Origin of the sequence: Arthrobacter sp. MYb224, assembly GCF_002975455.1 — a bacterium.
Lineage (GTDB): Bacteria > Actinomycetota > Actinomycetes > Actinomycetales > Micrococcaceae > Glutamicibacter.
In genome coordinates, this window is the sequence record NZ_PCPU01000012.1 from 1 (window position 1) to 56991 (window position 56991).

54 protein-coding genes and 1 pseudogene (1 of these 55 only partly in view) are annotated in these 56991 nt (G+C 64.8%); 16 read left to right on the forward strand and 39 right to left on the reverse strand.

Features of this window, described 5'->3' with window-relative positions:
- Positions 1-428: 428 nt before the first annotated feature.
- The 5 genes from tyrS to argH form a co-directional block, all read right to left on the reverse strand.
- On the reverse strand, positions 429-1748 hold the full coding sequence (gene tyrS, locus CQ017_RS16580; RefSeq protein ID WP_181150583.1) for a tyrosine--tRNA ligase: 1320 nt from the start codon (positions 1746-1748) through the stop codon (positions 429-431).
- Positions 1749-1837: 89 nt separating this feature from the next.
- On the reverse strand, positions 1838-4096 hold the full coding sequence (locus CQ017_RS16585) for an AAA family ATPase (RefSeq protein ID WP_105554641.1): 2259 nt from the start codon (positions 4094-4096) through the stop codon (positions 1838-1840).
- A 125-nt stretch (positions 4097-4221) separates the two neighbouring features.
- Positions 4222-4755, reverse strand: coding sequence for an adenine phosphoribosyltransferase (locus CQ017_RS16590; protein ID WP_374955000.1), 534 nt, complete (start codon positions 4753-4755; stop codon positions 4222-4224).
- A gap of 149 nt (positions 4756-4904) precedes the next feature.
- On the reverse strand, positions 4905-5645 hold the full coding sequence (locus tag CQ017_RS16595) for a maleylpyruvate isomerase family mycothiol-dependent enzyme (protein WP_105554643.1): 741 nt from the start codon (positions 5643-5645) through the stop codon (positions 4905-4907).
- A 131-nt stretch (positions 5646-5776) separates the two neighbouring features.
- Positions 5777-7195, reverse strand: coding sequence for an argininosuccinate lyase (argH, locus tag CQ017_RS16600; RefSeq protein ID WP_105554644.1), 1419 nt, complete (start codon positions 7193-7195; stop codon positions 5777-5779).
- Positions 7196-7541: 346 nt separating this feature from the next.
- On the opposite strand from argH, the gene CQ017_RS16605 reads away from it, so the two are divergent.
- Positions 7542-8093, forward strand: a complete 552-nt coding sequence (locus tag CQ017_RS16605; protein ID WP_105554645.1) for a macro domain-containing protein — start codon at positions 7542-7544, stop codon at positions 8091-8093.
- A 102-nt stretch (positions 8094-8195) separates the two neighbouring features.
- Here CQ017_RS16605 and CQ017_RS16610 read toward each other — a convergent pair whose 3' ends face one another.
- The 7 genes from CQ017_RS16610 to argC form a co-directional block, all read right to left on the reverse strand.
- A complete protein-coding gene (locus CQ017_RS16610) occupies positions 8196-10001 on the reverse strand; it encodes an HNH endonuclease signature motif containing protein (protein ID WP_146112523.1) in 1806 nt (601 codons plus the stop codon).
- Between the two features lie 234 nt (positions 10002-10235).
- Complete coding sequence (locus CQ017_RS16615; protein ID WP_105554647.1) at positions 10236-10739, reverse strand: arginine repressor; 504 nt, start codon at positions 10737-10739, stop codon at positions 10236-10238.
- Positions 10740-11699 (reverse strand): ornithine carbamoyltransferase, encoded by a 960-nt coding sequence (gene argF / locus CQ017_RS16620; protein WP_105554648.1) that lies wholly within the window; start codon positions 11697-11699, stop codon positions 10740-10742.
- A 45-nt stretch (positions 11700-11744) separates the two neighbouring features.
- Positions 11745-12995: an acetylornithine transaminase gene (locus CQ017_RS16625; protein WP_374954798.1), complete on the reverse strand. Its 1251-nt coding sequence runs from the start codon at positions 12993-12995 to the stop codon at positions 11745-11747.
- Positions 12992-13918 carry an acetylglutamate kinase gene (gene argB, locus CQ017_RS16630; RefSeq protein ID WP_105554649.1) on the reverse strand — a complete coding sequence of 309 codons (927 nt, stop codon included), beginning with the start codon at positions 13916-13918 and terminating at the stop codon, positions 12992-12994. The genes CQ017_RS16625 and argB overlap by 4 nt, the downstream gene beginning before the upstream one ends.
- A 26-nt stretch (positions 13919-13944) precedes the next feature.
- Positions 13945-15144: a bifunctional glutamate N-acetyltransferase/amino-acid acetyltransferase ArgJ gene (gene argJ, locus CQ017_RS16635; protein ID WP_105554650.1), complete on the reverse strand. Its 1200-nt coding sequence runs from the start codon at positions 15142-15144 to the stop codon at positions 13945-13947.
- Positions 15141-16172, reverse strand: coding sequence for an N-acetyl-gamma-glutamyl-phosphate reductase (gene argC / locus CQ017_RS16640; protein ID WP_105554651.1), 1032 nt, complete (start codon positions 16170-16172; stop codon positions 15141-15143). The genes argJ and argC overlap by 4 nt, the downstream gene beginning before the upstream one ends.
- A 170-nt stretch (positions 16173-16342) precedes the next feature.
- Here argC and CQ017_RS16645 point away from each other — a divergent pair, with 170 nt between their 5' ends.
- Positions 16343-17311: a quinone oxidoreductase gene (locus CQ017_RS16645; protein WP_105554652.1), complete on the forward strand. Its 969-nt coding sequence runs from the start codon at positions 16343-16345 to the stop codon at positions 17309-17311.
- Positions 17312-17585: 274 nt separating this feature from the next.
- On the opposite strand, the gene CQ017_RS16650 is transcribed toward CQ017_RS16645, so the two are convergent.
- On the reverse strand, positions 17586-19073 hold the full coding sequence (locus CQ017_RS16650; protein WP_105554653.1) for a DUF5129 domain-containing protein: 1488 nt from the start codon (positions 19071-19073) through the stop codon (positions 17586-17588).
- Positions 19074-19390: 317 nt separating this feature from the next.
- Here CQ017_RS16650 and CQ017_RS16655 point away from each other — a divergent pair, with 317 nt between their 5' ends.
- The 8 genes and pseudogenes from CQ017_RS16655 (at position 19391) to CQ017_RS16690 (ending at position 28843) form a co-directional block, all read left to right on the forward strand.
- Complete coding sequence (locus CQ017_RS16655) at positions 19391-23311, forward strand: Pls/PosA family non-ribosomal peptide synthetase (protein ID WP_105554654.1); 3921 nt, start codon at positions 19391-19393, stop codon at positions 23309-23311.
- An 11-nt stretch (positions 23312-23322) separates the two neighbouring features.
- Positions 23323-24627: a M1 family metallopeptidase gene (locus CQ017_RS16660; RefSeq protein WP_105554655.1), complete on the forward strand. Its 1305-nt coding sequence runs from the start codon at positions 23323-23325 to the stop codon at positions 24625-24627.
- 211 nt (positions 24628-24838) lie between these two features.
- On the forward strand, positions 24839-25192 hold the full coding sequence (locus CQ017_RS16665; protein ID WP_105554656.1) for a PadR family transcriptional regulator: 354 nt from the start codon (positions 24839-24841) through the stop codon (positions 25190-25192).
- A pseudogene (locus tag CQ017_RS16670) lies at positions 25189-25557 on the forward strand (DUF1048 domain-containing protein). The gene CQ017_RS16665 and the pseudogene CQ017_RS16670 overlap by 4 nt, the downstream one beginning before the upstream one ends.
- A complete protein-coding gene (locus tag CQ017_RS16675) occupies positions 25554-26333 on the forward strand; it encodes an ABC transporter ATP-binding protein (protein WP_105554657.1) in 780 nt (259 codons plus the stop codon). The pseudogene CQ017_RS16670 and the gene CQ017_RS16675 overlap by 4 nt, the downstream one beginning before the upstream one ends.
- Complete coding sequence (locus tag CQ017_RS16680; protein ID WP_105554658.1) at positions 26330-27094, forward strand: ABC transporter permease; 765 nt, start codon at positions 26330-26332, stop codon at positions 27092-27094. The genes CQ017_RS16675 and CQ017_RS16680 overlap by 4 nt, the downstream gene beginning before the upstream one ends.
- A gap of 320 nt (positions 27095-27414) precedes the next feature.
- Positions 27415-28311: a polyphosphate kinase 2 gene (gene ppk2, locus CQ017_RS16685; protein WP_105554659.1), complete on the forward strand. Its 897-nt coding sequence runs from the start codon at positions 27415-27417 to the stop codon at positions 28309-28311.
- Between the two features lie 100 nt (positions 28312-28411).
- Positions 28412-28843, forward strand: a complete 432-nt coding sequence (locus CQ017_RS16690; RefSeq protein WP_105554660.1) for a VOC family protein — start codon at positions 28412-28414, stop codon at positions 28841-28843.
- 26 nt (positions 28844-28869) lie between these two features.
- Here the strand turns inward: CQ017_RS16690 and CQ017_RS16695 are convergent, their stop codons facing one another.
- Both CQ017_RS16695 and CQ017_RS16700 read right to left on the reverse strand, forming a co-directional pair.
- Positions 28870-29145, reverse strand: a complete 276-nt coding sequence (locus CQ017_RS16695) for a hypothetical protein (RefSeq protein ID WP_105554661.1) — start codon at positions 29143-29145, stop codon at positions 28870-28872.
- A gap of 7 nt (positions 29146-29152) precedes the next feature.
- Positions 29153-29476 (reverse strand): antibiotic biosynthesis monooxygenase, encoded by a 324-nt coding sequence (locus tag CQ017_RS16700; protein WP_105554662.1) that lies wholly within the window; start codon positions 29474-29476, stop codon positions 29153-29155.
- A 238-nt stretch (positions 29477-29714) separates the two neighbouring features.
- Between CQ017_RS16700 and CQ017_RS16705 the strand changes: the two genes are divergently transcribed.
- Positions 29715-30128: a hypothetical protein gene (locus CQ017_RS16705; protein ID WP_105554663.1), complete on the forward strand. Its 414-nt coding sequence runs from the start codon at positions 29715-29717 to the stop codon at positions 30126-30128.
- Positions 30129-30201: 73 nt separating this feature from the next.
- Here the strand turns inward: CQ017_RS16705 and CQ017_RS16710 are convergent, their stop codons facing one another.
- The 9 genes from CQ017_RS16710 to infC form a co-directional block, all read right to left on the reverse strand.
- On the reverse strand, positions 30202-30432 hold the full coding sequence (locus CQ017_RS16710; RefSeq protein ID WP_105554664.1) for a hypothetical protein: 231 nt from the start codon (positions 30430-30432) through the stop codon (positions 30202-30204).
- Between the two features lie 178 nt (positions 30433-30610).
- Positions 30611-33151: a phenylalanine--tRNA ligase subunit beta gene (gene pheT, locus CQ017_RS16715; protein WP_105554665.1), complete on the reverse strand. Its 2541-nt coding sequence runs from the start codon at positions 33149-33151 to the stop codon at positions 30611-30613.
- Positions 33152-33154: 3 nt separating this feature from the next.
- Positions 33155-34234, reverse strand: a complete 1080-nt coding sequence (locus CQ017_RS16720) for a phenylalanine--tRNA ligase subunit alpha (RefSeq protein WP_105554666.1) — start codon at positions 34232-34234, stop codon at positions 33155-33157.
- Positions 34235-34350: 116 nt separating this feature from the next.
- Positions 34351-35001: an LppM family (lipo)protein gene (locus CQ017_RS16725; RefSeq protein ID WP_105554667.1), complete on the reverse strand. Its 651-nt coding sequence runs from the start codon at positions 34999-35001 to the stop codon at positions 34351-34353.
- Positions 35002-35077: 76 nt separating this feature from the next.
- Positions 35078-35512, reverse strand: a complete 435-nt coding sequence (locus CQ017_RS16730; protein WP_105554668.1) for a (deoxy)nucleoside triphosphate pyrophosphohydrolase — start codon at positions 35510-35512, stop codon at positions 35078-35080.
- Positions 35513-35530: 18 nt separating this feature from the next.
- Entirely contained in the window at positions 35531-36403 is an 873-nt protein-coding gene (locus tag CQ017_RS16735) for an RNA methyltransferase (protein WP_105554669.1), read from the reverse strand.
- 112 nt (positions 36404-36515) lie between these two features.
- Positions 36516-37178, reverse strand: coding sequence for a 50S ribosomal protein L20 (gene rplT, locus CQ017_RS16740; protein ID WP_105554670.1), 663 nt, complete (start codon positions 37176-37178; stop codon positions 36516-36518).
- A 103-nt stretch (positions 37179-37281) separates the two neighbouring features.
- Positions 37282-37476: a 50S ribosomal protein L35 gene (gene rpmI, locus CQ017_RS16745; RefSeq protein WP_096288052.1), complete on the reverse strand. Its 195-nt coding sequence runs from the start codon at positions 37474-37476 to the stop codon at positions 37282-37284.
- A gap of 167 nt (positions 37477-37643) precedes the next feature.
- Positions 37644-38294 carry a translation initiation factor IF-3 gene (gene infC / locus CQ017_RS16750; protein ID WP_374954800.1) on the reverse strand — a complete coding sequence of 217 codons (651 nt, stop codon included), beginning with the start codon at positions 38292-38294 and terminating at the stop codon, positions 37644-37646.
- A gap of 328 nt (positions 38295-38622) precedes the next feature.
- On the opposite strand from infC, the gene CQ017_RS16755 reads away from it, so the two are divergent.
- The 3 genes from CQ017_RS16755 (at position 38623) to CQ017_RS16765 (ending at position 40227) form a co-directional block, all read left to right on the forward strand.
- Entirely contained in the window at positions 38623-38988 is a 366-nt protein-coding gene (locus CQ017_RS16755) for a DUF1844 domain-containing protein (RefSeq protein WP_096288056.1), read from the forward strand.
- Between the two features lie 155 nt (positions 38989-39143).
- Entirely contained in the window at positions 39144-39698 is a 555-nt protein-coding gene (locus tag CQ017_RS16760; RefSeq protein ID WP_105554671.1) for a GNAT family N-acetyltransferase, read from the forward strand.
- Between the two features lie 37 nt (positions 39699-39735).
- Complete coding sequence (locus CQ017_RS16765) at positions 39736-40227, forward strand: GNAT family N-acetyltransferase (protein ID WP_105554672.1); 492 nt, start codon at positions 39736-39738, stop codon at positions 40225-40227.
- Here the strand turns inward: CQ017_RS16765 and CQ017_RS16770 are convergent.
- The 8 genes from CQ017_RS16770 to CQ017_RS16800 form a co-directional block, all read right to left on the reverse strand.
- Positions 40224-41561: an MFS transporter gene (locus CQ017_RS16770; RefSeq protein WP_105554673.1), complete on the reverse strand. Its 1338-nt coding sequence runs from the start codon at positions 41559-41561 to the stop codon at positions 40224-40226. The genes CQ017_RS16765 and CQ017_RS16770 overlap by 4 nt on opposite strands.
- 21 nt (positions 41562-41582) lie before the next feature.
- Positions 41583-42464 (reverse strand): SseB family protein, encoded by an 882-nt coding sequence (locus CQ017_RS16775; protein WP_105554674.1) that lies wholly within the window; start codon positions 42462-42464, stop codon positions 41583-41585.
- Positions 42465-42620: 156 nt separating this feature from the next.
- Positions 42621-43358, reverse strand: coding sequence for a bifunctional 1-(5-phosphoribosyl)-5-((5-phosphoribosylamino)methylideneamino)imidazole-4-carboxamide isomerase/phosphoribosylanthranilate isomerase PriA (gene priA / locus CQ017_RS16780; protein ID WP_105554675.1), 738 nt, complete (start codon positions 43356-43358; stop codon positions 42621-42623).
- 22 nt (positions 43359-43380) lie between these two features.
- Positions 43381-43530: a hypothetical protein gene (locus CQ017_RS18205; RefSeq protein ID WP_176484251.1), complete on the reverse strand. Its 150-nt coding sequence runs from the start codon at positions 43528-43530 to the stop codon at positions 43381-43383.
- 3 nt (positions 43531-43533) lie between these two features.
- Positions 43534-44169, reverse strand: a complete 636-nt coding sequence (hisH, locus tag CQ017_RS16785) for an imidazole glycerol phosphate synthase subunit HisH (protein WP_105554676.1) — start codon at positions 44167-44169, stop codon at positions 43534-43536.
- A complete protein-coding gene (gene hisB, locus CQ017_RS16790) occupies positions 44170-44790 on the reverse strand; it encodes an imidazoleglycerol-phosphate dehydratase HisB (RefSeq protein WP_096288070.1) in 621 nt (206 codons plus the stop codon).
- A gap of 25 nt (positions 44791-44815) precedes the next feature.
- Positions 44816-45922: a histidinol-phosphate transaminase gene (locus CQ017_RS16795; RefSeq protein ID WP_105554677.1), complete on the reverse strand. Its 1107-nt coding sequence runs from the start codon at positions 45920-45922 to the stop codon at positions 44816-44818.
- A gap of 74 nt (positions 45923-45996) precedes the next feature.
- Positions 45997-46350 carry a LysM peptidoglycan-binding domain-containing protein gene (locus CQ017_RS16800; RefSeq protein ID WP_105569970.1) on the reverse strand — a complete coding sequence of 118 codons (354 nt, stop codon included), beginning with the start codon at positions 46348-46350 and terminating at the stop codon, positions 45997-45999.
- A gap of 257 nt (positions 46351-46607) precedes the next feature.
- On the opposite strand from CQ017_RS16800, the gene lexA reads away from it, so the two are divergent.
- A complete protein-coding gene (lexA, locus tag CQ017_RS16805) occupies positions 46608-47324 on the forward strand; it encodes a transcriptional repressor LexA (protein ID WP_105554679.1) in 717 nt (238 codons plus the stop codon).
- Positions 47325-47386: 62 nt separating this feature from the next.
- On the opposite strand, the gene CQ017_RS16810 is transcribed toward lexA, so the two are convergent.
- From CQ017_RS16810 to hflX, 4 genes are all read right to left on the reverse strand, one after another.
- Positions 47387-48469, reverse strand: coding sequence for a glycoside hydrolase family 76 protein (locus CQ017_RS16810; RefSeq protein ID WP_258133778.1), 1083 nt, complete (start codon positions 48467-48469; stop codon positions 47387-47389).
- Between the two features lie 88 nt (positions 48470-48557).
- Positions 48558-50204 carry an HNH endonuclease signature motif containing protein gene (locus CQ017_RS16815; protein WP_105554680.1) on the reverse strand — a complete coding sequence of 549 codons (1647 nt, stop codon included), beginning with the start codon at positions 50202-50204 and terminating at the stop codon, positions 48558-48560.
- 86 nt (positions 50205-50290) lie between these two features.
- On the reverse strand, positions 50291-52288 hold the full coding sequence (locus CQ017_RS16820) for an ATP-dependent DNA helicase (protein WP_105554681.1): 1998 nt from the start codon (positions 52286-52288) through the stop codon (positions 50291-50293).
- Positions 52281-53945 carry a GTPase HflX gene (hflX, locus tag CQ017_RS16825; RefSeq protein WP_374954801.1) on the reverse strand — a complete coding sequence of 555 codons (1665 nt, stop codon included), beginning with the start codon at positions 53943-53945 and terminating at the stop codon, positions 52281-52283. Before hflX ends, CQ017_RS16820 begins: the two co-directional genes overlap by 8 nt.
- Before the next feature lie 320 nt (positions 53946-54265).
- Here hflX and CQ017_RS16830 point away from each other — a divergent pair, with 320 nt between their 5' ends.
- Positions 54266-54871, forward strand: coding sequence for a class I SAM-dependent methyltransferase (locus CQ017_RS16830; RefSeq protein ID WP_105554682.1), 606 nt, complete (start codon positions 54266-54268; stop codon positions 54869-54871).
- A 74-nt stretch (positions 54872-54945) separates the two neighbouring features.
- Here CQ017_RS16830 and dapF read toward each other — a convergent pair whose 3' ends face one another.
- The 3 genes in view from dapF to miaB are tightly spaced (at most 9 nt apart) and all read right to left on the reverse strand, a layout consistent with a single transcriptional unit that may run on beyond the window.
- Entirely contained in the window at positions 54946-55878 is a 933-nt protein-coding gene (gene dapF / locus CQ017_RS16835; protein WP_105554683.1) for a diaminopimelate epimerase, read from the reverse strand.
- Positions 55879-55887: 9 nt separating this feature from the next.
- Complete coding sequence (gene miaA, locus CQ017_RS16840; RefSeq protein ID WP_105554684.1) at positions 55888-56808, reverse strand: tRNA (adenosine(37)-N6)-dimethylallyltransferase MiaA; 921 nt, start codon at positions 56806-56808, stop codon at positions 55888-55890.
- Between the two features lie 4 nt (positions 56809-56812).
- Positions 56813-56991: the final stretch of a tRNA (N6-isopentenyl adenosine(37)-C2)-methylthiotransferase MiaB gene (gene miaB / locus CQ017_RS16845; protein ID WP_105554685.1), read on the reverse strand. 1333 nt of this gene lie beyond the right edge of the window; 179 of the gene's 1512 nt are visible here — the last part of the coding sequence; its start codon lies beyond the right edge, outside the window — the gene reads right to left on this strand; it ends in the stop codon at positions 56813-56815.

Here is a 56991-nt window from a genome sequence, read left to right on the forward strand (position 1 = left end):
TTATATATCCACCAAATTAAAAATAATTCGGTATCAATAAACTTGGCACACTATTGAGTTCTCAAACAACAAACACTCTCGACACCACAACCACCGCAATCGGCGGCTGCTTCGCTCCGGAGCAACTTTACAACTCTAGCATGTTTCGCGAACCGGTCAAAACCAGTCGAAACGCCTTGTGAAAAGCTCTTTGCCACCGGATGAATTCTACGTGTATTCCACGTTGTTTGCGTTCCGGCAACAGAGAAAAACTATACGGGGCTTCTACGTATCGCGCAAATCGGCGAACTATCCAATAAATCGTCTCTAAACACCGGCTGACTAGTGGTTTAGTGATAAGGGTACAACAAAACCGCCAGAAAAGTGTCGTGGTTCACAGACATTTCTGGCGGTTTCGTGTTTGTCGCTGATTGAAGCTGGCTACTTACCTAGGCCGAAAGCTCCACGACTGCCATGTTCTTCTTGCCGCGGCGCACGATGGCGTAGCGGCCATGCAGGAAGTTCTCTGCGGTTAGCACCGTATCGATACCGGCGACCTTCTCGTTATTCACGTAGGCGCCACCTTCGTTCACGGTACGACGAGCCGCAGACTGGCTTTCGCTCAAACCCGAAGCGTGCAGCACGTTCAGAATACCGAGCTCATCGGCTGTAACCTTCGCCGACGGCAACTCGGCGAGCACCGATTCCAGAGTTAGCAGATCGATCTCGCTCAGATCACCATTGCCGAAGACCGCCGCCGAAGCCGCGATGACCTTGTTAGTGGCCTCTTCACCGTGAACCAGCGAGGTGACAAGCCATGCGAGCTCGCGTTGGGCCTGGCGTTTGAACGGACGCTCGGCGACCTCGATCGCGAGGGCCTCGATCTGCTGTCGGGTCAGGAAGGTGAAGACCTTCAAACGGTTGATCACATCCGCGTCGGCGGTATTCAGCCAGAACTGGTAGAGGGTGTACGGGCTGCACATCTCCGCGTCCAGCCAGATCGCGTTTCCTTCGGACTTGCCGAACTTGGTGCCATCGGAATTGGTAATCAGCGGGGTGCCGTAGGCGTGAGCCGACTTGCCCTCAACCTTGCGGATCAGGTCGGTTCCGCTGGTGAGGTTTCCCCACTGATCCGAGCCACCGGTCTGCAGGATGCAACCGTACTGACGGTTCAGCTCAAGGAAGTCGTAGCCCTGCAGCACCTGGTAGGAGAACTCGGTGTAGCTGATGCCCTCCTCGGAGTTCAGCCGGGCGGAAACGATTTCCTTCTTGATCATCGTGCCAACACGGAAGTACTTGCCCACGTCGCGCAGGAAGTCCAAGGCGGAGAGCTGCTGGGTCCAGTCCAGGTTGTTGACCAAGCGGACCGCGTTCTCCCCTTCGGCAGAAAGGAAGCGGGACACCTGCCCCTGCAAGCGGGTAACCCACTCGGTGACGGTTTCTCTGGTGTTCAAGGTGCGCTCGGCGGTCTGCCGCGGGTCGCCGATCAGGCCGGTGGACCCGCCGACCAGGGCCAGCGGCTTGTGCCCGGCCAACTGCAGGCGGCGCATATTCAGCAACTGCACGAGGTTGCCCAAGTGAAGGGAAGGTGCGGTCGGATCGAACCCGCAATAGTAAGTGATGCTCTCTTCGGACAGCACGCGTTCTAGCTCGGCCTCATCGGTGGACACGTGCACCAGCCCGCGCCACTTTAGTTCCTGCCAGATATTCTCGAAGGAGGGATCATTACTCTGTCCCGCAATGACGGGAATTTGCTTTAAGTCAGACACAGTCTCCACATTAGCAAAATCCCGTCGGCCAGTCCTAGTTTGTTCCCGTTCTCACACCCGGGGATTCCGGGTTGTCTTGGGATGAACTACTACTGCTCGGTGAGCCCCGCGGGCAGCGGCGCGGTGTGAATCACGTGCAAGCGCTGGGTGGTGCGGGTCATCGCGACGTACAGATCGCCCACTCCCCCGTCGACGTCCGCGATCAGCTGCGCAGGTTCCACGATGATCACCCCGTCGAATTCCAATCCCTTGGATTCGCGTGCGGTAATCACCACGATGTCCTGGACCATTCCGCCGGATCCGGTGCCAACACGCTCGCCGTAGACCTTGGTGACCGCAGCGCGCGCGGCGGCCAGCAATTCCTGCGGGACGATGATCGCCTGCAGGCCCCCGGCCGCGTAGTCCAGCTCTTCGGGAAGCTGCGCGATGAGTTGCTCGATCAGCCGGCCCTGCGGCGCATAGGTGAGCACCGGCGGCCAGTCTCCTTCGCGCACCGCGCGCGGCGTGGTGATGCGCAGCCCCGCGGCTTGGGCCACGCGAACTGCCGCATCGGCGATCTGCGCCGGGGTGCGGTAGTTTACCGTAAGCTCTTCGAGGTTGTAGCGCTTGCCCAGGAAGGGTTCCAGTGCCTGCGCCCAGCTATTGGCGCCCGAGGCGGCGGAGGTCTGCGCGATATCCCCGACGATGGTGAAGGACTTCATCGGGCAGCGGCGAACCAGCAGGCGCCACTGCATCGGCGAAAGTTCCTGCGCCTCATCAACCACGATATGCCCGTAGGCCCAGGTGCGATCGGCCACCGCACGTTCCGCAGCACTCTGCGAGGCGGCGGTTTCCTGGTTGACCGCTGCGACCTGCTCCGCGGTGACCACCCCGTCGATCCCCGCGTTGGCGAGCATCGTGTCCATGTTATTCAGCGCCATTTTCGCGTTTTCCACGTCGCGCTCGTACTGCGAGTTATCGGGAGCGTCCTGCGGGTTGACGAACTCGCCGAGCAATTCGGCAGCCTCGTCGAGCAGCGGCACATCGGCCTCGGTGAAGGCCGAGCCTGCTGGGCGGAACAGCGCGTCGCGGTCGGACTGCGACAAGCGCGGGGCGGCCGCCTCCAGCAGGTGCGGCTTGGCGTAGAGCTCTTCGAGCAGGCCCTGCGGGCTCAGCGGCATCCAGCACAGGTTGATTGCCACGCGCACATCCCAGGATTCGCGGACTTCCTGGGGCAGGTAGGAGCGGTCAGCGGCGCTGGGCTGCCCCGCAGATTCCTCCAGTTTGCGCAGCAGCTGCTCGGCCAGGTCCCCGACGATCACCTTGGTGAAGGTTTCGCGGGCCTCGTTATAGGGCTTGTGGCTGTGCCGGGCGCGTTCGCGGGCGTTGCGCACCATGCCCCGGGTCAGCGTCAGCCGGGTGCCTTCGACCACCACCGTGCGGTCCTCGGCGAGCAGCCGCTGGCGGTTGCGCACCGCGGCGGCGATCACCTTGGCCATCGACAGCCGGCCCTTGACCTTCGCCACGGTCCGATTGGTTTCCGGTCCGGCCGCCACTCCGTGGTACAGCTCGCCCACCGAGGACATGACCACACCGGTTTCACCCAGCGACGGGAGCACGCGTTCGATATAGCGCATGAAGGAGTTGGACGGGCCGACGATCAGCACGCCGGCATTCTTCAGCCGTTCCCGGTATTCGTAGAGCAGGAAGGCCGCGCGGTGCAGCGCAACGGCGGTTTTGCCGGTGCCCGGTCCGCCCTGCACGACCACGGCGCCGGGTAGTTCCGCACGGATGATCGCATCCTGCTCTGCCTGGATGGTGCCGACGATATCGCCCATCCGGCCGGTGCGCTTTTCGCGCAGCGCGGCCATCAAGGCACCTTCACCGTGGTGGGTGTGGCCCTCGTCGAGCCAGGTTTCATCGAGCACGTCGTCTTCGATCCCCGCCACCGTACGGCCCTTGAGCATCAGGTGGCGGCGGCGCCGCACGCCGCGCGGGTTCAACGCGGTGGCCTGGTAGAACGGGGCGGCTTCGGAGGCGCGCCAGTCGATCATCAGCCGATTGAGCTCCTCGTCGGACAGCCCGATGCGGCCGATATAGCGCGGTTCGATGCCCTCGCCGTGGTCGGCCATGTCCAGCCGGCCGAAGACCAAGCGATCCTGCACCGCGTCCAACTGGGCGATGCGGTCCTCGTAGAGGCTGGCGAATGAATCGCGTTCGGATTGGTTCTGGAAGGTACCCACCGCACCGGTGGCGCGAGTGCGCGCAAGCTGCTCCACCTTTTCCGCGCGCAACTCATCGAGCCTGTCATACAGGCGTGCGACGTACTGGCTTTCAGCGAGCAGATCCCGCTCGATCGTACCGGTCAATCTTGGTTCCCCTCGCGCTAACTTACAGGACAGACAATCTTACGCGCGTAGCGACCCTACGGGTTAATCCCGCGAAGCCACCACGTCATCTTCGCGCCGCACCACGCCGTGGCGCGGCGCGGCGGTTAAACCGTTTGCAGCGACAGCACCCGGTGCCCGTCCAGGTTCTTGCGTCCGCCCAAGGCCTCAAGTTCCAAGATCACCCCGACGCCGGCGATGATGCCTCCGGCGCGTTCGATCAGCCGCACCGAGGAGCCCACGGTCCCGCCGGTAGCGAGCACATCGTCGAGCACCAGCACCCGGGTGCCGGGGGCGATCTCATCCTTGTGCAATTCCAGCGCGGCGCTGCCGTATTCCAGGGTGTAGTCATCGCGGTAGACCTCGCGCGGCAGCTTTCCGGCCTTGCGGATGGTCAGCATCCCGGTCCCCGAGGCGTAGGCCGCGGCCGCGGCGAGCACGAAGCCGCGCGCTTCCAGCCCGGCGACGATGTCGAAGGTCCCGGCGAAGGGCGCGATCAACTCGTCGACCAGGCGGCGCAAGCCCACAGGATCGGCAAACACCGGGGTGAGGTCCTTAAAGGAGATACCGGGCTGCGGGTAGTCGGGGACCACCGCGCACAGTCGATCCAGCAGTTCGCAAATGCTCTCGTTATTAGTCACGCGTAATATTTTAGTGCGTGCGTGACCCCGCTGGGTACCTGGACGATTGTGCCATCGGCGGAACGGAGGCACCCGGGCTCGCTGCTGCTGCGCCGCCAAGTCGCCCATTGCCTAGCGCGGCAGCGGTCCGGGCGCGGATTCGCGCGGAATCAGCGCCGCATCAGGGTATCGCTCGGCCAAGGCAGCAGTGTGGGGAATTCGGCCGAATCGGCGGCCTTGGTGGCGCGTACCACCCCGCTGACCGGGCGGCCGGCGAACCAGGCGGCCAGATCGTAGTCGGTTCCCTCCAAAACCCAGGACCGCTGGCCGTTGCCGAGCACCTGGCGCTGCCGTCCATGGGGTTGCACCACGACGCGGTCACCTGCCCGCACCCGGGCGGCCAGCGCGCGCAGCAGGTGATCGGAAAACTCTTGCGGCCAGCTGGCGGCCGGGCGCACGAATTCGTCCAGATCGGTGGCGTGTATCAGCATTTCGCGCCACACCGCATAGACCATGTCCGCGACTTGCGCCGCAGGCCGATAGCCCACCGGCTGCTCCCATTTGGCTGCGCAACCGGCCAGCACCACGCGCAGCTGCGCGAGGGATTCGGCCACCAGTTCGCGCAGCTTTTCCGGTCGCAGCAACGCGACCATATTGATCGCTTCGATCCGCCCGACCTGTCCCCCGTCGTACATCGGCGGCAAGTGCGCGGCCCCGGCGTTCTCGAATTGCCGCCGGGCAGCCTGCGCCAGCGAATGCAGGTGCGCGACTAGTTGCGCGGTGCTCCAACCGGGCAGCGAGCTGGGCTTGGCGTAGGCCTCGTCGGGCAACTTCGCCAGCTGCGTGGCCAGTTCGTCTAAGGCGGTGGTGACCTGCTCAAGGAGTTGTTCCGGCGGAAGTTCAGATGTCATGGCACACACTCTAGCGCGCGGGCGTATGCGCGCAGAAGTAGCCAGCTCGTTAATTGCCTACGGCGGCGCAATAGCTTCGCGGCATTTCGAAGCTATTGCGCCGCCATCGGTTGCGGAACGAAGGTTTGTGCTTAGCCCTTGACCCAGGCGCGGATCTCGTCGAGCTGGCGCTCGAATTCGGCTAGCTGCGCCGCGACGGCGCTCGGCGCGGTGCCGCCCTGCCCGTTGCGCGCGTTCAGCGAGCCCTCGGTGGAGAGCACCTCGCGCACCGCCGGGGTCAAGTGCTCGGAGATGCCCGCATATTCTTCGTCGGTCAGGTCCCACAGCTCCACGCCGCGCGACTCGGCCAGCTGCACGGCGCTGCCGGAGAGCTCGTGCGCATCGCGGAACGGCACGCCCTGGCGGACCAGCCATTCAGCGATGTCGGTGGCCAGCGCGAAGCCCTGTGGCGCAAGCTGCGCCATGCGCTCGGTGTTGAAGGTCAGTGTGCCCATCATGCCGGCCATCGCTGGCAGCAGCATCTCCAGGGTGTCCGCGGCGTCGAACACCGGCTCCTTGTCTTCCTGCAGGTCGCGGTTGTAGGCCAACGGCAGCGCCTTCAGCGTTGCCAGCAACCCGGTCAGGTCCCCGATCAGGCGACCGGCCTTGCCACGGGCCAGCTCGGCGATGTCCGGGTTCTTCTTCTGCGGCATGATCGAGGAGCCGGTGGAGAAGGCATCGTGCAGCTTCACGAAGCTGAACTCCTTGGTGGCCCAGAGGATCACTTCTTCGGACACGCGGGAGAGGTCCACGCCGATCATCGCGGTGATCCAGGAGAATTCGGCGAATACGTCACGTGCGGCGGTGCCGTCGATCGAGTTGAACACCGCGGAGTCGAAGCCCAGCTCGCTGGCGACGAAGTTCGGGTCCAGTCCCAAGGTCTGCCCGGCCAGCGCGCCGGAACCGTAAGGGGAAACCGCAGCGCGCTTATCCCAATCGGCGAAGCGCTGCACGTCGCGCAGCAGCGGCCACGCATAGGCCAGCAGCAGGTGCGAAAGCAGGATCGGCTGCGCGTGCTGCAGGTGGGTGCGCCCGGGCATCGGCGCGTACGGGTGCGCCTTGGCCTGTTCGACCATCGCGTCGATGGTGTCGATGACACCGGAGGCGATGATGCGCGCGTGGTCGCGCAGGAACATGCGGCCCAGGGTGGCGATCTGGTCGTTGCGCGAGCGGCCCGCGCGGAGCTTGCCGCCCAGCTGCGTGCCGGCGCGTTCGAGCAGTCCGCGTTCCAGCGAACCGTGCACGTCCTCATCGGATTCTGCCGCCACGTAGGCTTCGGACTTCACATCCGCTTCGAGCTGGTCAAGGGCGGAGATCATCTCCGTCAGTTCGGTCTCGGTCAGCAGCCCGGCGCGGTTGAGCACCTTGGCATGGGCGCGGGAACCGGCGATGTCGTAGCTGGCCAAGCGCCAGTCGAAGTGGGTTGACTTACTCAGGGCAGCCATTGCTTCTGCCGGTCCACCGGCGAAGCGTCCGCCCCAGAGCGATCCTTCATTTGTTGACGAGGCCATGACTCGTTCCTTTCAGCCAGATCCCGCCGGGAGACGGGTAAAGTTTATTAATTCGCTGAAACCACTCTAGCAAAGCTTTATGCATTGGCGCTCATAAATATTCAGCGAGTTTGCGATTGTCCCGTGCGCATCTTGCGGAGCTCCGGTCCTCATCCGTTCGCAGCACCGGCCACCCGCCGTCACATATTTGCGCCCGGCGTGGGTATCGATCGGCTACCTGTGAACTATGTACCGGTTTTTTGAGAGGAGTCGGTGAGTTGCGCGTTTTACACTTCCGCAGGTGCGGAGGCGAGCGTATGGTGAGAGACACACAATCGAATACGGATACTTCGTTGGAGGAAACCCCATGGAAATCCAGTTATACCGCGGTGATATCACCACGTTGAACGTTGATGCCATCGTGAACGCAGCCAATCCCTCATTGTTGGGCGGCGGCGGCGTTGACGGAGCTATTCATGCGGCAGCCGGCCCCGGCCTGCTCGCCGCCTGCCGCGAAGTGCGCACGGCCCGGTACCCCGATGGGATCCCTTCCGGTATTGCCGTAGCGACGAAGGCGGGGAACCTTTCGGCGAAGTGGGTTATTCACACCGCGGCGCCGAACCTGGCACTGATCAAGCCCAACCCGAAAATACTGGCCGATTGCTTCAGCAATTCGCTCTATCTAGCCGCGCGCCATGAGGCGCACTCGATCGCATTCCCGGCTTTGGGCGCGGGTGCGTTCGGCTGGCCGCCAGCGCAGGTCGCACAGATTGGCTTCGAAACGATCAGCGCCTGGATCGAGACGAATAAGCATATTTCGCCGATCCATCGAGTCGTGATGGTGTCACATACCGACGAGGTTCAAGAAGCCTTCGAGCAGGCATTTAACATGTCCTCCGTGGACCAGCTCGCAGCCTAAACGCTCCGATACCCCGGTGTCAGGCACCAAGAACTGCCCGTCATGGCATAGCGCCTGACGGGCAGTTCTTCTCTGGGCCGCGGTCAAGCAGCCGGGTGGGCACTATCGCCCGGGGCTTGCCGGTTGTGCCCCGTTTCCGGATGCTGGTTCATCACGGACGGAGGATCGGCTCCGGATGGAATTCCGGGGCCCTGCGCAGAACCATGTCCGGTGGCATCGAAGGTTTGGAAGTACTGGTTGCGTCTCGGCCTTCGATCCGGATCGAGGTGTTCGGGCAAGAGCACGTGCGGCAGCCCGTCGATGCTCACGATCTTGAGGTACCCCAAGTGCACCGCGACATGATGGGGCCGGGCATAAGGGGCAGCAATTGGACAGGCTGGTTTGGCCTCCGTGTTCCCAGTACCGGATGTGGTGGTAATCCAGCAGCGCCGGATCCATGGTGCAACCGGGCACGATGCAGCCGCCGTCGCGTGCCCGCGCCGCCCGTTTGATCGATTTGGGAAACAACCTCTGGGATCGTCCGACATCGAGCACCTGCCCCGCCGCATTGAAAACCATGGGGATGATCTCTGCGTCGCACAATAATTTGCGCAGCTCCTCCGGTTCCAGCTCGATCCCGTGGGCGGTGCGGGCGGTACCGCTGGCCAGCTCGCGCAGGTCGCGTAGCGCCAGGTACACGATCAGCTCCGGGGTCACGATTTTTCCCTCGCCGCCTTCACCGCCATGGGGTTGGTTTCGCAAGATGCCCAGCAGGGCATTCAGCCGGCGTCGCGGCACGCTGCACAGCGGATCCAGGTCCGCCTGCGCGGCCAGGTCAGCGGCGGAGGCCGGAAGAGGTTCGATTCCAGCCGGGACCGGCGGTGGGTTGCTGCGCCGCGTCCGGGAAGAAGGTGCTGGCATTGCGGAGTTTTCCTTGCCCTGCGGCGCTCCTTCAGCCTCGCTGCTAAGGTCGGGCGCCGCTTCCTCCGCGGCCGCGGGTTCCGGGATCTGCTCGGGGTCGGGATCGGCAGCCCACCGCGGAGGCGGGCTGCCGCTGCTCCACTGTTGATCCAGTTTTTCTCGCCAGGCCGGCAGCCGCTCCTCGGGCTTTGCGGCGGTTGGCTGCATGTCCGGGGCATCTGCCGGCCGTTTGGGTACCGCCGCGGTCAAGCGGGCCGCCGCCCCGGCGGCCGTACGCTTGTTGTCGGCCTGGGCGATCAGCGATTCGAAGAGCTCGGCGTCGAGCCCCTCCACTCGGATGAGGTACTCGTGCACTCCCTGCTTGACCGGGCGGGGGAAAACCCCGAGTTCCGGGCGGGGCTGCACGGCATGCGTCAGCTTGTATCGGGCCATCAGGGCAGAGATTTTCTTCCGGCTGGTGGCTCGATCGTGTTCCTTCAGCAGCCGGTTGGCGTGCGCCTCGAGGGTTTGGCCGTCCTCTGCCGTGGCGCTGGCGGTGGTGGGCAGCCCATCGAAGGTGGTGTCCTCGGGCTCCAGCTTGTCCAGCGCCCTGGCCTGGGCGAGCACCGCGCGCGGATCAAGCTGCTTGTGCTCGGCGAAGGTGCGGGCCAGTTGCGTAAACCGCGGGGCGCAGCCGGTGCCAGCGATGCTGCGCCGGGCATGGATCAGGTGCGCGTCGGCGATGCGGCGGCTGGCCTCCTGATAGTCCAGCCCGAGCCACTTGCCCAAAAAATCCGCGGCATCCCGGTAGCAGGTGCGCCCCGGAGCCAGCCGCGCGGCGGCGCTGAAATCGGTGGAGCCGGCACGCAGCGCGTCGAATTCCTCCAGTGCCAGGGCATGGCTGGCGGTAATTTCCACGGCGCTGGCCGCACGCGGCAGCTCGCGGTAGACCTCGCGGTTCAACCGCGAGCTGCTCGGCGAAGGCGGCCGCCACCCGCGGATCATCGACGGCGGCGGCTTGCTCGGCAAGGACCCCGAACAGCGTGCGGCACGCGTCTTGCGCGGCGATGAGCTGTTCGATACTCAGCGCCGGCGCGGTAACGAGCTGGCCGGCCAGCTCGCTTAGCGTCAGGGGCAGTTGTTCGGGGTCCATGCACCGATGATGCCCCGGGGCGGGCGCGGGTTAAACGGCGCCGCCACCGGGTGTGGATAACATCCGGTGGCGGGTCGATCGTGCGTGGAGATCGTGCGCGGGCGAGCCGGTTAGCGTGGTTCGGCCAGCTGCAGGAAACGCCCGGCGACCTCCGCTGCTCCATCGGCGGCCCGGGTGATGATCATGATGGTGTCGTCCCCGGCGATGCAGCCGAGGATGGAGGGCATCTGCGAGTGGTCGATGGCCAACGCGAGCAGGTTCGCGGCGCCCGGCGGGGTGCGCAATACGACGATGTTGCCCGAGGCTTCGGCGGTGACCAGCTGCTCCTGGCAGATCTTGGCCAGCCGCGCGTCGAGCACCTCCTGGGTGATGGCGGTCTTCGGGGAACGGTCCCCGCCCTCCTGGCGCACCGCGTAGATCAGCTGGCCGAGGTGGTCGCGGATGCGCACCGCCCCGATCTCCACCAGATCCCGGGACAGCGTGGCCTGGGTGACCTCCAGCCCGTCGTCCTTCAGCAGCCCGAGCAGCTCGGCCTGGCTTTTGACCGAATTGTTCCCCAGGAATGCGCGGATCCGCGCCTGGCGTGCGGTCTTGGTGCTTGGCTGGGCTCCCATTTAAAGCTCGACCCGCTCGTCCGCGGCCAGCTCGGAGGCGACCATCAGCCAGGTCATGATGGCCTTCTGCGCGTGGACCCGGTTTTCGGCCTCGTCGAAGACCACCGACTGCGGGCCGTCGATCACCTCGGCGGAAATCTCGTAGCCGCGGTAGGCCGGCAGGCAGTGCAGCACGATGGCATCGGGCTTCGCCAGCTTCATGGCTTCGGTGGTCACCGAGTAGTCGGTGAACAGCTTCTGGCGCGTCGCCTTCTCGGCTTCCTGCCCCATGGAGACCCAGGTGTCGGTGACCACCACGTCCGCGTCGGCCAGCGCGGCGGCCGCGTCGGTGGTGATCATGATCGACGCGCCGGTCTGCTCGGCGCGGATTTCCGCGGCGGCGATGATCTCGGCGGACGGCAGGTAGCCTTCCGGGCCGGCGATGCGCACGTGCATGCCGGCGGTGACCCCGGCCAGCAGGTAGGAGTTGGCCATATTGTTCGCCGCGTCGCCCAGGTAGACCATGCTCAGACCCTGGGTCTTGCCCTTGTGCTCGCGCACGGTGAGCAGGTCGGCGAGCAGCTGGCAGGGGTGGTAGTCATCGGAGAGCGCGTTGATCACCGGCACCGCGGAGTTCGCCGCCATTTCCTCCAAGCCGGACTGCGCGTAGGTGCGCCAGACGATGGTGGAGACCATGCGCTGAAGCACCTTGGCCGAGTCCGCGATGGATTCCTTGTGGCCCAGCTGCGATTCGCCGGAGTTGATGATCAGCGGGGAGCCGCCGAGCTCGGCGATGCCCGCGTGGAAGGAGACGCGGGTACGGGTGGAAGTCTTGTCGAAAAACACCGCGACGGTTTGCGGGCCGGCGTAGGGCCGGTAGCCGTATTTGTCGGCCTTCATCGCCGCGGCGAGGTCCAGGACCTTGGACTGCTCGGCGGGGCTCAGGTCGAGGTCGGTCAAGAAGTGGCGGGTAGCGCTCATGAATCGGTTCCTTTTGCTTCCGGTGGTGCCGGGAAAATGTGTGGGCTAGGCGGCGGTGGCCGCGGTCAGCAGCGCCGGCAGGGCGGCGAGGAAGGTGCCCAGCTGCTCGCGGGTGATGATCAGCGGCGGGGCCAGGCGGATGGTGGACTCGTCCGTGGCGTTCACGATGAACCCCGCATCCAGCGCGGCGCCAACCAGCTTCGGCGCCGAACCATCCATCAGCTCGAAGGCGGTGAGCAGGCCGCGGCCGCGGACCTCCCCCACCCCGTCGATGCCGGCCAGTTCGGCGCGCAGCCAGTTCCCGGTTTCGCGCACATGGCCCAGCAGCTTCTGATTTTCGATGGTGTGGATGACCGCGAGCCCGGCGGCGCAGGCCACCGGGTTGCCGCCGAAGGTGGTGCCGTGGTCCCCCGGGGTCAGCCAGGCGGTGTTCTGCTGCCCGAAGACGATCATCGCCCCGATCGGGAAGCCGCCGCCCAGGCCCTTGGCCAGGGTCATCACATCGGGGATCACGCCGGTGGAGGCGAAGAACTCGCCGGTGCGCCCCATGCCGGTCTGCACCTCGTCGAAGACCAGCAGGGCCCCGGCCGCGGTGGTGATCTCGCGGGCCGCGCGCAGGTACTCGGCGCCCAGCTCGCGCACCCCGGCCTCGCCCTGGATGGGCTCGATGAATACCGCGGCCACGGTTTCGTCCACCGCGGCGCGCAGCGCGGCCTCGTCTCCGGCCGGAATCCAGCTGACGTTGCCCGGCAGCGGAGCAAAGGGAGCGCGGTACTTCTCCTTGTAGGTCAGCGACAGGGCGCCGAGGGTGCGGCCGTGGAAGGCGTGCTCCAGGGCGATCACCTTGGTGCGCGGGACCGCCGCGGTGCCGGTGTTCCGGCGGGTGAGCTTCAGCGCCGCCTCGTTCGCCTCGGTGCCGGAGTTCGCGAAGAACACCTTCGAGCCTTCCGGGGCGGCCGAGATTTCGAGCAGCTTCTCGGCCAGCGCGATCTGCGTCGGGGAGCTGAAGAAGTTCGACACGTGGCCCAAGGTGGCCAGCTGGCTGGTGATCACGGAAGTCAGCAGCGGGTTCGCGTGGCCCAGGGTGTTCACCGCGATGCCGCCGAGCAGATCCAGGTACTGGTTGCCGTCGGCGTCCCAGACATGGCAGCCGGCCCCGCGCACGAGCACCCGCGACGGGGCGCCGAACACGCCGAGCAGCGACTTGGCGTAGCGGGCGGAGAGATCCGCGCCGTGCAGCGCGGAGAGTTCGTTGGCCTCGTTCAGCGCGCCGGTGGCGCGCAGTTCCTGACTCACTTGGATTCCTTAATCTGGGGTACCACCTGGGTGCCGATCCCGGCGGTGGTGAAAATTTCGAGCAGCATCGAGTGCGCCTCGCGGCCGTCGACGATATGCGCCTGGGGCACTCCGGCGTCCACCGCCTTCAGGCAGGCACCCATCTTCGGGATCATGCCCGATTCCAGGGTGGGCAGCATGCTGCGCAGCTCCTCGTTGGTGATCGAGCTGATCAGCGAGGACTTGTCCGGCCAGGCGGCGTAGAGCCCCTCCACGTCGGTGAGGATCACCAGCTTGGCCGCGCCCAGCGCGGTGGCCAGCGCCGCGGCGGCGGTGTCGGCGTTGACGTTGAGGATCGCGCCGGTGGGATCGGCGTGCTCGTCGAACTCCGGGGCGACGGTGGAGATGACCGGGATCATTCCGGCTTTGACCAGCGAATCCACCTGGTCGGTGCGCACCCGGGTGACCTCGCCGACCAGCCCGAGGTCAACCTCGACGCCGTCCACGGTGGTGCCGGTGCGCACCGCCTGCAAGGTGGCCCCGTCCTCCCCGGACATGCCCACCGAGTAGGGGCCGTGCGAGTTGATCAGGCCCACCAGGTCGCGCTGCACCTGGCCGGTGAGCACCATGCGCACCACGTCCATCGCCTCCGGGGTGGTCACCCGCAGCCCGCCGCGGAATTCGGATTTGATGCCCAAGGTGTCGAGCATCTTGTTGATCTGCGGGCCGCCGCCGTGCACCACCACCGGGTTGATCCCGGCGTGGCGCAGGAACACGATGTCCTCGGCGAAGGCGCGGCGCAGCTCGTCGTTGACCATCGCGTTGCCGCCGTATTTGATGACCATCGTGGTCCCGGCGAAGCGCTGGATCCAGGGCAGCGCCTCGATCAGGGCTTCGGCCTTGGTGCGAGCGGCGCCGAGGTTGGTATGTGCTGTGTGCGGCATGGTGGGTTTGCTCCTGCGAAGGCGGCCTAGCTGGAGTAGGCGGAGTTTTCGTGGACGTAGTCGTGGGTCAGGTCGTTGGTGAGGATCGTCGCCTCGATCGCCCCGGCGTTCAGGTCGATGTCGATGGTGACGAAGCGGTCTTCCAGCGAGATCAGATTGCGGTCCTCGCCGACGCCGCCGTTTTTGCAGACCATCACGCCGTTGATCGCCACGTTCAGCTCATCGGGTTCGAAGGCCGCGGCCGTGGTGCCGACCTCGGAGAGCACCCGGCCCCAGTTCGGGTCCTTGCCGAAGATCGCGGTCTTGACCAGGTTCGAACGGGACACCGCGCGGGAGACCTCCAAAGCGTCGGCCTCGGTGGCCGCGTTGTAGGTGCGCACCGCGATGGTGTGTTGTGCACCTTCGGCATCGTCGATCAGCTTCGCGGCCAGCTCCTGGCACAGATCTGCCAGGGCGGCGGTGAATTCTTCCAGGTCCGGGGCGATGCCCGAGGCGCCGGAGGACATCAGCAGCACGGTGTCGTTGGTGGACATGCAGCCATCGGAGTCCGCCCGGTCAAAGCTCACCGCGGTGGCCGCGCGCAGGGCCTGGTCCAGCGCCTGGGGCTCGAGCACCGCATCGGTGGTGAGCACCACGAGCATGGTGGCCAGCGCCGGGGCGAGCATTCCCGCACCCTTGGCCATGCCGCCGATGCTATATCCGCTCACGCTGCGCGAGGCGATTTTCGGGACGGTGTCGGTGGTCATGATGCCGGCGGCGGCCGCATCGGCGGCTCCCTGGCCGTCGGCGAGCGCTCCGGCCGCCTGTTTCACCCCGGGCAGCAGCTTATCCATGGGCAGTTGCATGCCGATCAGCCCGGTGGAGGCCACCGCCACGTCGCCCGAAGAGAGGTTCAGCAGTTCGGCCACGTATTCGGCGGTGCGGTGCGTATTTCCGAATCCCTCGGCACCGGTGCAGGCGTTGGCGCCGCCGGAGTTCAGCACGATCGCATCCACCCGGGCGTCCTTGATGATCTCCTTGGACCAGTGCACCGGGGCGGCGGCCACGCGGTTCGCGGTGAATACCGCGGCGGCGGTGAAGTCCGGGCCCAGGTTCTGCACCAGCACGACGTCGTTCTTGCCGGTGGATTTCAGGCCCGCGGGGACCCCTGAGGCCAGGAAGCCGGCCGGTGCGGTGACGCCGGCCAGTTCGGCCGGCGGAAAGGTGGGGGTGTGGGACAGGCTCACGGTGCGACTCCTTGCATCATCAATCCGGTGGTTTCGGGCAGGCCGAGGGCGATATTCATCGATTGCACCGCGGCGCCCGCGGTGCCCTTGGTGAGGTTATCCAGCGCGAGGGTGACGATCACTCGTCCGGCGTGCTCGTCGAGCGCCAGCTGCAGTTGCACGTGGTTGCTCGCCTGCACCGCGCCGGTGGTCGGCCACTGGCCCTCGGGCAGCAGGTGCACAAATGGCTCGTTGGCGTAGGCCGATTCCCAGGCTGCGCGCAGCGCCCCGGCGGTGACCCCGGGCTTGATCCGCGCGGTGGCGGTGGTCAGGATGCCGCGCGGCATCGGCGCGAGGGTCGGGGTGAAGGATACGGTGACTTCCTCCCCGGCGAGCTTGGACAGGCCCTGCTCCATCTCGGGGATGTGGCGGTGGATGCCGCCGACGCCATAGGTGCTCATCGAGCCCATGGTTTCGCTGCCCAGCAAATGGGTTTTGGCGCTCTTTCCGGCCCCGGAGGTGCCCGAGGCGGAGACGATGACCACGTCCTTGGCCTCCAACAGGCCCGCGCCGTAGCCCGGGGCGAGGGCCAATTGGCCGCCGGTCGGGTAGCAGCCGGGGACGGCCACGCGCTTGGTGCCGATCAGTTGTTCGCGTTGGCCGGGCAGTTCGGGCAGCCCGTAGGGCCAGGATCCGGCATGCGGCGAACCGTAGAATTTCTCCCAGGCGGCGGCGGATTCCAGTCGGTGGTCTGCCCCGGCGTCGATGACCAGGGTGGATTCGGGCAGGGCCGCGGCGACCGCGGCGCTCGCGCCATGCGGAAGGGCGAGGAAGACCACGTCGTGCCCGGCCAGGTTTTCCACGGTGGTCTCCACGAGCACGCGCTCGGCCAGGGAGTGCAGATGCGGGGCGACGCCGCCCAAGCGCAGCCCGGCCTGGGAGTGCGCGGTGATCGCACCGATCTCTACCTGTGGGTGGTTGGCCAAAATTCGAAGGACCTCGCCGCCGGCGTATCCGCTGGCGCCGGAGACAGCAACTGAAATCGTCATGACCTCACTCTACAACTGGTTATGCATCAAACCTAATAAATATGCATAAATAGTTCGTCATTTACGCAACCCGGGGCTGCCACCCACCCGGCTCACACCCTTCAGTCCTAGACTGGTTACCAGGAGCCGTCAGCAATATGGCATAGGGACAAAGATTGGAAGCGCATCGCATGAATCAGCAGAGCATACTCGTCTCCCACGCAGGTGGGCCCGAAGTTTTGGAGCTCGGCGAAACCCCAATCCCTGCCCTGGGCGCAGGGCAGGTGCTCGTCAAAGTCGAGGCCGCCGGCGTGAACTTCATCGAAACCTATCAGCGCTCGGGAGTCTACGCCGTGGACTATCCGTTCACCCCGGGCAGCGAATTCTCCGGCACCGTCACCCAGGTCGGCGAGAACGTGCGCCATTTGAAGGTCGGCGACCGGGTCGCCACCTCCAGCGGCACCAAGGGCTACGCCCAGTACGCCGTGGTCGGCGAGACCGAGCTGGGCAAGGTGCCCGACAAGGTCGACCTGCGATTGGCCGCGGCGCTCCCCCTGCAGGGCATGACCTCGCACTATCTGACGCATTCGAGCTATCTGGTGCATTCGGGCGATGTCATCCTCAGCTACGCCGGCGCCGGCGGAGTGGGACTGCTGCTCACGCAGATCTTGAAGATGAAGGGCGCCACCGTCATCACCACCGCTTCCACCCAGGAGAAGAAGGACCTGGCCCGCGCCGCCGGAGCCGACTACGTGGTGGATTATGACCAGGTCGAAGCCACCGTGAACAAGGTCACCGGCGGAGTGGGCGTGCACGCGGTCTACGACGGCATCGGCAAGGACACGTTCGAAACCTCGCTGAAGGTACTCAAGCGCCGCGGCACGCTGGTGCTCTTCGGCGGGGCCAGCGGCCAGGTTCCGCCCTTCGACCTGCAGCGGCTGAATGCGGCCGGGTCGCTGACCGTGACCCGGCCGAAGCTCTCGGACTTCCTGGCCACGGACGAGGAACGCGCATGGCGCTTCGGCGACGTCTTAGGCTGGGCCGCCAGCGGGGACTTGGATGTCCGCGTCGGGCAGAAATTCGCGCTGGCCGACGCGAGCAAGGCGCATAGTGCGTTGGAATCGCGCAAAACCACCGGCAAGGTGCTACTCGTTCCCTAACTCCCAGCCCCAGTTAGCTAATGCCTGCCACTGCACCTCAGCGGCGGGCATTAGTCGATTAATGAACTAGCGCTTTGAGCCAATAGCCACTGGCCCATGCCGCTGGCCGATTCCATCTTCTGGAACCACGGCAGCACTCCGGTTTCGAAATACGAGCCACGGTGAAGCGTCCTCTTCGCCAAGATTCCGCAGACCAGGCAGCCGGCGGAAAACCACCGATCTTCCGAGGGCCCGCAGCGAGCCGGGCCAGCCCAGATCCCCGGGAACCCAGAATCTAGAATCGCGAGGATCCCCCGGCGCCGGAGAAGCTGCCGCCACCGGAATAGCCGTGGGAGACACCCGAGGAGCTGGCGGCCTCCCGGGAGGTGTCCACCGCGTTGACCCCGGTGGCGTACCCGGCGTTGTAGGAGTTCACCCGCCAGAACATCGAAGCCGGGTAGATCACATCGAGAATGGATCCCGAACGGCTCGCACCGGTGCTGTCGTAGCGGGAGTGGCGCAGCGCTTCGTGCATCTCCTGCTTCTCTTCGGCGCTCGACGCATAGACCTCGACCTGCGCGCTAGCGTAGGCATCGAGTCGTTCGGTGAGCTGGCTGCGCAGTTCGGACAACTTATCAAGGGCGGTATCCACATCGAGCTTTTCGGCCTTCAGCTCGTTGCCCAGATCTGCCACGGCGCGTTTTGCGGTGGCGGAGTAGGAATCCAATGCGGCGGCTTGTGCCTGCAGTTCTTCCGGCGCATCTTCGATCAGCGCGGGCAGCTCGGTCAGGTCTTCGAGCAAGGGTGCGGTTTGGCGGCGCCAGGCATCTTCCCACGCGGCACCGCGGGTGTAGAGGGCCGCGGCGTCGTTGATCGCATCGTCGGTGAGGTCCAGGGCCTGGGCGTTGGCGTGGAATTCCTTGGCGCGAGCCACCCCGGGGCCGCTTGAACGCAGCTTCTTGCTCGCCTGCGCCAGCTCTTGCTGCGTGGTGAAGCAAGCGCGGTAGGTGGCGGCAAAGTCGGCGAAGCGTCGTTCGAGTTCCGCGGCGTGGTGCGAGTCGCCAGGCAAGGTGCGCGCGGATAGTTCGGTGGCGTCCAAATCCATGGTCACATTGGTCAGGTGCGCGCTGCCCGATTCCAGCTGCTCGGCGAAGCTCTTGCGCCGCCCCGAACGCACCGCGAGCGCTATGCCGGTACCTCCGATGGCGCCCAGGCTCCCCAGCCCCACGGTCCAGCCGAGCGCCGGATGCCGATACCAGGGGCGGTTGATGATGTTCGCGCCGCGCGCGGCGACGGCGACAACTCCGTCGGTCCAGCGGGCCTGGTTAAAATCCTCGGAGCCCGCCTCATGGATCGAGCGCATCTGGGAGTCGGACACCTTGCGGTCCTCGCCGAAGTAGGTCCCGATCTGGCCATCTCCAGGGCCCTCCACGGACAGCGTGATGATGAAGTATCCGTCGGCCCAGTAGTCACCGTAGTCCTCGGGGTCCGCCGAAATCCATTCGGGGTGCGCGCTGCGGGCGTGGCCTAGCGTCTGGCTGTTGATGTCATCCGCATACTGGCCTTCACGCGAATACACGGCGACCTTGGTGGGCTCGTTGAAGTCGATCTCGCCCACCGCATCGCGCAGCTTCTGCTCGTTGAGCACGTTGGCGGTGTCATCGATGGTGATCGAATCCAGGTTGGTTCCCTCTGCCTGCGCCGCGGGCGGCACGGCGAGGAACAGCAGCGTGGCGGCGGCCGCCGCGGCCAGTGCACGGCGTGGAGAATTGAGCTGGCGCATGGAGAATTCCTCTCAGGCAGATGATGCGAATTATTCCGAACGTTAGGCCAATAGCTCCATCCTAACGGCTGGAACGGGGTAGCCGCGCAGCCCGCGGGGCGCCGCGGCACGCTGCCAGGAGGAGCAGCGATGTGATTCCAACGACCAATTGACCCTTCAACTTCCCGGTAGGCGGTCCGAGGGTATTTAATGGGTTCTGGACGCCGCAACGTCCGATCCCCTCCAGGATCCGTACCCCCTTTTCCGAGAGTTCACTCCCCCTGAGCGCTCGAACCACTTGTGCATGACACTTTAGTGAAGGGACGGATCCGCCAAGTATGGACTCCGTAAATAGTTCAAAGACCGAGGAGCCTGGGCTCCACTCGCCCCAGTTCCCTTCCGGTGCGCTAGCTCCTGCCGAGCGCACCCTCATCGACATTCTGCAGGCCACCGCCACGGCGCATCCCGACGCGCCGGCCATTGACGACGGCGAACGCAGCGAAAGCTACGCGGAGCTGATCGAGGAGGTCAAGGCGAAAGCCCGCGCCCTGCATGAACACGGGCTCGGCGCCGGCGACCGAATCGGCGTGCGCGTCCCCTCCGGAACCCGCCAGCTTTATGAATGGATCCTCGCGATCCTCTGGGTCGGTGCCGCCTATGTACCGGTTGACGCGGACGATCCGGACGAGCGGGCGAAGGTGGTCTTCACCGAGGCCGAGGTCGCCGGCATCGTGAAGGGCCTGGAGGAGATCGTGGTTTCCGCCGATCGCCCCACCCCCTTCCCGAACCCGCGCGCGCCGCAGCTGGACGACGACGCGTGGATCATCTTCACCTCCGGCTCCACCGGCAAGCCCAAGGGCGTGGCGGTCTCCCACCGTTCGGCCGCCGCCTTTGTGGATGCCGAAGCACTCATGTTCCTGCCCGAAGACCCGCTGAACACCTCGGACCGCGTGCTGGCCGGACTGTCGGTGGCCTTCGATGCGTCCTGCGAGGAGATGTGGATCGCCTGGCGCAACGGCTCCTGCCTGGTTCCCGCACCGCGGGCGCTGGTGCGCAGCGGCATGGATCTGGGCCCCTGGCTGATCTCCCGCTCCATTACCGCGGTCTCCACCGTGCCCACGCTCGCCGCGCTGTGGCCGTCGCAGGCGCTGGAGTCCGTGCGCCTGCTGATCTTCGGCGGCGAAGCCTGCCCGCCGGAGCTTGCCGGACGCCTGGCCACCGCGGGCCGCGAGGTGTGGAACACCTATGGCCCGACCGAGGCCACCGTGGTGGCCTGCGGCGCCACCATGGACGGCAGCCTCCCGGTGCGCATCGGCCTGCCGCTGGCCGGCTGGGACCTGGCGGTAGTCGACGGAGAGGGAATTCCCGTCGCCGAAGGCGAAACCGGTGAGCTGATCATCGGCGGGGTGGGCCTGGCCCGCTATCTGGACCCGGAAAAGGACGCCGAGAAGTACGCGCCCATGCCCACCCTGGGCTGGGACCGCGCCTACCGCTCGGGCGACGTGGTGGTCAATGACCGGCTGGGGCTGGTCTTCATCGGCCGCGTAGACGACCAGGTGAAGATCGGCGGCCGGCGCATCGAACTCGGTGAAATCGACGCGGCGCTGAGCGCGCTCGACGGCGTGTCCAGCGCCGCGGTGGCGGTGCGCGAAACCGGTACCGGAAACAAGCTGCTTGTCGGCTATCTGGCCGCCGACGCGGGCTATGACCTGGATGCCGCGCGCACCGAACTGCTCAAGGATCTGCCCGCGGCGATGGTGCCGCTGCTCACCGTGGTGGACAGCATGCCGATGAAAACCAGCGGCAAGGTGGACCGCAACGCGCTGCCGTGGCCGCTGGCCGGGGCCGAATCCGAGCAGTCCGGCGAGGAGCTGGCCGGGCTCGATGAGACCGGCGACTTCGTGGCCCGGGCCTGGAAGGGCGCGCTGGGCATCGCGGCCTCCAGCGCCGACTCCGACTTCTTCGGCTCCGGCGGCGGCTCGCTCTCCGCGGCCCAACTGGTCTCCGCTTTGCGCGCCCGCTACCCGGACCTGACGGTCGCCGAGCTCTACGACTACCCGCGCTTTGGTGCGCTGGTGGAATACCTCGGCGGACAGCAGGTCAACGACGAGGTCATCGAGCCTCGCATCGTCAAGCGCACCAAGCGCATCACGCAGATCGCCCAGACTCTGCTCGCGGTGCCGCTGTTCATCCTTTCCGGCCTGCGTTGGTTCACCTACCTGATGCTCGGTCACTGGTTCCTGCTCAGCGTGGGAATCCTCGAAGCGCAGCTGCCGATTCCGTGGTATTCGATCGTGGCCTCCTGGCTGATCTTCGTGACCCCTGCCGGGCGCATGGGGCTCTCGATCCTGGCCAGCAAGCTCTTGCTGCGCGGGCTGAAACCGGGAACCTACCAGCGTTCGGGCTCGATGCACCTGCGCTTGTGGCTGGCGCAGCACATTTCCGATGTGGTCGATCCGATTTCCCTGGCCAGCGCGCCGCTGCTGCCTTGGTACGCGCGCATGCTGGGCGCAAATATCGACAGAACCGCCACCATGCACACGCTGCCTCCGGTGACCGGAATGCTCACCGTCGGACCGGGGGCCACCTTGGAGCCCGAGGTCGACGTCTCCGGCTACTGGATCGACGGCGACCAGGTGCATGTGGGCCATGTGAGCGTCGGCGATTTCGCCTCCGTCGGCGCCCGCTCCACCTTGGTTCCCGGAGCAGTGGTTGGACCACACACCATCGTGGAAGCCGGATCCGCCATCTACGGCGAAACCCGCGAGAACTCGCGCTATGCCGGATCCCCGGCCGCTCGCGAGGGACGGGCCAAGCCACGCTGGCCCGAAGAAATTCCGTCATACCGGGTCCTTCCGCGCGTGCTGGGCGCGGTCGGTTCGATATTGCTGAACCTCTTGCAGTGGTTGCCGGTGGTTTTGGCCGTGTTGGCGGTCACTCCGATGCTGCGTGCCGAGGAATCGCTGACCTCGATCGGCTGGAAAATCATCCCGGCGGTGCTGCTTGCCGCGCTGGTATGGTTCCTGTCCATGATGGCGCTGATCGTCATCGAGGTGCGGTTGCTGTCCATCGGCCTGGTCGAAGGCTGGCATCCGGTGACCTCCCGGGTCGGCTGGCAGGCGTGGGCGACCGAACGCGTGCTGGATACCGCCCGCGATGTGCTCTTCCCGCTCTACGCTTCATTGTTCACCCCGGTGTGGCTGCGGCTGCTCGGCGCCAAGGTCGGCCGTGACGTGGAAATCTCCACGGTGCTGCTGATCCCGAAGATGACCACCATCGCCTCGGGCGCTTTTTTGGCCGATGACACCATGGTCGCCTCCTACGAATTGGGCGGCGGCTGGATGCATATCGCCCCGGTGCGCGTGGGCAAAAAAGCGTTCCTCGGCAACTCCGGCATCCTGCATGCCGGTCGCCGGGTGCCTAAGCGCTCGCTGATTGCGGTGCTTTCGGCGACCCCCCGCAAGATGAAGGCCGGAACTTCCTGGATCGGCTCTCCCCCGCATAAGCTGCGGCGCACCACGGTGGATGCCGAATCCGAGCGTACCTATCAGCCGCCGATGAAGCTCAAGATCATGCGTGCGGCCTGGGAGCTCTCCCGTTGCCTGGCGGTCTTCACCACGGTAGGCATCGCCGCCGGAGTGCTCTGGGCGCTGTCCGCGCTGGTGACCCACGTGAACCCGCTGTCCGCCGCGCTGCTCTCCGGCGCGGTACTGGTCTTGGCCGGAGCTCTCGCCGCAGCCAGCGCGTTGGCCGCCAAATGGCTGGTGGTCGGGGTGATCCGCCCGGGCGAGCACACGCTGTGGAGCTCGTTCATCTGGCGCACCGAGATGGTCGACTCCTTTGTGGAGCTGGTCTGCGCCCAGTGGTTTGCGCGGCTGGCCTCCGGCACGCCGGCGCTGGTCTGGTTCCTGCGTGCGCAGGGCGCAAAGATCGGGCACGGGGTGTGGTGTGAAAGCTACTGGTTCCCCGAGGCAGACCTGGTCACCTTGGAAGATCACACGACGGTGAACCGCGGCAGCGTATTGCAGACCCACCTGTTCCACGACCGCATCATGTCCATTGACACGGTCACCCTCGGGTCCGGGGCTACGCTCGGCCCGCACAGCGTCATCCTGCCGGCTGCGAAGATCTCCGATGGCACCACCACCGGACCGGCTTCGCTGGTGCTGCGCGGCGAGGTGCTGCCAGCAAATACCTACTGGCGCGGCAATCCGGCGGTACGCTGGAACATCACACCCGACGAATCACAGACAGCATAGGACCGCGCCGGATGCCCCAGAAGATCTTGGATGAATACACCAAGCACCACGGTTCGGCCGCGTACACCGTGGACCACTACGACCTGGAACTGACTTGCAAGCTCGCCAGCAACCTGCTCGAAGGCAAGGCGGTACTGCACCTGCGCGCGCTCCAGGACCTGGACACCGTGCAATTGAACCTGCACGGGCTGCGCGTGCTGAAGGCCACCTGCCAAGGCAAAAAGGCCCAGGTCTCCAAGCGCAACCACCGCATCGAGGTGCAGCTGCCGAGCCGCTTGGCCGCCGGCGAGCGCACCGAGCTGACCCTGCGCTATGCAGGCAACCCCGGGGTGCAAAACGGCATCTGGGGCGAGGTCGGCTGGGAAGAGCTGACCGATGGGGTGCTCGTTTCCGGTCAGCCGACCGGCGCGGCGACGTGGTTCCCCTGCAACGACCACCCGAGCCACAAATCCACCTACCGCTTCTCCATCGCCACCGACGCCGGCTACCGGGCGGTGGCCAACGGCGAACTGATCAACCATTCACGCGCCGCCAGCCGCGACACCTGGGTCTACGAGCAGCGCGAACCGATGGCCAGCTACCTGGCTACCTTGCAGATCGGCCGCTATTCGGAGATCCCCTTCGACGAGGATCGGCATCTGGTGGCCTATGCGGTGCCCGGCATGGATCTGAAGGTCCGCGGGGCCTTCGGCAAACAGACCGAAATGGCAGAGGTCTTCGAACGGCACTTCGGCCCGTACCCCTTCGAGAGCTACAAGATCGTGGTGGTCAACGACGAGCTGGAGATCCCGCTCGAGGCCCAGGGGCTGAGCATCTTCGGGCTGAACCACCTGTCCATGGACTGGGAGGCGCAGCGCCTGATCGCCCACGAATTCTCCCACCAGTGGTGGGGCAACTCGCTGACCCTGAAGCGTTGGAAGGACATCTGGCTGCACGAGGGCTTCGCCTGCTTCAGCGAGTGGCTGTATTCCGAAGCCGCCGGGGTCATGCCCATGGCCGAACGCGCCCGGCTGGCCTGGGAGCTGCTCGACGGGCAGGACCAGGATTTGGCCATGGGGGATCCGGGGGCCAAGGACATGTTCGATGACCGCGTATACAAGCGTGGCGCGATGGCGCTGTTCGCGCTGCTCGGAGAGCTTGGCACCGAAACCTTCTACACGATGCTCAAAGAGTGGGTGGCCGCCCGAAGCCACGGGCACGTAGACACCGAGGCGTTCATCGCGCACGCCCAGGGTTTCGCCCCCGACGCACTGGATGTCGCCGCCCTGCTGCGGCCGTGGCTGTACGACCAGAAGCTGCCGGTTTTCCCACGCTAGCGCGCCGCATAGAACACCACCTACGAACCGTCGAGTCTGCTCGGCGGTTCGTTTCTTTAAGCGCAGTAGCGCACTGCTCCCTGGTCCTGCCCGTTTGCATCGTCGGATTCTGAATGCCAAAAACTTCGCTACTCGGTATTGCTAACTACCAGTAGTCTGCGATACTATCTACTGGTAGTCATTATCACTAGATAGCGCTTGGAGGGCCTCTATGGCAAAGCAGATGACCGAAATGCTCAAGGGCACCCTGGAGGGGATCGTCCTGGCGATCTTGGATGAATCTCCGGCCTACGGATACGAAATCACCGCACGGCTGCGCGGCAAAGGGCTCAGCGACATCGTCGAAGGAACCGTCTACGCCCTGCTGATCCGCTTGGAGAAACGCGGTCAGGTCGACGTGGAAAAGGTGCCCTCGGAAAAGGGGCCACCGCGCAAGGTCTATACCTTGAACGCGATGGGCCGCGATTACCTCGAAGAGTTCTGGAAGAGCTGGTTCTTCCTCTCCGAGCGCATCGAAGCATTGCACAAAAATTACACCAACCACCCAGAAGGAAAATCCTCATGAGCACCAAATGGTACGAAGTCCTCACCGGCCAGCTGCAGCAGAAAAAGCAGTACAAGGAAGCCAAGGCCCGCTTGGACGCGCTGCCCGAGCCCTAGCGCGCCACGGCTACGGCGTTGAATCGCTACTTCATGTATTTCGGCGGCATCACCGATGGGGACACCCTGGTGCAGATGTTCATCGACCACGCTGACCTGTGGGAGCGAGCCTCCATCGACCGGCTGCCGCTCCGTGAAGTTGTTGGCGAGGACCCGGTGGAATTCGCTGAAAACTTCACCCTGTCCTACGGAGGAAAACAATGGATCGACAAGGAACGCGCCCGGCTGATCAAGGCAGTTCAGGACGCGAAACGAAGCGAAGAATCATGAACACCGAGAGTGCACCCACCGCAATCAGCGTCCGCGGGCTGAAAAAGTCGTATAAGGACCTCCAGGTGCTCCGCGGGGTTGACCTGGAGGTAAACCCCGGAGAGATCCTGGCGCTGCTCGGCTCGAATGGCGCCGGGAAAACCACACTCGTGCGGATACTTTCCACGCTGCTGACCGCAGATGCAGGCAGTGCGCTCGTCGCCGGTTTTGATACCGCCACTCAGGCGCACCGGGTCCGCGAAACGATCAGCCTGACCGGTCAATTCACCGCCATCGATCCGGTGCTCAGCGGCCGCGAAAATCTAGTCTTGATGGCGCAGCTGCGTCACCTGAAAAACGCGAGTCAGCATGCCGAGGAGTTGCTGGAACGATTTGCGCTTAGCGACGCTGGCGACCGGAAGGCCGCGACCTATTCCGGTGGAATGAGCCGCCGGCTAGACATTGCGATGAGCCTGATCGGGAATCCTCGCATCATTTTCTTGGACGAGCCAACCACCGGCTTGGATCCGCAGGCACGCTTGGAGGTCTGGGATACCGTACGCCGGCTCGCCGCGGACGGCACCACCGTGCTGCTGACCACGCAGTACCTCGACGAGGCCGAACAGCTGGCGGATCGTATCGCGATCTTGCACCGGGGAACCATCATTCAAAACGGGACCCTCGACCAACTCAAGGACTTGCTGCCGCCAGCCCACGTAGAATACGTGAAGAAGCAGCCCTCCTTGGAGGACGTGTTCCTCGCCTTGGTCGGCGCCCCCGATCAGGAGCAGCCATGACCACCCACGCGCTACACGACACCGGCGTACTCACCGGACGCTCGCTGCGTCATATCCTGCGCAGTCCCGACACGATCATCACCACCGCGATCACCCCGATCGCCATGATGCTGTTGTTCGTTTATGTGCTCGGAGGTGCAATTAATACCGGCACCGATGGCTCCTACATCAACTACCTATTACCCGGGATCCTGCTGATCACCATTGCCTCGGGCATTGCGTATACCGCCTACCGGCTGTTCCTGGACTTGCAAGGGGGCATATTTGAACGTTTCCAGTCCATGCCGATCTCCCGATCCAGCGTGTTGTGGGCGCATGTATTCACCTCGCTGCTCGCAAACCTGGTATCCATCGCCATCATCATCGGGGTGGGACTGCTGATGGGCTTCCGCGCCCAAGCCTCAATCGGTGGCTGGTTGGCGATAGTCGGGATTCTGGTGCTCTTCGTCTTGGCGTTGACTTGGCTCGCGGTCATCGCCGGGCTGAGCGCGAAGACCGTAGATGGGGCCAGCGCATTCAGCTACCCGTTGATCTTCGCCCCATTCATCAGTTCCGCTTTTGTGCCTACCGCCTCGATGCCGTCTCCGGTGGCCTGGTTCGCCGAACACCAGCCGGTGACCTCCATCGTTGACACGCTTCGGGCCTCATTTTCCGGACAGCCGGTTGGACAAGAAATATGGGTGGCGCTGGCCTGGCTGCTGGGAATCCTAGTGATCGCGTACTCGCTGGCGAATCTGATCTATCGCCGTAAAATCAGCTAGCCGCGAGATGACTGCAACCGAGCCGAGGCATGCGCATCTCCCTTACCCGACTCGGCTCGGCGGATCGCCCACAAAGATTGAGCGGCTTCGCTGCGCATAGCAGGCCACCGCTGCACCAATGAAATTTCAACCGGATCGTTAGCCGGCGAACGCCGACCGTTCCCCGCATTCCCCTTCGACGCCACGAGGCGAAGCCCGCGCCCTGCGAGTTCAATTTTCGCTTCTGTCCAGCAAACCGCATTAATCACATCTACCCTTTTCAAGCCCTGGTTTCCCAATTGTTCACCTTGTGTTAACCGGCAAAAATTAGGCTGGGGGTTATGACGGTTGAACTCCCCCTCCTCGAAGAGGCTTTCCGCGGATATTCGGTTCTAGACAATGACGACGACGACCCGGTCTTAGTTCGCGCCGACGGGAGCATCGTGGACACTTGGCGGGAAGACTACCCGTACGAGGCCAAGATGGACCGTGTCACCTACGACGCGGAGAAGCGAGCGTTGCAGATCGAACTGCTGAAGCTGCAAAAGTGGCTCAAGGTGCATGGTCGACGTCTGATGATCGTCTTCGAGGGCCGCGATGCCGCCGGCAAGGGCGGCACGATCAAGCGGTTCGCCGAGCACCTGAACCCCCGCGGCGCTCGTGTAGTCGCGCTCGAAAAGCCGACGGAGCGCGAATCCAGCCAGTGGTACTACCAGCGCTACATCGAGCATTTCCCGACCGCCGGGGAGATCGTGCTCTTCGACAGGTCCTGGTACAACCGCGCCGGGGTGGAACGCGTGATGGGGTTCTCCACGCAAAACCAGGTGGAGCATTTTCTGGAGCAGACCCCGCACTTCGAGCGGCTGCTCGTCGAGGAGGGCATCGACCTGGTGAAATTCTGGTTCTCCGTCTCCGCCGGCGAACAGCTGACCCGCTTCACGATTCGCCGGATCGACCCGGTGCGCCAGTGGAAGCTCTCCCCCATGGACCTGGCCTCGCTGGACAAGTGGGATGACTACACGGCCGCGAAGAAGCAGATGTTCTTGAAGACCGATACCGAGCACGCCCCGTGGACGGTGGTGAAGTCCAACGACAAGAAACGCGCCCGGTTGCAGGCGATGCGCCACGTGCTGAACCTCTTCGAATACAAGGGCAAGGACCACGATCTGGTAGGCACCCCGGACCCGAAGATCGTCGGCCGCGCCGCGCGGGTCATCAACCACGGCGAGGAGTTCTAGCGCCGGCCCTTGTGCCTCGGCCGCAGCCGGCACTACGCTGAGGCAACCGACAAACACCGCCGCCAGTTGACGGCGGGATGCCCAGCGCGAAGGAACGATCATGGCCGAATCCGCGGAAACCGAGCGGCGAGCCGCCGCGCCGGCTCCCTATGTGCTCTTCCCCGGGACCGCCCGGGAAGCCTTGGGCCGCTACGCGCAGATCTTCGGCGGGGAGCTTGCACTGTTCAGCTACGCAGAATTTTCCCGCACCGATGGCGCCGGCGAGGCGATCGCCCACGGAATGCTCGATGGCGTGGTCACCCTCTTCGGGGCGGATGCCGCCGAAGGGGAAAAGTCCGTGGCCATGCAGGGGCTGATGCTTTCGCTGCTGGGAACCGCGCCCCCGGAGGTTTTGCACGGCTGGTTCGATAAGCTCGCGCAGGATGGTTTGGTGATCGATCCGCTCGCGGCTAAGCCGTGGGGCGCCACCGACGGGCAGGTTGTGGACCGCTTCGGGCTGCACTGGCTGATCGGCTACGAACCCGAAGGCTAGGCCCCTCCGGAGCGCGACGGCATGCTTTATGAGGGCAGCGGATTCCCGTACGGATAATCCACCCACACCCCATCGCCGCGCTCGGGGCAGTGCCGCTCGGCCCCGTTGCGCACGCAATGCGTGTCCGCCGGGTAGCGGTGCCCCTGCAGCAGCTTGCCGAATTCGATCGATCCCAGATCGGATACCTCGCGTCCGTCTCGGTAGCGCAGCGCGTAGTTGAAATAGCGGAAGCGGCGCTTGGTGAACCGGCGGATCCCGGACAATGCCGAGGCGCGCACCGCAACGGGCAGCTCAAGACTCATGGTGCCATCATTCCGCATGGCCGGACGCGTCGAATCCGCTGGCGACGACCGTGGTGAAATGCTCAACGACGGGGAACGGCTCGTAGAAGTGATGCAGCGCCTGCTTCCACCGCTGGTATTCCGGCGAACGGCGAAAGCCCTCGGTGTGGGCCGCAACCGACACCCAGCGCACCAGCAGCAGATAGTCTCCCGGGGATTCGATCGAACGCGATAGCTCCAAGTTCGCGAACCCCGGTTGGCATTCGATCAGCTTTCGCGCCTCGGCGAAGGCGGCCTCAAATTCTGCTTCCTGCCCTTGTCGGACAGGAAGTATCGCGTGTTCCAGGATCATTCTCTGAGCCTAGCAATTAACGGTTTAGCGGATCCTATGTGACGCGCCGCGGCCCGCCGTCGCGAGGGCTAAGCGGCCCACCGCTCGCTTCGTGGGCCCCGTTTTACGAGCTCACGCGCGGAAGATGCGGCGCGGGATCTTGGCTGGCTCCGCTGCCCTATCCAGATGCGGCGGCTCTGCCTATGCTGGGAGGCGTAGGTCCCATGCCGCGTCCAACAATACGAAGGAAGGCATCCTGATGGAACCAGAGACCCTTGTGCTCGCCGGAATTCTTTTGCTGTCGCTGATCGCGGTGACCACCGGAGGTCAGCTGCTGCTCAGGATCACCACCGGTGCGCTGTACGCCAATGAGCTGCAGAAGTCCTGGTTTCGTGCCGGGCACGCGCATGCCGGCGTGCTGCTCGTGCTTTCTCTGGCGCTGCTTCCCTATACCGATCATTTCGCCACGGAGAACTTTTTCGGCTCTGTGGCTCGGCTCGGCGTACCAGTTGCCGCGATTTTGATGCCGGCGGGATTCTTCCTCAGCGTTATCGGCAAGGACCCGCAAAAGCCCAGCAAGCTAGCTTGGCTGATCGCGGTCGGGGCCGCTTCGCTCATTGCGGGCCTGCTCGCCGCGGGAATCCTGGCCATTCAAGCCGGGGCCGGCGGATAATCCACCGGTTCGAGGGCGCGGGTTTGTCCCGTTGAAAGGGCTGGCAGGTTCGGCAGGCGCAGCTTTCGAAGGTTTAGGAGCCCAGCTCGTCTTCGGGAAGCGTGGCACGCGGCCCCAAGGGTTCGTCGGTTTCCTCTTCCCACTCCATCGTGGGTGTGGGTGGATCATCCAGGTGCACGCCGGCGCCGCGTTGGATCATGGTGACCGCCCCCATCGCCAGGAATACCGCAACGGCAACCGCCGCGGCACCGAGCACCAGGATCAGCAAGACGGCGCCGAGGCGCGAAGCTACACGTGAGCCCATGGGATACCGCCTTCCGAGTCTGCCATAAACGCTAATTCTATCCGTTCGCGCCAGATTCGGCCGGGACAACGGCAGAAACCTTCGGCCTGTTCACGAAATTTTCATCCGGCAACGGCGAACGCCCCGAGATTTCCGCGGGCTGCGGATCTCTCGGGGCGTTGGGCATGATAGGCCGTGCCTAACGCTGGGTGGCGCCGAACTTCTCGGTAGCCAGGGCCACCGCGGCGGCGCGCGCCTCGGACGCTTCATCGGCGGTCAGCGTGCGATCCGCGGAACGGAAACGCAGCCCGAAGGCCAGCGACTTCTTGCCGTCCTCGATGCCCTTGCCCTGGTAGACATCGAATAGGGCGATGCCTTCGAGCAGGGCACCGGCACCTTCGCGCAGGGTGCGCAGCACGTCGCCGGCGACAACGTGCTCGTCCACGATCAGCGCGACATCCTGAGTGGCCAGCGGCTGGGTGGACAGGTGCTGTGCGACGACCACGGCGGGAGCGGCTGCCATCAGTGCGGTGGCGTTCAGCTCCATGGCGACCGTGCGGGCCGGCAGATCGGCGTCCTTGAGCAGCTGCGGGTGCAGTTCACCGGCGTAGCCGATGACTTCTCCGTTGAGCTTCAGTGCTGCGACACGGCCCGGGTGGAAGGCCTGGTGGCTGCCCTGGGCAACCTCCAGCGGTGACCCGAGCAGATCCGCGATCGTGCGTGCGGTATCCAGCGCGTCGGCCCAGTCCCAGGCGCGCGGGGTGAACCCGGCGCCTGCGGCGGCCTCGTGGCCGGTGAAGACCGCGGCCACATGCCACGGCTGCTCCGGCACCCCGCCGAACAGTTCGGCCAGTACCTCATCGCTTGGCTTGACGCCCAACGGAGGCAGCACCGATGAGCCCAGCCGTTCGCCCGGCAGGAACACCAAGCCGCCCTCGTAGAGGGCCAGGTCGCGGAATCCGCGGCCCAGGTTACGCCGTGCGGTGTCCAGCAGGCCCGGCAGCATCGAGGTGCGCAGGAAACGGAACTCCTTGGAGATCGGGTTGGCCAGGGTCACCGCGTCGACCGTGGTTCCGGCCACCGGTGCGCCGAAGGCGTTGTTCTGCGCCGCGGAGACGAACGGGTAGGACAGGATTTCGGTCAGCCCGAAGTCGGCCAGGCCCTGCAGGATGCGGCGGCGCTGGGACTGCGTGCGAGTCAGGCCGCGGCCCGGAGGGGCCACCGGCAGGGTCGCGGGGATCTGGTCGTAGCCAACCACGCGGGCGACCTCTTCGACCAGGTCCTCCTTGATCGCCAGGTCCGGGCGCCAGCTCGGTGCGGTGACCGAGAAGCTGACGGCGGTCTGCGCGACGGACGCGCCGATGCCTTCCAGCGCCTCGATGGTCTGCGCGTCGGTGTACGGCACGCCGATCAGGCGTTCGGCGTATCCGGCCGGCAACTCGATCACGGTGGGCGCCGGGATTTCGCCGGCGTCGGTGACCCGCGCGATCTCGGTGCCGCCGGCAAGTTCGACCAGCAGCTGCACCGCGCGCTGTGCGGCGATCTGCATCACCTGCGGGTCAACTCCGCGCTCGAAACGCTTGGAGGCTTCCGAAGGCAGCTTGTGGCGGCGGCGCGAGCGGGCAATGGAGACCGCATCGAAGTGCGCGGCCTCGATCAGCACGCGGCCGGTCCCATCCGATACCTCGGTAGTGGTCCCGCCCATGACGCCGGCGATGCCGATGGCACCGGACTGATCGGTGATCAGCAGGTCCTCGACGTGCAGCTCGCGCTCCTTGGCGTCCAGGGTGGTGAGCTTCTCCCCGGGGTTTGCCCGGCGCACGGTGATGGGCCCGGTGAGCTTGTCCGCATCGTAGAAGTGCAGCGGCGCGCCGAGTTCGAGCATCACGTAGTTCGAAATGTCCACGATCAGCGAGATCGAACGCATGCCGGCCAGCTGCAGGCGCGAGGCCATCCAGCGCGGGGTCGGGCGGCTCGGATCGACGCCGGTGACTTCGCGGGTCACGAAGCGGGTGCAGCCTGGCACGCCGTAGATCGGGGCCTGGTCCGCCAGGGTGACAGGCAGGCCTGCCTCGGCGGCCGCGGTGACCTTCACCGTGGTGGCCGGGTCGGTGAACGAGGTTCCGGTGGCCAGCGCGTATTCGCGGGCGACGCCGCGGATCGAGAAGCAGTATCCGCGGTCCGGGGTCACGTTGATCTCGGCGGCCTGATCGGTCAGCCCGAACAGTTCCATGACGTCGGTGCCCAGCTCCGGGTCCAGGCCCAGGGTGGAGAGCACCATGATGCCATCGTGGTCCTCGCCGATGCCCAGCTCGCGGGAAGAGGCGATCATGCCGGCCGAGACGTGGCCGTAGGTTTTGCGCGGGGTGATCTTGAAGTCCCCGGGCAGCACCGCACCGGGCAGGGTGACAACAACCTTGTCGCCCTCCACGAAATTGTGCGCGCCGCAGATGATGCCCTGCACCCCGGATGGCTCGATGCCCTCGCCGGTCAGGGTCTGCTCCTGGCCTTCCGGAACGACGCGGACCTGGCACCAGTTGATGGTCTTGCCGTTGGTCTGCTCCTCCTTGACCAGGGAGAGCACCTGGCCGACGACGATCGGGCCGGACAGGGTGTCGGAGGGACGGTGCACGTCCTCTTCCTCGAGGCCGACCTTGACCAGGTCTGCCATAATGTCTTCGGCCGAGGCGTCGGCCGGTACCTGCGCATACTCGCGCAGCCATGAAAGCGGAATACGCATAACCTAGATCTCCATCCCGAAGTGCTGGCTGAAACGGACGTCGCCCTCGATCATGTCGTGCATGTCGGGAACGTCGTTGCGGAACATGAGCGTGCGCTCGATGCCCATGCCGAAGGCGAAGCCGGAGTACTCTTCCGGATCGATGCCGGCGGCGCGCAGCACATTCGGGTTGATCATGCCGCAGCCTCCCCACTCGATCCAGCGCGGTCCGCCCTTGGCCCCGGGGTGCCAGATATCGAGCTCGGCGCTCGGTTCGGTGAACGGGAAGTAGGCCGGGCGCAGCCGGATCTGCGCCTCGGCGCCGAACATCTGGCGGGCGAAGTGCTCCAGCGTGCCGCGCAGATCGGCCATGGTCAGGCCCTTGTCCACGGCCAGCCCCTCGAACTGGTGGAAGACCGGGGTGTGGGTGGCGTCGAGCTCATCGGTGCGGAAGGTGCGTCCCGGGCAGAGCACGTAGACCGGCACCTCGCGCTCCAGCATCGAGCGGACCTGCACCGGGGAGGTGTGGGTGCGCAAAACCAGGTGCGCGTCTGCCGGCTCGATGAAGAAGGTGTCCTGCATTTCGCGGGCCGGGTGGTCCGGCTTGAAGTTCAGCGCGTCGAAGTTGAACCATTCGGATTCCACCTCGGGGCCCTCGGCGATTTCCCAGCCCATGCCGACGAAGATGTCCGAGACGCGGTCCTGCAGGACCGAGAGCGGGTGGCGGGCCCCGGCGCGGCGGCGGCGCGGCGCGGCGGTGACATCGACGGTCTCCTCGACGAGGATGCGGGCGCCTTCGGCTTCTTCGAGCACTTCGGTGCGCGCGGCCAGGGCCTTGTTGACGCGGCCGCGGGCGCCACCGACGAGCTTGCCGGCTACGGCCTTCTCGGTTTTGTCCAGCTTGCCGATCTGGCGGTTGGCCAGCGACAGCGCGGACTTCTCCCCGGTGTGAGCCAGCCGTGCGTCTTTTAGTTCGGTCAGGTCGCCGGCGGTCTCGATGGCTGCTAGTGCCGCCTGGACCGCGGCGTTGATGCCTGCTTCATCGGTCGGATGCGGGACACTTTGGTCCGTTTCCGTTGCCTCTTGGGTTGTCTGATCAGACATGGGATCGATCGATCCTTCTCTTCGCTCGTGGAACTCTTGGTTCCTATTCTATTGGCTAGGGCCCGCCAACGTTTCAACGATGACGGGCCCGGGCCGTGAAGATGCTTACGATTCGCTTAGTGGCCGCTCGGGTCCTTGGCACCCTTCGGCGCAAAGGCCAGGGCAATGATCAGCACGAGCACCAGCAGGGCGCCGCCGAAGATCATCGAGTAGAACAACGCGTAGTTGGCGCTGCCGGTGGCCTTGTATTCCTCGGCGCCGGCCATCATGTCGAAGGCTACCGAGTGGTGCTCGACCTCGCCCGCAGAGTGCGAAACAACCTTGCCCGGGAAGCTGACTACCAGGTTTGCCTCGGTGAACTGTTCGTTGACCACGACTTCTCCGGCACCGGGCATCGAGAACTCAAATTCGCCGCCCTTGTCGGTCAGCGAGATCGGGAAGCCGAAGGTGCTGAAGGCATCCTGCAGCTGGACGAAGTTCATCTTGCCGACGGTTTCGAAGCGCAGGCCGACGTTTTCCCCGTCGTCGACGGTGGTGTAGCTCCACTGCTCGCCGAGGATCTGATCCAGTTCATCGGTGTTCAGCTGGCTGGCCAGCACGTCTTCGAAGGGCTGCCCCTGCAGGTTTTCCTGATGAGTGGTGACCTGCAGCGCACCGGTGGCCTGATCGGCACCGGTCACATTGACTTCAGCGTTCATGTTGACGCATCCGGACAGGGCCAGGATTGCGGTAAATACCAGCGCGAGAACGCCAAGAAGTCTCTTCACTCGGATTGCTCCTCAAGTTTATTGATTGATTATCTACATTTTGCCGACACCGGGCACTAGTTCCAGCTTACGCGGTTTAGAGCGTGCGCCCTGCATGGGCTTGAGCCAGGCAGGCGGCGACGATCGGCGCGTCCGCTTTGATCCACGGCACCGCGGCACCCAGCGACTCATCCAGAGCCAGCCAGGCCAATTGGTCGTGCCCGTCGAGCGTGTCGGGAGTGCCGGAGCTGATGGTGGCGAACCAGACTCGCATGGCGGCCTGCTCGTTCAGCGCCCAGCCCTGCGCCAGCGGTCCGGTAACTTCGGCGCCGAGCGTGAGCTGCACGCCGAGCTCCTCGCGCAGCTCTCGATGCACCGCCTCGATATCAGACTCCCCCGGTTCGACCTTGCCACCGGGAAATTCCCAGAGGCCGGCCAAGGCTGCCGGGCGGTTGCGCCGGGCAGCCAGCATTTTCGTCGGCGACGCGAAGCTATCGACGATGGCTACGGCGACGATTTGTTTCAGATTCATGGAGGTGTTCCTTGGGCTTTAGCGTTGGGCGCGGGCCGAGGCATACAGGCAGACCGTCGCGGCGGTGCTCACGTTCAGCGATTCGGCCACCCCGTAGAGCGGCACCGCGACCTTGTACCCGGCCAGTTCCTTTTCCTGCTCGTCGAGCCCCTGCCCCTCATTGCCGAAGAGCCAGATGGTGGGCCGCTCGAGCGCGGGTTCATTCGCCGGCAGTTCGGTTCCGGTCCCCGCGCGCAGCACCGCCGAATCCTGCAGGGTGTCCAGGTTGTGGGCCGCGTAGCCATCGGCCGCGAGCACTTGCAGGCGTTCCCCGGCGGCAGCGATGAAGTCGTTGAGGTCGACGTCGCTGAGCACCGGCAGGTGGAAGAGCGAGCCGACGGTGGAGCGCACAGCCTTCGGATTGTAGATGTCGACGCTGTCCTTGGTCAGGATCACCGCGTCGGCACCCGCCGCGTCGGCGGCACGCAGGATGGTTCCGGCATTGCCCGGATCCTGGATTCGGCAGAGCACCGCGATCAGCTTGGGGTTGCTGGCCAGCACCTCGGAAAGCTGCGGCTGGGACATTGCGACGACCGCGAGGATGCCCTGCGGGTTCTTCGTATCCGCCATCGCCGAGATGACATCGCCGGTGACAAAATGAGTGCGCACCTTGGCTGCGTCGAGCAAGGCCGTAAATTCTTCGTGGCGTTCCAGAAAACCAGGGACCACGTAAACTTCTTGGACCAGCTGGTCGTTGGAACGGTGCGCAACCAGCGCCTCGCGGACCGCTTGCGGGCCTTCGGCAAGGAATTCGCCGGTTGCCTCACGGCCCTTGCGGTGGGCCAAGCGGGCGACCGCCTTGACTCGGTCGGCGCGCGGATTGGACATCACGTCTGGGGGAAAGCTCGTCATTATTCGAGAATACCGGTAGAAGCACCGAAGGGTGGGTTCCACACTATGTGCGGTACCCACCCTTCGGTGTGATCTGTCCTACCTGAGGCCTAGCTCAAAGGGAGAAACGGATTTACTTCATCTGCTGGCGGGATTCTCCACCAGCTGGTTCGAAGCCTGCGCCCTTGGCAGCTTCGATCGAGTTGAACCAGAACTCGGCCTCGGTCTGCTCGTACCAGGTCGAGCCTGGGACGTGGTACTTGTTCGATCCGGCGTTGCCCTTGATGACGAAGCCTTCTGGTGCGTCCTGGCCTTCAACGGCCTTGATCACGCCTTCGCCTTCGACGCTCTTGGCTGCTGGTGCAGCTGCGGCCTTTGGAGCCTTGGCAGCCTTTGGTGCGGAAGCTGGTGCTTCTGCGCCGCGAGGAGCGTTGACATCTGCCGGAAGAGCGTCCTTTGCAACCTTGACCAAGGTAGCGAAAGCGTTCGAGTCCGAAACAGCCAGCTCGGAGAGCATGCGACGGTCAACCTCGACCTCAGCGGCCTTCAGGCCCTGGATCAGACGGTTGTAGGTCAGGCCGTTGGCGCGGGATGCAGCGTTGATACGCTGGATCCACAGGCGACGGAAGTCGCCCTTGCGCTTACGGCGGTCGTTGAAGCTGTAAACGAACGAGTGGAGCAGCTGCTCCTTGGCCTTACGGTACAGGCGCGAACGCTGACCGCGGTAACCCTTTGCGCGTTCCAGAACGACGCGACGCTTCTTATGGGCGTTTACTGCCCGCTTCACACGTGCCACGTGTGTACTCCTTCAAGTCAGTTCCTCCCACCCGGGATAACCAGGTGAAAGCGAAATCTATGGTTGTTGGGGTTGTGCTTCCCCGAATTGCGAAAGGGAGAGCTTAGAGGCCCAGCATCCGCTTGATGGTCTTCACATCGGCCTTAGCTACCAGCTGGTCAGAAGCCAGGCGGCGCGTGACGCGCGAGGACTTGTGCTCCAGGTAGTGACGACGGTTGGCCTGCTGGCGCTTGAGCTTGCCGCTACCAGTCAGCTTGAAGCGCTTCTTGGCGCCACTGTGAGTCTTGAACTTCGGCATAGCTGCCGTTCTCCTAACGTGCTCCACATAAATCGTGAGATCTGTGGGGATCATCCGAAGCGGGCCTCTTGGCAAGGTGACCGCTGCTGTTCTCTTGTAGTTGGACCTTCGCAAGGAAGATCCTTCACCGTTTCCGATGACGGGCCCGGAGGCCCAACAGGCTTGGGCTAGGCTTCGCCTTCAGCCGCGTTGCGAGCCTGCTCCAGCTTCGCGAGAGCTTCATCATCCATCGCTGCTGCGACGTTCTGACCCTCGGTCTCTTCTGGGGCGTCGGTGCGGATCTTGCGCTTCGCGCTTTCCCGGCCACCCGACTTCTGCTGCTGTTCGCGGCGAGCCTCTGCCTTGTTCTTCAGCGGACCTACAACCATGACCATGTTTCGGCCATCGATGCGAGGGGTGGACTCTACGAGCCCGACCTCTGCTACGTCTGCTGCAAACTTTTCTAGCAAGCGAATGCCCATCTCTGGGCGTTGCTGCTCACGTCCACGGAACTGGATCATGGCCTTGACCTTGTCGCCTGCGCCTAAGAAGCGCAGTGCGTGGCCGACCTTGGTCTCGTAGTCGTGGGTGTCGATCTTCAGACGGAAGCGGACTTCCTTCAGGATCGTGTTGGTCTGGTTCTTACGAGCTTCACGAGCCTTGACAGCGGCTTCGTACTTAAACTTGCCGAAGTCCATCAGTTTGCATACAGGAGGCTTGGCGGTCGGTGCCACCTCGACCAAGTCCAGATCGGACTCGACAGCTAGTCGGAGCGCGTCCTCGATGCGGACGATTCCTACCTGCTCACCATTGGGGCCGACGAGACGTACCTCTGGCACGCGAATGCGCTCATTAATGCGTGGATCGCTGATGTGTCACTCCTGATTTTCGTAAGTCACTTACTCGCAAATGAAGAAGGCCCCCGTCTGCGAAGTGCAGGCGAAGGCCAAAGAATAGACGACACAATAGTTTTACGATTCTTCCTCGTAAAGCTATTTCCGGATACTCATAAATATCCTGCCGAATTACCCGGAAGCCTAAACGGCTACTGCGGGTGGGAGTTGGCCTCCACTTGCATGGCTCAACACTGATCTCTTGGTGACATCATCCGGATACCGGACGCTCTCAAGTACCTGTATTGAGTCGGTCTGTGACAAGCTTAGCAGTATGAGTACCGAAGACACCAACTCGCAGCAGCATGCTGTCGAGCAGCAGATGCGCGACATCGCAGAAGTTCCAGCAGTAGAGATTATCACCACCGCCGCAGTTCACCTGATGAGCGCGGCCGCAGTCAAATGCGGACTGGCAGAAGGTGATGATGCCGATGAGCTGAAGGATCTTGACGAAGCTCGCAAGCTAATTACCGCTCTGGCTGGCCTAGTCACCGCGGGGGCACCCGAGCTTGGCTCACAGCACGCGGCACCGCTGCGTGACGGTCTGCGAAGCCTTCAGCTCGCCTTCCGCGAAGCATCATTGATCCCGGATGCACCAGGCAAGGGCCCGGGCGAGAAGCTCACCGGACCGGTCAACTAGCGATTGTTTCGCAGAATTTTAAGAGATTAACGTCATGGATCCGCTTCCTTTGGGAAGCGGATCCATGCTCGTTTAAACACGGGCTGTTCCGTTTCGGAACAGATATTGCCGGATTGAAACGAGCCACAACGCCTTGCACTAGATAGGCTTCGGTAATGGATACCTTCGAACAGCCGGTACTGCATGCCGGGCGCTATGTCTTGCGGCCGTTCGACATCGGCGACGTGGCATTGATCGAGGCGGCTTCGCTGGATCCGCTCATTCCGTTGATCACCAGCGTTCCCGTTAAGGGATCCAGCCAGGACTTCGCGGACTTCATCTCCAGGCAGCAGCAGCGTGTGGCTGACCGCACCGGGTATTCCTTCGCCATCGCCGAGGCACAGACGAATCGGGCGATCGGGCAAATTGGGCTGTGGCTGCACAACGTTGCCGCCGGCCGGGCAAGTATCGGATACTGGATCGATCCTGCACAACGCGGACGCGGTGCGGTGAGCGCGGCGTTGGATGCACTCACCGATTGGGCCTTGAAGCTTGCGGCCATCCATCGGGTGGAGCTGTACATCGAGCCTTGGAACGAAGGGTCGTGGCGGGCCGCCGAAAAATGTGGTTTCACCCGCGAAGGATTACTGCGAAGCTGGCAACTGATCGGCACCGAGCGCAAGGACATGTACTGCTACTCCCGGCTGAAAACCGAGGGCCCGGCGCACTAGCAAAAGCACGATTCCACTACGAGAGGCAGGATCATTGATGGACCGTCAAACGCAGAAGATTGTTCTGGAACCATTGCACGAGGGGCATAGGCAGTTCGTCATTTCCCTGGCCTCCGATGAACGAGTCACTCGCTATATCGGTGATGGTTCGGTCTGGGACGATCAGACGATCGGCGAGCGAATTCAATTGGCACTGAGCGCTTTGCCGCTTGCTACGGTTGGGGCCACTCGCTGGTTTGTGGCTATCGCTGCGGGGCATCCGGCAGGGCTGGTCGTGGCCACCCGTAAACCCGAGGGAGTCGAACTTGGGTATTGGGTCTCCCCCGGCTATTGGGGTCAGGGAATCGCCGGTGCCATGGTCAATAGCGCGCTAGGGCTCATCCCCGAACTATTTCAGGTGCGCCGTTTGATCGCTCGGGTCGACCCAGCCAATGTTGCCTCGGCCAAGTTGTTGGCGCGCAGAGGCTTCACGGGGCGGTCAAGCACCGACGGGCTGGATCACTACGAGCTCAAACTCACCTCGGCCTAAACGAAGTCGCCCATCCGCGCGCGACGGGTGCGGCGCACTCGTCGGCGGATCTGCTGGGCGATCAATGCGATTACCACGATGAATACCGCCAGCAAGCCGATGCCGATAAATGCCTGGGCGGGGCCGAGCGTATCCACGAAGATGCCGGTCAGCGGTGAACCGAGCGCGGTGCCGGTGGTCATCGCCGAACCGTACCAGCCCATGGCCTCGCCGCGGCGTTTCTCCGCGACCAGGTCGGTGAGCCATTCGGAGGCCGCCGAGAGCGTGGGCGCGCAGAGCAGGCCCGGGGCGAGCGAGAGCAGCGCCAAGCTCCAGGTGTCGGTGGCGAAATACATGGGCACGGTCAGCACCGCCATCGCCAAGAGCAGCAGGAGCGGGGAGATAGCCCGGTTCATCGAGCCGTAGACCAGCCCGCCGATCAGCGACGAACCGCACCAGAAGAGGAATACGATCCCCAGGTCACCGGAGCGTGACTGCGCTTCGAGTTCGGCAACGATGCCCACCTCGGTGCCCGTGAGCAGCGCACCGGCTCCGCCGGCGGCGATGAACACCGCAAGCACCGAGGCGCTGATCCAGTTGAAGCGGCTCTTGAACGCACGTCCGCGGCTCTTGATCCGGGCGCGCGCGGACTTCCAACCCGCGGTGATCAATTCGCCTTCGACCTCGGCCACGCCGAAGGGGGCCGCGGCGATGAAACTGGCCTCCGCGCCGAGACGCTCCTCGTGCACGTTGGCGCGCAGGGCCACCGCCTTGGGGTCATCACTGCGCGTCGGCGGATTCAAAATCATCAGCGCCAGACCGGCGACCGATGCGGTCACCCCGATGACGCTCAGCCCGATGGTGCTGCTGATCTGCGTGGCGACGATCCCTGCCGAGGCCGGTCCGACGATGAATACCAGTTCGGTGGCCGTCGCATCGAGCGCAAAGGCGGTGCGCCGGTTATCCCCGGTGGTCATGATGCCCAGGGCGGTACGGACCACGGAGAACACCGGCAGCGAGAAGAGCCCGCCAATGAATGCCAGCGGGTACACCCACTCCAGCGACACGTGCGGGACGGTGCACCAGACGATGGTTTCGACGAAGATCGAAGGAATCAGCGCCCGGCGCAGCCCCCACGCATCGACCCGGGCACCGCGCCACGGGGCGCCGATGGCAATGCCGAGGGTCATCAGTGCGGTAACCAGCCCGGCGGACACCCAGCTCTGATCGAGATTCGTAACCAGGTGCAGAAGCAGCAGCATGCTCAGCGCCGAGTGCGGCAATCGGGCAATCATTCCGATGACTAGCAGCGATGAAATCTGCGGCTGCCGCAGAATCTGCCAATACCGTTTCATACCCGGTGGTGTCCTTTTCTCTTAGTCTGGTGCGCTGAGCAAACTCACTTCGAGCGAATCGACCGCTTCGGCGAATTCTGGGTTTTGGGCGAGGCGCCCATGGATGTCTTTGGTGCTCTGGCGGGCTTCGGCCTCGGGGGTTCTGGCGGCGAAGACGAACTGCAGGTTCAGTTCCGGTCCCGGGCCGCCGCCCAGCACCGCCGCTCCAGAGACATCTCGCGAGCCGACTCCCCGGCCCGGCGCCACCTTCACCGCGCGGAGCGCCGGATAACCGGCGGTCGCCTCTTCGACGAGCTTGGCGATGTGCTCGCTGAGATAGCTGGGGGTCCAATCGGTCTGCTTGGCCAGGTTCCACATCCCGGGGCGACGCAGCACGAAGGTGAAATCGCTGCCCGGGTCGAGCACCAGCAGCTGGGCTTCTTCGCTCACCGCAGACAGGGCCGCGCGGGGTGCGTAGACCGCCACCGGTCGGGCCTCGCCATGCCAGGCCTGCAATCGCTCGACAGTGGTGAATACCGGCAAGGCCATCCGCCCATCGGGTGCCTTGATCTTGACCAGCGCCATGTCGGCTTCCTTATCGGCGGCGAAACCATGTTCGGTCAGCGCTTCTTCGCCGAGCTGGGCGACAACCGCCACGAAGACGCGAGCCTGGGACAGGGCCCGATGCACTCCGGCCTCGTCTCCGGTTCCCGCGCGGAGTTCGGCCAGGGCGCGCTCCACGGCCGGGTCGGCGGCTCCATCGTCCTTGTCAAACTTGTGCAACGGATTTTCCTCGCCGCTCAAGTCCCGACCGTCCCAGCCTTGGCCGGCAGAATCTGCGCGGTTGCCAGCTTGCGCCAACGCCGCGGCGATATGCCCGGGCAGGTGGCGTTTGGGATCGGATTCGGGGTGCGAAGTGCTCATGAAACTATGCTATCTGCCGGGTGCAAATGCGAAAGTCCTGCGACGAAAATCCGTTCATGACCTTTGCCACGCACCCCGGCTCCGGTGCAGAGGGCAAAAGACCCGAACCGGGCCGGTGGGCGCTGGTTCGGGTCCTGGCTCAAAAAATGGTGGAGGCTAGCGGCGCCCTGCCACGTCCAGCGCTTGGGCGAGGGTGAACTGGCCCGCGTAGAGCGCCTTGCCCATGATCGCCCCTTCGATTCCCTCCGAGACCAATTCGCGCAGCACGCGCAGATCTTCCAGCGAGGAGATGCCACCGGAGGCGATCACGGGTTTGGTGGTCTTGGCGCAGATTTCGCGCAGCAGGTCCACGTTCGGCCCGCGCAGGGTGCCGTCCTTGGTCACGTCGGTGACCACATAGCGGGCGCATCCGGCATCTTCCAAGCGTGCCAGCACGTCCCAGAGGTCGCCGCCGTCCTTTGTCCAGCCGTGGCCGGACAGGGTGGTTCCGCGCACGTCCATGCCCACGGCGATTTGCTCGCCGAAGCGTTCGATGACGCGCGCGGTCCAGTCGGGGTTTTCCAATGCTGCGGTCCCCAGGTTCACGCGGGTGGCCCCGAATTCCAGTGCGCGCTCCAGCGAGGCATCGTCGCGGATGCCGCCGGAGAGTTCCACCTTGATGTTCAGTTCGTCGGCGATGCGGCGGACCACCTCGGTGTTGTTGCCGCGGTCAAAGGCCGCGTCGAGATCCACCAGATGGAGCCATTCGGCCCCTTCGCGCTGCCAGGACAAGGCCGCCTCCAGCGGGTCGCCGTATCCGGTTTCCGACCCGGCTTCGCCCTGCACCAGGCGAACGGCTTGGCCGCCGGCGATATCTACCGCCGGGAGCAGTTCAAGAATTGGTTGCTCGCTCATAATTTCCTTCTGTCGCTAATGTCTAGAGAGTCTGAACCCAGCCGGCGACAATTGCCGCGGCGGCCAGGGCCCACAATGCGATGATCCACGAGATATGCGCTTTCTGGCTTTTGAGCGAGATCGCGCCGCCGGCGAGGAAGGCACCGAGGGTTAGCAGGATGATGGCCCACATTTCCTAAAGTGTCTCCAACCAGTTGCGCAGCAAGCGGGCCCCGGCGTCGCCGGACTTCTCCGGGTGGAATTGCACGGCGGACAGCGGACCGTTTTCCACGGCCGCGACGAATTCGGTGCCATGGGTGGACCAGGTCACCTGGGGCGGGGTCATCGCCGGTTGGGTGACATCGAACTCCCACTTCTGCACGCCATAGGAATGCACGAAGTAGAACCGCTCGTCCTCGATCCCGGCGAAGAGCCGGCTGTTCTCCGGCGGGCGCACGGTATTCCAGCCCATATGCGGGATGACCTCTGCTTGCAGGCGCTCGACCACACCAGGCCACTCGCCGATGCCTTCGGTTTTCACCCCGTGCTCAACACCTTGCTCGAAGAACACCTGATGTCCCACGCAGATGCCCAGCACCGGCTGGCCACCGGCGATGCGGCGGCCGATCCAACGCAGCGCGCCGACCTTGGTCAGCTGCTCCATCACCGAGGCGTAGGCTCCCACGCCGGGAACGACGAGGCCATCAGCGGCCAAGATCGCTTTCGGATCCGCGGTCAGCTCCACCTCGGCGCCGGCGGCTTCCAGCGCGCGCACGGCCGAGCGGACGTTGCCGGATCCGTAATCGAGGACGACGACAGTTTTTTTCGCCACTTAGAGGGCACCCTTCGTGGATGGGATCTTGTCGCCCATGCGGGCGTCCGGCTCGACCGCTTCACGCAGCGCGCGAGCGAATGACTTGAATTGGGCCTCGACGATGTGGTGCGGATCGCGCCCGGAGAGCACCTCGATATGCGCGCAGATCTGCGCGTGGAAGGTGATGGCCTCGAATACGTGCCGCGTCATCGAACCGGTGAAGTGCCCGCCGATCAGGTGGTATTCCTGGCCTGCGGGTTCCCCGCCGTGCACCAGGTACGGGCGGCCGGAGACGTCAACGACCGAACGGGACAGCGCCTCGTCCAGCGGTGCGTAGGAGGTGCCAAAGCGGCGTATGCCCGCCTTGGTGCCCAGGGCCACGCGCAGCACCTCGCCGATGGTGATGGCCACGTCTTCGACCGTGTGGTGCACGTCGATGTGGGTGTCACCGGTGGCGCGCACGGTCAGGTCGATGAGCGAATGCTTGGACAGGGCGGTGAGCATGTGGTCATAGAACGGCACGCTCGTGCTGATCTCCGAGACCCCGGTTCCGTCCAGGTCCAACTCGACGAAAACTGATGATTCGCTGGTCTCGCGTTCCATCCGGGCGCGACGAGCGCCAATCAATTCGGCAGACATGTCTTCCTTCGCTTGTGTGTGAATTCTACTTCTGTGCACCCAGCAACAAGGCCAGGTGCTCCAGGAAGGCGGTGGTTTCGGCTTCGGTGCCGGCGGTGACGCGCAGCGTTCCCTTGATTCCATTGTCGCGGACAATGATGCCGGCATCCAACAGGCCCTGCCAGATGGCGTGCGGATCTTCCAGTCCGCCGAAGAAGACGAAGTTCGAATCCGAGACAGATGGCTTCAAGCCGAGATCGATCAGCGTGGACACGATGCGGTCGCGCTGGGTCTTGATGTCTTCGACCTGCGCGAGCAGCAGCTCGATGTTCTTCAGCGCCGCGATGGCGGTTGCCTGGGTGACCGCGGAGAGGTGGTAAGGCAGACGCACCAGGCGAATCGCGTCGGTCACCTCGGGGGCCGCCGCGAGATAGCCCACGCGGGCTCCGGCCAGGCCGAAGGCCTTGGACATCGTGCGCGAGACGATCAAGCGCTGGCGCCCTTCGAGCAGGGTAAGCGCCGATCGAGTACCTGCCAGCGAGAATTCTGCGTAGGCTTCATCCACGATCACCATGGCGTCCGTTTCGCTGGCGGCCTCATAGACCGCTTCGATGACGTCTAGGCCCAGTGCGGTTCCGGTCGGGTTATTCGGGGAGCACAGGAATACCACGTTTGGGCGGTGTTCGCGCACCTGCGCGGCGGCGGATTCGGCCGAGAGGGTGAAATCTTCGGCGCGGTTTCCGGCAATGAATTCGGTATCGGTGCCACTGGCGAGCAGCGGGTACATCGAGTAGGTGGGGACGAAACTAAGCAGGCTGCGCCCCGGGCCGCCGAAGGCCTGCAGGATCTGCTGGAGAATTTCGTTGGAGCCGTTTGCGGCCCAGATGTTGTCGGAGGTCAGCCCGTGACCAAGGTAGTCGGCGAGCAGCTCGCGCAATTCGGTAAATTCACGATCCGGGTAACGATTTAGGCTGGCAGCCGCTTTGGTTACTTCCTGAGCGATGGCATCGACAACGGTCGCTGGCAACGGATGGGTGTTCTCGTTGACGTTCAGCTGAATGGGGACGTCAATTTGCGGCGCTCCATATGGGGATAGCCCGCGGAGATTCTCACGCAAGGGCAGCTGACTCAGAAGTTCACTACGGTCATTCACGCATTAATTCTAATGCTGAGGCACTCTCGCCGGTGAATCCACGACAAGAACAGGTAACAATAGTGAGCTGGCACTTAGTTCGAGAGTACCGGGATATCCAAAGTGTCCCCGGCGTACAACACACCGGCATCGATGGAGTTCAATTCCTCAATGTGGCTCATCGCCGCGTTGACTTCGTAGCCTACGGCGTACTCGCTGGCCAGCCCCCATAGGGTGTCACCGGGAATCACGGTGACTTCCACCGTCGCCGGGCCGGTGGGAAGGTCCGTGGACGCTTGGGCGCTGCTGGTGAACATGGTGAACATGAACGCCGCGGCGATCGTGAGCAGGAAGACCGGTATGCCTACCAGTACTGCCCAACCGCGACGGTTGATGCGGATCCTCATTGGTGTCTTGCTCTGCTGTGGGTGAAGTGCCAGAGTTGCCACGACTTTTTCTCCTCAACGATTACGGGTGATGCGAACCAATATTCGAATACAATCTTCGAACACCTGTTCGATACTAGTACATCTTTTCTAACAGAGCCAGATCGAACTTGTCCAGATGTTTTCGAACAAATCTTTGAAAGAAGCCCTGCGATCAACTAAGATTTCGAAGTAGTCGATCAATGAATACATCACAACATTGGGCACCGACAGTTTGTAGCTTCGAACTGAGGACCGAATGCAAGGGAAGGCAAAAATACATGTCAGCATCACAGCGCACTCCCCGGTCGAACGCCCGTTCGCTGACGATACGTCAGAAAAAGATCCTCGAAACCATCCAGCGTGCGATCGGCAAGAATGGCTACCCGCCGTCGATGCGTGAGATTGGCGACTCGGTCGGGCTCAAAAGCCTTTCGAGCGTTACTCACCAACTCGGTCAGCTCGAAAAGCTTGGGTACATTCGTCGCGACCCGCGGCGTCCACGAGCGATGGAGATTCTGCTTCCGCTGCAGCTTGCAGAGGACGGCGAGGGAAGCAGCGAGCCGCTGAGCGCGCCGGAACCCGCTGAGGACACGAAGGTCATTGAGCTGAGCTCCTCGGCAGACACCACAATGGTTCCCTTGGTCGGACGCATCGCCGCCGGTGGACCAATTTTGGCGGAGCAAACCGTCGAAGACGTCTTTTCCCTACCCCGCCAGCTGGTTGGCCACGGCGAGCTGTTCATGCTCAAGGTATCGGGCGATTCGATGGTGGATGCGGCTATTTGCGATGGCGACTGGGTGGTCGTCCGTCGCCAGCAGACCGCGGAGAACGGCGATATTGTGGCCGCATTGCTTGACGAGGAAGCCACGGTGAAGACCTTCCGTCAGCGCGACGGCCACACCTGGTTGCTGCCACAGAATTCGCGTTATGAGCCGATTCTCGGCGACGCGGCCACGGTGATGGGACGCGTCGTGTCGGTGATGCGTTCGCTGTAGCAGGCAAGTTTATTCCAACGAGCCATTCGGCCTCACCCATTGTCGGTGAGACCGGATGGCTTTTATTTTGCGCTGAGGTGGCTCGGCGGCAGGCTCACGCGCCCGGCTGCCTGGAGGATCGTCCAGCGTTGGGTGGCCGCCGAAAGCTGCGTCTCGACCCGGTCCGCGATCTGGCTCGCCGTGTCGCGGACCAATCGCGCGGCGGTGCGGCGGGTCTCAGCGGGCAGACGTTCGTCGTTCGCGGCGAGCGCCAGGTAGCGGCAGAGGATTCCAGTGAACAGATTGCCGTCTCCGCCGGATTCCAGGCGCAGGCCCTGTGCCGCAGTGGCGAGCTGGTCGTTGATCGCCTGAATCAGCGAGGCGGCTTGTGCCAGATGCTCAGCGGTCCCGGTGGCCAGCAATGCGCCGAGCACGGTGCCCTGATTGTAGGTGTAGATCGCTTCCTCGGTGCGCGGGCCGCCGGCGGTCAGGCGGATGCCGTCGAGGTAGAGCCCGGAGGATGTGCTGTAGAGCTCGCGACGCAGCCAGTCCAGCAGCCCGGTGGCGGTGCTCAAGTCCGCGATGCGTGCGAAATACAGGGCCGCCGGGGCGTTGGTGGGCGTGTTCTTGAAGTCGCGTTTGCGCGACCAGTAGAGCCCGCCGCCGAGCTTCTCGTCTTGGCCGCGCACCAGCTGTCGAGCCAGTGCACGCATGGCTAGGGTGGCGAGCAGCGCCGGGCGGGCGGTGAGCTGCTGGCTCAGCCCATTGAGCCGTTGGCTGGCAAGCAGCAACCAGGCCATGTCGTCGTAGAAGTAATTCGGGAAGCGGCCGAAATTGCGCAGCAGGATGCCGCGCAGCAGCTGGTTGGCCCGCCGCCAGTGCCTCTGGGCCGCGCACCGGTGACCGGAGTGCAGCTCGCGGAAAGCCGCGTCGAGGATCGCGTCGAGATAGTGCGCCTGCCACCAGTAGTGCCATTCGGACCAGGGGCGCGGGCGTTTGCCAGGCGCTGGCGCGGTAGGCGTCGCATGCAGCGAGCCGATCCAGGTGCCGGGCAGGCCCATGAGCCGATGGCCGAATCTGGCGTGCAGGTCCTCGCCTGCCACCGCGGCTAGGGCCTCCCAGTGCTCGGGGTCGTGGTTGCCTGGCTGATGCTGCGCTTCATTCACGAGTCGGCTCCCACTGCTCAATTCTCCGGTTGTGTGCAACAGCGTAGCCGCTTCGCCCGCCGGCATCGAGCACATCGAGCGGGCGGGATCAGGCCGCGAGCACTTCGGCGGCCGAGAACCAGTAGGTGTTGCGTCGCGGTTGTTGATCGGGGTCCAAGAATTTGGGCAGCAGCACCGCCGGAGGTTTGCCCTCGGCCACCACGAGGTTGAAAAGCCCGGCATGGCGCGCGTGGTGATGCATGGGACAGAGCAGAACGCCACGATCCACGCGGGTCTGTCCGCCCTCCTCCCATGGATCGACGTGGTCCGCCTCGCAGCGGCTGGCCGGCATCCGGCAGCCCGGGTAGAGGCAACCGCGGTCGCGGGCGGCCAGGGCGCGTTTCATATGCGGCGGAAAGAGCCGTTTGGATCGGCCGATATCCAGCGGTTGGCCTTTGCCGTCCAGCACCGCCGGGTAGATTCCGGCATTGCACATGAGCGTTCGGGCCTCCGCCGCGGTCAGCGGCAGGCCATTTTCGGTGCTGGCGAAGCTGGCGGCGCCAGCGAGCATTTTCTCGTAGTTCAGGTGCACGATCACCTGCGGGGCGATCAGCCCGGCGCCCGGATTTTTGCCGCCGACGCGATTGGCACGCAGCACCGCGAGCAATCCGGTCAGGTGGCGCAGGGCCGGGCTCAGGTCTTCGAAGGGCCGTTCGGGCGGCGGGGCGAGGTTGCTGGGTGGTTTCGGTGGTTCGGCTTCCGTCGCTTCGGCAGCCGGGGCGCGGGCCCAACCGGGCATGCTCGGCGCATCGTCCCATTCCTTGGGGGTGGTTGGCGTTGGCGCAACCGGGGTTCCGGGCTCGACCGATGGGGCGGGCTCGTCCGATGCGGCGGGCTCGGCGTGGTTGGGATAGCTGGCGTGGACGAGCTCGTTGAGCTGCTCGCGGTTGCCGGCGATGGTGTTGGGGTTGTCGATCTTGGCGCGGAGCGACTCGATGAGTTCGGCATCGTGCGGGAAGACCTTGAGCTGGTAGATGACCAGTCCGCCTTTTGTGCCACGAGGGAAGAGTCCTGCCTCGGCGAACAGCGCCTCGGGCGGGCGCTGGGCCTGGAGCTGCTCGGTGATGAGGCCGGACAGGTGCTTCGCGGCGCTGGCCGGTTCCTGGGCGATGAGCTTAACCGCCTGCGCTTCGAGCTGGGCGCGGGCCTGCGGGCCGGGCAGGTCCGCTTCGGCGTTGCGGATGGCCCGGGCGGCGCCGATCGCCGGGCGCGGATCTACGTTGCGGTTCGCGAAGTGGGCGGCAAGCTGCGGGCAATCGGGGGTGGTCCGCTCCCCCGCCTCGGAGACCTTGGCGATCAGCGAGCCGGCGGCCGCGAGCCGGGAGAGAGCCGCGCCGTGGGCGATGCCCAGCCAGCCGGAGTGCAGGTCCGCGGCGTCCTTGAAGCTGCTGCGGCCCAGCGTGCAGGTGCCGTGCAGCGCGGCGAGCTGCTCGTCCGTGGGTGCGGCGCCGGCGTCGGCGATGGCATCGAGGGATTCGGTATCCAGCTGGTGGCTGCCGCTGCGCTGAACCGCGTCGGCCGCGTGGATCTGCAGGCGGGACAGGGTCTGCGCGGTGCGTTCGGCCAGCCAGGCGAAGTAGGCGGCCTGGCCGGCGGGCAGTTCCTGGGAAGAGAGTTGCGCGCAGGCGGCATCGAGGGTGGTGATGGCCTGGGCCATCGCCCCGAGGGCCGCCTGGTTGCTGGTGAGTTCTTCCATACCCACCACCTTGCACGGTCCGCGGGCGGGTGCCGGCGGATCGGGCGCAGGGTGTGGAAAAGCGGGCGTGGCCGGTTTGGCGCCGGCTACTTTTCCGGTTGCAGGCGCTGCAGCACGCCGGTGATGACTTTTTTGTCGGTGGTCGGCCACATCGGCGGCAGCGAACTTTTCAGGAACGAGCCGTAGCGGGCGGTGGCCATGCGCGAGTCGAGGACCGCGACCACCCCCTTGTCCTGCACCGAACGGATCAGCCGGCCGGCGCCCTGGGCCAGGCGGATGGCCGCGTGCGTCGCGGAGACCTGCATGAAGCCGTTGCCGCCGTGCTTGGCCACGTCCTCGGTGCGGGCCTTGGAGATCGGGTCGTCGGGGCGCGGGAAAGGGATCTTGTCGATGATCACCAGGCGGCAGGAATCCCCGGGCACGTCCACGCCCTGCCAGAGGGTCATGGTGCCGAACAGGCAGGTGTCGCGCTCCGCGGAGAAGTCCGCGACCAGCGACTTCATGCTCGCGTCGCCCTGGCAGAGGATTTTCACATCGAGCTTCTCGCGCAGGATCGCCGCGGCTTCCTCGGCCGAACGCTTGGAGGTGAACAGCGCCAGCGCGCCGCCGCCGGAGGCGGTGATCAGGTCCTCGATCTCGTCCAGCGTCTCCGCGGCCAGCTGGCGCCCGGGCTTGGGCAGGTGCTTCGCGACGTAGAGGATGCCCTGGTTCGGGTAGTCGAACGGGCTGCCCACATCCACCCCGGTCCAGGACGGGGCGCCCTGGCCCATGAGCCCGAGCGATCCGGCCACCGAATCGAACTGCGAGCCGATGGCCAGGGTGGCGCTGGTGAGCACGACGGTGCGCCCGTCGAACAGGCCCTCGCGCAGCTTGCCGGCCACCGAGAGCGGCGCGACGTTCAGCGTCGCCGGCTGGCTGTCCTCGGTTTCCACGTAGCCGCGGCCCTCGATGAATTCGCGCGGGCGGGAGGTGAAGAGCACCTCGCGGCGCTCCTCGGCTTCGAGCATGCGGATCGCGTCGTCCATCACCGCCTGCATCTGCGAGCGGGCGGTCTGCCGTCCGCCGTCCGCCGGGGCGTTCGCCTCCGGCTTGGACAGCGCCAGCACCAGGCGGGCCTGTTCGACGATGTCGTTCAGCGCGAGGCCCATATCTTCGCGCAGCCCGCGCTCCAGCAAGCCCGTGGGCACCCCGGTGAGCGATTTTTCCAGCCGGCCGGCGGCCTTGGTGAGCTCGTCGACGTTCACGCCGCAGTGCCTTTTGGCGCCGCCGGCGGCGGTGAGCACCCCGCGCGCCGAGAGCGCGCCGGAGACCGAGCTGGTGACCCGGTCCTGCAGCTCGTGGGCCTCGTCGATGATCGCGACCTCGAAGTCCGGCAGCACGGACAGGCCCTCGAAGGCGGAGACCGCGAGCAGCGCGTGGTTGGTGATGACCACGTCGGATTCGGCGGCCCGCGCGCGGGCCATTTCGGAGAAGCACTCATCGGCCATCGGGCACTTTTGGGCGCCCAGGCATTCCATGGCGGAGACCGAAACCTGTTTCCAGGCCTTGTCGCTGACCCCGGGGACCAGTTCGTCGCGGTCCCCGGTATCGGTCTTCTCCGCCCAGTCGCGCAGCTTCAGCACCTCGGCGGCCAGCGGGGAGAACATCTGCCCGGCGGGCGCGGCCGGCGCGTCCATTTCGAACAGCGTTCCCTCGCTGTCGTCCGGGTACCCGCCGCCGAGCTTGTACTGGCAGAGGTAGTTGGCCCGGCCCTTGAGCAGGGCCACGTCCATCGGACGCGAGAGCTTGCCCTTGAGCGCTTCGAGCAGCCGCGGCACATCGCGCCCCACGATCTGGGACTGCAAGGCGAGGGTTGCGGTGGACACGATCACCGGCTTCGCGCTGGTTTGCGCATGGGCGAGCGCCGGGATCAGGTAGCCCATCGACTTGCCGGTGCCGGTGCCGGCCTGCACCAGCAGGTGTTTTTCGTCCTCCAGGGCCTCGACCATATGCTTGACCATCTGCTGCTGGCCGACGCGCATCTGGCCGCCCATGGAGGTCACCGCGGTTTCCAGAAGGTCCAGGACCTGCTCTTGCTTATCCATGTAGGTTGAAAGTCTCCAACTGAACCGCGAGGGATTCTCGCACCTTGACGATCATCCGGGTTCCGTGATCCGTGTGTTCGCTTTCCAATATTTCCGATTCGCTCTGGTGCAGCTTGGCGATCAGGTCTCCGCGGTCGTAGGGGATGAGGATTTCCAACTGCACCTCGGGCCGCGGGATCGAGCTGCTGATCTGCTCGAGCAGCGCCTCGATGCCTTCCCCGGTGCGCGCCGAAACGATCGTGGTGTTCGACTCGCGGTTGCGCACCCGTTCGATGACGATCGGGTCGGCCACATCGGCCTTGTTCAGCACGATGATCTCGGGAATGTTCAGCGCGTCGACCTCCGCCAGCACCGTGCGCACCGCCTGGATTTGGCCTTCGGGGTCCGGATGCGAGGCATCGACCACGTGCAGGATCAGATCCGAGTCGGCGATTTCTTCCAGCGTCGAGCGGAAGGCCTCCACCAGCTGGGTGGGCAGGTTGGAGACGAATCCGACGGTATCGGCCAGCGTGTAGGTCAGCCCGTCGGCGGTTTCCGACTGGCGCACGGTGGGATCCAGGGTGGCGAACAGCGCGTTCTCCACCAGCACCCCGGCGTTGGTCAGCCGGTTGAGCAGCGAGGACTTGCCGGCGTTGGTGTAGCCGGCGATGGCCACGGCCGGGACCTGGTTGCGCTTGCGGTTGGCGCGCTTGGCCTCGCGGGCCGGCTTCATCGCCTTGATCTCGCGGCGCAGCTTGGCCATCCGGTCGCGAATGCGGCGGCGGTCCATCTCGATCTTGGTTTCGCCCGGACCGCGCGAACCGATGCCGCCACCGGCGGCGCCCACTCGGCCACCGGCCTGGCGGGACATGGATTCGCCCCAGCCGCGCAGGCGCGGCAGCAGGTATTCGAGCTGCGCCAGTTCGACCTGGGCCTTGCCTTCGCGGCTCTTGGCGTGCTGCGCGAAGATGTCCAAAATCAGCGCGGTGCGGTCGATGACCTTCACCTTGACGATGTCCTCCAACGCGCGGCGCTGCGAGGGGGCGAGTTCGGCATCCACCACGACGGTATCGGCGCCGGTGGACGCGACGATGTCGCGCAGCTCTATGGCCTTGCCGGACCCGAGGAAGGTGGAGGAATCGGGCTTGCTGCGGCGCTGCACGACCCCGTCGAGCACCTCGGAGCCGGCGGTTTCGGCCAGCGCGGCGAGTTCGCGCAAGGAGTTTTCTGCGTCGGTGACGCTGCCGGAGGTCCAGATGCCGGCGAGCACCACGCGTTCCAGGCGCAGCTGGCGGTATTCGACCTCGGTGACATCTTCGAGCTCGGTGGAGAGCCCGGCCACGCGGCGTAGCGCCCGGCGGTCGGCTAAATCGTCTTGGTCCCCGTCGAAGGATGAATGCTCGGCGGAGAAGCGGTTCAGCGCGGTCGCCTGTCCGGAGAAGATGTGCTCCTCGACCGGTTCGTCGGCGTGGAATACGGCGGGGGCTTGCGCGTCGTCGGCCGCCAGAATGCGGTCGATGGCTGCCTTGATCTGGGCATCATCCATTGATGCCGCGTCTTGCTCGTGTGACTCGGAGTTAGTCATGGTCTCCTTAGAAGAACTTCTCTGTACAGAATAGTGCGGGGTACCCCCACTTCGCGAGGTGGCGCGATCAGATGTCGGTGGGTGTTCGGTCATACCGGTCCTTGTGCTCAAGACAAATTGCTGTCGGTGATCAGGTGAAGGGGCGGTTACCAAGAGACTGCGGCGGGGCACGAAGGGGTGCGAAGAATCCAGAAAGAAAAAGAAAAGGACCTTGCCGTCTGCAGGTTCATGTGTCCGGTGGGCGCGCAAAATCAGCGCCGGCTCTCCGGGGAACCCTGGTAACCGAGTGGGTTACGTATTAGACGAAAATCAAAGTCATAGGTAAAACTCTATCAGTGGAACGCGCCGTGCGCCTATATCGCGTAGCTCACGTTGTTTGCCCGGCTTTGCGCGCAGGCGATAATCTTTGGTGCATGACCTCGGATCATTACTTCAGCGCCAGCCCCGCCTCGGCCGACGAACGCCGCAGCATCGCGGTGGAATTGAACGGCCAGCGCCGACAGGTGCAGACGGCGCCGGGCATCTTCTCCCCCGCCGGGCTGGACAAGGGCACCGCCGTGCTGCTGGAGCATGTGCCGACCCCGCGCGGGCGGATCCTGGACATCGGCTGCGGCTGGGGTCCGATTGCGCTGACCGCCGCGTTGCAGAGCCCGGAGTCCGAAGTTTTCGGCGTGGACGTCAACGAGCGTTCCATCGAACTTGCCAAGCTGAATGCGCAAAGCATGGGGCTGGCCAATCTCACTGTAGGCACCCCGGACTCGGTGGATCGGGGACTTGAATTCGACACCATCTGGTCAAACCCGCCGATCCGCATCGGCAAGGAAGCCCTGCACGAACTGTTGCTGCTGTGGCTTCCGCGCTTGGCACCGGGCGGCGACGCCTGGCTGGTGGTGCAGAAGAATCTGGGCAGCGACTCGTTGCAGAAGTGGCTGGGAACCCAGTTGCCGGCGGACTGGAAGATCACCCGCGAGGCGACAGCCAAGGCCTTCCGCGTGCTGAAAGTTTCCCGTCCGGCCTAGCCGGATTTGAACTTTATTCAAAACAGCCTGCCGCCGAATCGAAAGATTCGGTGGCAGGCTGTTTTCGTCGTGGGTTAGCTGGCGCCGATCACGCCGCGGGCGACCAACGAGGCGGGGCCCGAAAGGATCGTGTCTTCCTTGCCGTCGCCGGTGGGTGCGAATTCCACGCCGACCAGCCCGCCGGGCACTTCGACGGCCCACTGGTTGATCAGTGCGGTGCCGCGCGCCCAGTAGCGCATGGCGGCCGCCGCGGCGCACGCCCCGGTGCCGCAGGAGAGCGTCTCCCCCACCCCGCGCTCGTGCACGCGCATCTTCAGCTGCGCGACGCCATCGTTGATCAGCGGTTCGGAGGGAACCACAAATTCCACGTTGCTGCCGTTCGGCGGCGTCGGGGATACCTCGGGGGCGGAAAGCAGGTCGAGGTCCTCCAGCATCTGCGCATCGGGCAGGGCCGCCACGGTATGCGGGTTGCCCATGGTGATGCTCAACGCGGGAAGCGCCTGTTCCCAGCCGCGCGGCTTGACCATCGAGTCGAGTGAGTCCGCCGCGGCCTGCTCCTCGAAGATCAGCCCCCAGGGGCCGAGGTTAGCGGCGTAGCCGTCGGCCAGGCGGGTGACTTCCTTGACTCCGGCGCGGCTGCCGATGAGCAGGCTGGCACCGATCGGGAGGTTGACCAGCCCCTCGGCGAGCAGGTAGTGCACGAAGGCGCGCACGCCGTTGCCGCACATTTCGGCGATGGACCCGTCGTTATTGCGGTAGTCCATGAACCAATAGGCCTTGGGGTGATCCAGGGCCTGCTGCTCGAAGCCGGGGACCTTGGAGGTGGGCACGGCGCGGATCAGCCCGTCGCCGCCGATGCCGAAGCGGCGGTGGCACAGGGCCGCGACCTGCTCTGGCGTCACCTCGTGCTTGGCTTCGGGGTCTGCGAGCAGCACGAAGTCGTTTCCGGTGGCGTGCCCCTTGGCGAAGGGCAGTCCGGCAAGCTGGGCTAGTTCGGTGCGGTACATTGCGCTCCTTTAGATGGTGGGGTCGCTCGGGCGGAGCAGTTGTTGTGCTTTGCCCAGCAGCCCGGGTTCTTTCGGGTTCAGCCAGTGCACCCGCGGGTCGGCGTTGAACCAGGTCAGCTGGCGGCGGGCGAACTTCCGGGTGGCCACGATGGTGTCCTCGATGGCTTGGCCCCGGTCGATCTTGCCGTCCAGGTAGTCGGTGTACTGCTGGTAGCCGATGGCGCGCGCGGCGGTTTTCCCTTCGCGTAGCCCGTGGCCCAAGAGCTCGGCAACCTCCTCGGCCAGCCCCATGCGGTCCATTTTACGGACGCGTTCGGCCAGTGTCTCGTGTAACGCGGGGCGCTCGTAATTTAGTCCGATCTGCAGCGCCGGCTGGAAATACTCGCGGTTGGGCATGTAGGAGCTGAAGGGGCGCCCGGAGATTTCGAAGACCTCCAACGCGCGGACGGCACGCCGGGTATCGAGATTTCGGTCCGCGGAGACCGGATCCACCTGTGCCAGCCGGCGGCGCAGCTCGCCGTCCCCGTGCTCCTGCACCTCGGCTTCGAGCCGGTCCCGGACCGCGCGATCGGTGGGCGGGAAGTCGATCACGTCCAGCGCGGCGCGCACGTAGAGCCCGGAGCCGCCGACCATGATCGGCACCTTGCCGTGGGAGCGAATCTGGTCGAAATGGTCGCGGGCTTGGGCCTGGAACTGGGCGACGGAGGCCTCTTCGCGGATGTTCATGATGTCCAGCAGGTGGTGCGCGATGCCGCCGCGCTCGGCTTCGGCGAGCTTTGCGGTGCCGATGTTCATGCCGCGGTAGAACTGCAGCGCGTCGGAGTTGACGATTTCGCCGCCCAATTCTTGGGCCAGCGCGATGGCCAGATCCGATTTGCCGGTTCCGGTAGGCCCAACAATGGAGATCACCGGCAGCTGAGTGGAGTTCATTCGGTTAGCTGCGCGCCTTCAAGGTTGGCATGCCCAGGTTGGTTCGGCTTGCCGCGCCGCCGCTGCCGGCGGCAGGCACCGCGCAGCTCTCGGCTTGCGCTCGGTCCCATGCGTCGCCGGCTCGCGAACGACGCAGCGAATACTCCTCGAGCGTCGGATCGGAGACGAGGTGGAAGGCCGCGG

Coding starts and splice junctions, on each gene's coding strand:
- CQ017_RS16595 (WP_105554643.1), bottom strand. CDS start 5,645: ATGACATCTGAACTTCCGCCGGAACAACTCCTTGAGCAGGTCACCACC.
- argH (WP_105554644.1), bottom strand. CDS start 7,195: ATGGCCTCGTCAACAAATGAAGGATCGCTCTGGGGCGGACGCTTCGCC.
- CQ017_RS16605 (WP_105554645.1), top strand. CDS start 7,542: ATGGAAATCCAGTTATACCGCGGTGATATCACCACGTTGAACGTTGAT.
- CQ017_RS16615 (WP_105554647.1), bottom strand. CDS start 10,739: ATGGGAGCCCAGCCAAGCACCAAGACCGCACGCCAGGCGCGGATCCGC.
- argF (WP_105554648.1), bottom strand. CDS start 11,699: ATGAGCGCTACCCGCCACTTCTTGACCGACCTCGACCTGAGCCCCGCC.
- argB (WP_105554649.1), bottom strand. CDS start 13,918: ATGCCGCACACAGCACATACCAACCTCGGCGCCGCTCGCACCAAGGCC.
- argC (WP_105554651.1), bottom strand. CDS start 16,172: ATGACGATTTCAGTTGCTGTCTCCGGCGCCAGCGGATACGCCGGCGGC.
- CQ017_RS16645 (WP_105554652.1), top strand. CDS start 16,343: ATGAATCAGCAGAGCATACTCGTCTCCCACGCAGGTGGGCCCGAAGTT.
- CQ017_RS16650 (WP_105554653.1), bottom strand. CDS start 19,073: ATGCGCCAGCTCAATTCTCCACGCCGTGCACTGGCCGCGGCGGCCGCC.
- CQ017_RS16655 (WP_105554654.1), top strand. CDS start 19,391: ATGGACTCCGTAAATAGTTCAAAGACCGAGGAGCCTGGGCTCCACTCG.
- CQ017_RS16660 (WP_105554655.1), top strand. CDS start 23,323: ATGCCCCAGAAGATCTTGGATGAATACACCAAGCACCACGGTTCGGCC.
- CQ017_RS16665 (WP_105554656.1), top strand. CDS start 24,839: ATGGCAAAGCAGATGACCGAAATGCTCAAGGGCACCCTGGAGGGGATC.
- CQ017_RS16675 (WP_105554657.1), top strand. CDS start 25,554: ATGAACACCGAGAGTGCACCCACCGCAATCAGCGTCCGCGGGCTGAAA.
- CQ017_RS16680 (WP_105554658.1), top strand. CDS start 26,330: ATGACCACCCACGCGCTACACGACACCGGCGTACTCACCGGACGCTCG.
- ppk2 (WP_105554659.1), top strand. CDS start 27,415: ATGACGGTTGAACTCCCCCTCCTCGAAGAGGCTTTCCGCGGATATTCG.
- CQ017_RS16690 (WP_105554660.1), top strand. CDS start 28,412: ATGGCCGAATCCGCGGAAACCGAGCGGCGAGCCGCCGCGCCGGCTCCC.
- CQ017_RS16695 (WP_105554661.1), bottom strand. CDS start 29,145: ATGAGTCTTGAGCTGCCCGTTGCGGTGCGCGCCTCGGCATTGTCCGGG.
- CQ017_RS16700 (WP_105554662.1), bottom strand. CDS start 29,476: ATGATCCTGGAACACGCGATACTTCCTGTCCGACAAGGGCAGGAAGCA.
- CQ017_RS16705 (WP_105554663.1), top strand. CDS start 29,715: ATGGAACCAGAGACCCTTGTGCTCGCCGGAATTCTTTTGCTGTCGCTG.
- CQ017_RS16710 (WP_105554664.1), bottom strand. CDS start 30,432: ATGGGCTCACGTGTAGCTTCGCGCCTCGGCGCCGTCTTGCTGATCCTG.
- pheT (WP_105554665.1), bottom strand. CDS start 33,151: ATGCGTATTCCGCTTTCATGGCTGCGCGAGTATGCGCAGGTACCGGCC.
- CQ017_RS16720 (WP_105554666.1), bottom strand. CDS start 34,234: ATGTCTGATCAGACAACCCAAGAGGCAACGGAAACGGACCAAAGTGTC.
- CQ017_RS16730 (WP_105554668.1), bottom strand. CDS start 35,512: ATGAATCTGAAACAAATCGTCGCCGTAGCCATCGTCGATAGCTTCGCG.
- CQ017_RS16735 (WP_105554669.1), bottom strand. CDS start 36,403: ATGACGAGCTTTCCCCCAGACGTGATGTCCAATCCGCGCGCCGACCGA.
- rpmI (WP_096288052.1), bottom strand. CDS start 37,476: ATGCCGAAGTTCAAGACTCACAGTGGCGCCAAGAAGCGCTTCAAGCTG.
- CQ017_RS16755 (WP_096288056.1), top strand. CDS start 38,623: ATGAGTACCGAAGACACCAACTCGCAGCAGCATGCTGTCGAGCAGCAG.
- CQ017_RS16760 (WP_105554671.1), top strand. CDS start 39,144: ATGGATACCTTCGAACAGCCGGTACTGCATGCCGGGCGCTATGTCTTG.
- CQ017_RS16765 (WP_105554672.1), top strand. CDS start 39,736: ATGGACCGTCAAACGCAGAAGATTGTTCTGGAACCATTGCACGAGGGG.
- CQ017_RS16770 (WP_105554673.1), bottom strand. CDS start 41,561: ATGAAACGGTATTGGCAGATTCTGCGGCAGCCGCAGATTTCATCGCTG.
- CQ017_RS16775 (WP_105554674.1), bottom strand. CDS start 42,464: ATGAGCACTTCGCACCCCGAATCCGATCCCAAACGCCACCTGCCCGGG.
- priA (WP_105554675.1), bottom strand. CDS start 43,358: ATGAGCGAGCAACCAATTCTTGAACTGCTCCCGGCGGTAGATATCGCC.
- CQ017_RS18205 (WP_176484251.1), bottom strand. CDS start 43,530: ATGTGGGCCATCATCCTGCTAACCCTCGGTGCCTTCCTCGCCGGCGGC.
- hisB (WP_096288070.1), bottom strand. CDS start 44,790: ATGTCTGCCGAATTGATTGGCGCTCGTCGCGCCCGGATGGAACGCGAG.
- lexA (WP_105554679.1), top strand. CDS start 46,608: ATGTCAGCATCACAGCGCACTCCCCGGTCGAACGCCCGTTCGCTGACG.
- CQ017_RS16815 (WP_105554680.1), bottom strand. CDS start 50,204: ATGGAAGAACTCACCAGCAACCAGGCGGCCCTCGGGGCGATGGCCCAG.
- CQ017_RS16820 (WP_105554681.1), bottom strand. CDS start 52,288: ATGGATAAGCAAGAGCAGGTCCTGGACCTTCTGGAAACCGCGGTGACC.
- hflX (WP_374954801.1), bottom strand. CDS start 53,945: ATGACCGAACACCCACCGACATCTGATCGCGCCACCTCGCGAAGTGGG.
- CQ017_RS16830 (WP_105554682.1), top strand. CDS start 54,266: ATGACCTCGGATCATTACTTCAGCGCCAGCCCCGCCTCGGCCGACGAA.
- dapF (WP_105554683.1), bottom strand. CDS start 55,878: ATGTACCGCACCGAACTAGCCCAGCTTGCCGGACTGCCCTTCGCCAAG.
- miaA (WP_105554684.1), bottom strand. CDS start 56,808: ATGAACTCCACTCAGCTGCCGGTGATCTCCATTGTTGGGCCTACCGGA.